The sequence below is a fragment of the Pseudomonas sp. TMW22091 genome (assembly GCF_022496705.1).
GTDB lineage: Bacteria > Pseudomonadota > Gammaproteobacteria > Pseudomonadales > Pseudomonadaceae > Aquipseudomonas > Aquipseudomonas saxonica.
In genome coordinates, this window is record NZ_SCFI01000001.1 from 57,672 (window position 1) to 115,342 (window position 57,671).

Here is a 57,671-nt window from a genome sequence, read left to right on the forward strand (position 1 = left end):
ATTTGGCCATGCAGGTCACAGGCCAGGCGGATCAACGGCACGGCCAAAGCAGCGCCACTGCCTTCGCCCAAACGCAACCCCAAATCGAGCAAGGGCTGTGCCTGCAAACTTTCAAGTACATGACGATGGCCCTGCTCGGCCCCACGATGACTGAAGATCATCCACTGACGGCACTCGGGATTCAAACGCACTGCGACCATCGCCGCGACCGTGCAAATGAAACCGTCAACCAAGGCAACGATGCCTTCCTGAGCGCAGGCCACATAAGCCCCCACCAGTGCAGCAATTTCAAAACCACCCAAGCGGAACAACGTCTGTAATGGATCGTCCAGGTAGCCCTCGTGAAACGCGAGCGCGCGATCTATGACACGGGCTTTATGGCTCACACCCGCCGCATCCAGACCTGTGCCCGGCCCGGTCAAGTGCGATGCAGGACAGTCCAGTAACGCACTGGCCACGGCGCTGGCAGACGCTGTATTGCCGATGCCCATTTCGCCGCCGATAAACAGTTCGCTGTTGACCTCGCGTGCACGGAGCACACTGTCCCGTCCTGCCTGCAATGCTTTTAGCCCTTGGCCGTCAGACATCGCCGGGCCGTGGGCAAAATTGGCGGTGCCAGCACCCAGTTGCAAGTGACGCACACCCGCAAGATTAAGCATCGGCGTGACAGTGCCCAAATCCACCACATCCAGTTGCGCACCCAACTGACGCGCCAACACACTGATTGCCGCACCGCCGTTGACAAAGTTATGCAGCATTTGCCCGGTGACCGCTTGCGGGTAGGCCGAAACGCCCTCCGCCACCACGCCGTGATCACCCGCGAAAATGGCAATCCAGAGTTTGTCGGCACGGGGTTTCAAGCAACCTTGCAGGCCAGCCAGTTGCACGGCCAGCGCTTCCAGCTGGCCCAGTGACCCCGCCGGTTTGGTCAGTTGTTGCTGTCGCGCGACAGCCGCCGCCGTTTGTTGCAGGTCAACCGACTGGCACGGTTGCAGCCACCACGGAGTACTCATAATGCAGTTCCTTTCAATGTCAGGGGCAGGCCCGCGATTGTCAGCACCACTCGCTGACAACGCTCGGCCAAGGCTTGATGCAACCAACCGGCTTCATCGACATAACGACGTGTCAACTCGCCCATCGGTATGACGCCCATTCCAGTTTCGTTACTGACAAAAACAATTTGCCCCGGCAGTTCAGCCAGGCACGCCAGCAGTGCATCACGCTCGGCATTCAAACGCTGCGGGCTTTCCAGCATCAGCAAGTTAGTCAGCCAGAGCGTCAAGCAATCAACCAGGATAAAAGTGTCCTCGCGCGCGCTCTCGCGTAGCACTCGGGCCAGCTCGAGCGGCTCCTCGATCAGCGCCCAATGCGCGGGGCGACGCTCCCGATGATGGCGCACGCGCTCGTTCATCTCGCCGTCCAGCGGTTGGCTGGTGGCAATGTAAGTGACAGCGAAGCCCGATTCAGCAGCAAGCTTTTCGGCCAGCCGACTTTTACCGGAGCGGGCCCCGCCCAAAATCAGTTGCAGCATGTATTAAATCCCCGTAGCAGTTGCCGAAGGCGACGTCCGATAGCGCAGCGATCGTAAATAGTTGAACCGTGATGCCCCCGAAGGAATACAACGCCTGATGTGCGGCGGCTACGCCACGGCACGCAGCCTTCGGCAGCCGCTACGAGACATGCAGTGCAACACCGCACAACTCACGCAGATACGCCGTGTCCAGATGGTTCTCAACCAGATCTGCCAGGCGCTCAATATCGCGCTCGCGCAAAGCGTGATAATCCACCTCCTGCACATCCTGCAAGCCGGCCCAACGCAGCAGTGCACTGCACGCAGCGGGTGATTCAAACAAGCCGTGCAAATAGGTGCCAAGCACGTGCCCGTCCAGACTTTGTGCGCCATCACAACGACCGTCCTGCAAGTGCACCGCTGGCAACTCCAGCCCTGCGCCTGTTGTCACGCCCGCATGAATTTCATAACCGCTGACCGCTGCGTTTTCCAACGTCAAATGCCCGCGCACATTGCGCAGCTGTTTCTCGGCAGCCAGCTCGGTACTGAAGGCCAGCAAGCCCAGCCCATCGCTCGAACCCGCAGGCCCTTCAAGCCCAAGCGGGTCGTGCACCTGCTCACCGAGCATCTGCAGACCGCCGCAAATGCCCAGAACTTTGCCGCCGTATCGCAAGTGACGGCGGATGGCCGTGTCCCAACCATTGGCGCGCAAATAGGCAAGATCACTGCGCACGCTTTTGGAGCCCGGAAGGATGATCAAATCCGCAGGCGGAATGGGCTGGCCCGGCCCGACAAACTGCAAGTTCACTTGCGGGTGCAAACGCAACGGGTCGAAATCGGTGTGATTGCTGATTCGCGGCAGCACCGGCACGACCACATTCAGCACCTGCTCCACCTTGTCGGTTTGACGCTGATCTATACCGTCTTCGGCCTCAAGGTGCAGGTCCATCACATACGGCAACACGCCAATCACTGGTTTGCCGGTACGCTGCTCCAGCCAGTCGAGTCCCGGCTGCAACAAGGCAATGTCGCCTCGAAAACGATTGATGATGAAACCTTTGACCCGAGCCTGTTCCGTGGGGGACAGCAGTTCAAGGGTTCCGACCAGATGCGCAAACACCCCGCCACGGTTGATGTCAGCGATCAGAATCACCGGACAGTCGACCGCTTCGGCAAAGCCCATATTGGCAATATCACCGGCTCGCAGGTTGATCTCTGCCGGTGATCCTGCGCCTTCAACCATCACCACAGGGTAGTGCTCACTCAAACGCTGGTGCGAGGCCAGCACCGCTTGCATGGCGATGGCTTTGTAATCGTGATACGCCACGGCATTCATGCTGGTCACCGCACGGCCATGGATAATCACCTGCGCGCCTGTGTCGCTGTTGGGCTTGAGCAACACCGGGTTCATGTCTGTGTGCGGTGCCAGCCCGGCCGCCTGTGCCTGCACGGCCTGTGCACGACCAATCTCACCGCCCTCTGCGGTCACGGCACTGTTCAGCGCCATGTTCTGGGGTTTGAACGGCACCACGCGCACGTCTTGACGTGTCAGCCAGCGGCACAATGCCGTGACCAGCGTGCTTTTACCGGCATCGGAAGTGGTGCCCTGCACCATCAATGTGCTCATGGAATTTCCTTGGTGAACGCCAACAACGCCTGCTCCAGCCTCAGCCAATCGCCTTCGGTTGCGGGCAAGCCAAAACGCACACTGCTGTTGTGGGGAAACAGACGCAGCAAAATTCCGCGTTGCGCCATAAATTCGTAAAGCCGGTCAGCATGGGGCGTGATTAACCACTGGAAGAGCGCACAGCCGCCTTGCGGCTGCAAGTCGTGCGCACTGAGCAAGCGCGCCAGACGCCCGCCAGCCAGTTCGCTGCGCTCACGCTGACGTTGCTGGGCTTGCGTGTCGAGCAGGCATGCCTTGCCGACAATACGCGTCGGCCCACTGACCGCCCAGGGTCCAACCTGCTCGGCCAGCAACTTGAGCAGTTTGAGTTCGGCCAGCACAAAGCCCAGCCGAACGCCGGCCAGACCAAAAAACTTTCCAAATGAACACAGCACAATCAGCCCGGTTCGCCAGCTATGGGTCGCCAGGCTCAGATCAGGCGTGTTATCCATAAAAGCCTCGTCAACCACCAGCCAGCCCCCGCGCTGTGCCAGCCGCGCATGCCACTCAAGCAAACGCTCGGGCGACAACTGCAAACCGGTGGGATTGTTGGGGTTGACCACCACCAGCACATCCAGTGTTTCAAGATAGAAATCGACTTCTTCTTCCGTGATTTCCCGCACGATGTGCCCGCTGCGCCGCCACGCTTCAGCGTGTTCGGCGTAGCACGGCGACAGCACGCCAACCTTGCCACTGCGGCGCAGACGCGGCAGCAGTTGTATCGCACATTGTGAACCTGGCACGGGCAGCACGTTCGGCGCGCCGTAGTAAGCACAGGCGGCGTGCTCCAGACCGTCATCGGTTTCTGGCAAGCGCGCCCAGGCACGTTCGGGAATGTCGGGCACGGCAAATGGCCAGGGAGCCAGACCGCTGGACAAGTCCAGCCAGTCCGACTCGGCAATGCCGTAATGAAGGACTGCCTGACGTAAACGGCCACCGTGTTCAAGCATAGAATTCACTCCCCACGCACAGAATCAATAACCATAACCACACGCCGCGCTGCACCAGTTGCCAGCCCCGGTCAATGGCGTCGGCGTCGGCAGGCGCGCCTTCACCCAGTTGCGGGCGCTCATGCAGCTCACCGTGGTAAATCGCGGCGCCGCCCAGTTCAACCGCCAAGGCACCCGCGCCCGCAGCCATAACCGGGCCAGCGTTTGGGCTGTCCCATTTGGGCGCTTGTGTATGCCAGCACTTGATGGCGAGCCTGGTTTTACCCAATACGGCGTAGGTCAACGCCACTAACCTCGCAGGAATATAGTTCAGGAGATCGTCAATACGCGCCGCCGCCCAACCAAAACGTTCAAAGCGCTCATTGCGATAGCCCCACATGGCATCCAGCGTGTTGCTTAGACGATAGAGCACCACACCCGGCGCACCGGCCACGACAAACCAGAACAACGCTGCGAACACTGCATCGCTGCCGTTTTCAAGCACCGACTCAGTGGCTGCACGAGCCACCTCGTTGGCGTCCAGCTCACTGGTCTGGCGACTGACCAAGTAGCCAACTCGCGTGCGCGCTTCCTCCAGATCATGGCTGCGCAATGCCTGAGCCACCGGTTGCACGTGCTCACCGAGGCTGCGCATACCCAGCGCGCAATACAGCGCCACAATGTCCACCAACCAACCGATGTAAGGCAGCCATGAAAAGGCGGTTGCCAGCACCGTCAATGGCAGCACCGCCAGCACCCAAGCCGTTACGCCATGACTGCGCCAGCCACGTCCGCCGGAGTTGAAGCGCCGTTCAATGCGCTCGCACATACGGCCAAACGCAACCAGCGGATGCCAGCGCTTGGGTTCTCCGAGCAGCGCATCCATCGCCACCCCGGCCACGCACAGCAAGGCCACACTCATGCACTGACTCCCCAATAATTCTCATACACCAACTCGCTGAGTGGACGTGCTTGCGCCCACCCTTCCAGCACCAGCATCGGCGCCGGGTAAAACGCTTCGACAGGCCCCAGGCAGAGCACAGCCAGAGGCTTGGCACCTGCGGGTAGACCCAGCAGGTCCGCCAGCGCTTGAGGCTCGAACAAAGAGACCCAGCCCATGCCCAGCCCTTCGACGCGGGCCGCCAGCCACAGGTTTTGAATGGCGCACGACAACGACGCCATGTCCATTTCCGGCAAGGTACGGCGGCCAAAAATATGTTTGTCGCGGTCATCCATCAACGCAGCCACCAAGACCTCGGCGCAATCGTTGATGCCTTCCACCTTGAGCGTCATGAACTCATCGGAACGCTCTCCCAACGCCTCAGCGGTACGCACTCGCTCCTCCTCGACCAACGCTTGAATCTTGCCGCGCAAAGGTCGATCGGTGATGCGGATAAACCGCCAGGGCTGCATCAGCCCTACGCTCGGGGCCTGATGCGCCGCTTCAAGTAAACGCGACAGCAGTTCAGGTGCCACACTGCCGCCAATGAAGTGGCGCATATCGCGGCGCTCGGCAATGGCTCGGTAAACAGCAGCCCGCTCTAGGGGGCTAAATGCATTGTTGCTCATGACACCTTCACGGCGCATGGCGCAAACAACGCGGCAATGGCCTGGGGATTGGACGGAAAGTAAAAGTGCACATAAGACGCAGTCATGCGCCCATCGCGATACACCGCTTCAGCGCCGCGCCCGCCATTGGGGCTCAAGCCCCGGGCAATGGGTTCAAGTTCGGTACTGGTCAGCGAGTGATGGTAGGTATGACCACGCAGCAGCCCTTCAGGCAGTTCGACGGCTTGCAATGCCAACGCCGCCAGACGTTTTTGCATGGTTGCCTCACCGGCCAGCAACCCCACCAGCTCAGCACGCTGGCCCTCTACGTCGGTCAGGGCATTGAGCAGATAAAGCATGCCACCGCATTCAGCCAGCAAAGGCTTGCCGCTGGCATGGTGGGCCCGAATGGCTTCCAGCATCGGGTGATTGCGCGACAGCTCAAGGTGATGCAACTCGGGATAGCCGCCGGGTAAATACAGACTGTCCGCTTCCGGCAATTGAGTATCGCGAATCGGTGAGAAGAACAGCAATTGAGCGCCCATTTCTCGCAATAACGCCAAGCTTGCGCCATAAGTGAAGGCAAATGCTTCGTCACGGGCTACCGCAATACGCACACCCGCCAACAGAGGCTCAACAGCAACAGGTTCAGGCGCATCAAACGTCACCGCGGGTGGCAGCGCTACCTCGCAGGTACTGGCCAAGGCATTGGCCGCCGCGTCAAGGCGGGCATCCAGGTCATTCAGCTCGCTGGCTTGTACCAAGCCCAAATGACGACTAGGCAATTCAATGCCGGTCTCTCGGGACAGCGCGCCATACCAACGCAAACCCTCAGTCAAACTGCCTTCCAGCAATTGCGCATGGCGCACCGTACCCACCCGGTTGGCCAGCACCCCGGCAAAAGGCAAGTCAGGTTGATAACGCGCCAGCCCCAAAGCCAAAGCCCCAAAGGTCTGGGCCATGGCCGTACCATCAATCACACCCAACACCGGCACCCCGAAATGCCGGGCCAGATCGGCACTTGAAGGCGTGCCGTCGAACAGCCCCATCACGCCTTCGATCAGGATCAAGTCGGCCTCACCAGCGGCTTCCCATAACAGACGGCGGCTTTCCTCTGCACCCACCATCCACAAATCCACCTGATACACCGGCGCACCACTGGCACGCTCAAGGATCATCGGGTCGAGAAAATCCGGGCCACATTTAAATACTCGAACCTTACGCCCCTGATTGCGATGCAAACGGGCCAAGGCGGCGGTAACGGTGGTCTTGCCCTGACCGGAAGCCGGTGCGGCGATCAATACCGCCGGGCAATGACGCGACTCTCTCATGCTTCAACACTCACAATTCGATGCCTTTCTGGGCTTTGATACCGGACTGAAAAGCGTGTTTGATCACGCCCATTTCAGTCACCGTATCGGCCAGATCAATCAGTTCAGGTTTAGCGCCACGGCCTGTGACCAGTACATGCTGCATCGGCGGCCGGGCTTGCAGGTCGCTCAATACTTGCTCAAGGTCGAGATAACCGTGCTTGAGCGCAATATTCAGTTCATCCAGCACCACCAGTCCGATGGCCGGATTGCGCAGCATTTCGCGGGACACTTCCCACGCAGCCTCGGCGGCAGCGATGTCACGCTGGCGGTCCTGGGTTTCCCAGGTAAAACCTTCGCCCATAACGTGATACCGCACTTGCTCAGGGAAGCGGCGGAAGAAAATTTCCTCGCCGGTGCTGTTGCGGCCCTTGATGAACTGCACCACGCCGCACTGCATCCCGTGACCCATAGCCCGAGCCAGCATGCCAAATGCTGAGCTGCTTTTACCTTTGCCATTGCCGGTCAATACCAGCAGCAAGCCGCATTCGTTTGGCGAGCTGGCAATGCGCTCATCCATAACTGCTTTTTTGCGCAGCATACGCGCCAGATGACGTTCATCACGTTCAGGGGATTCATTCATGGCAGCTCTCCGTTGGGGCTGAATTAAGCAAACGGGAGGCGGGGGAAATTGGTCACAAATCACACTGCATCGCCCGCCGCGAGAGTGCTGGATGAATCAGGCCGGTCTCCGGGCTCACAAGCGGGTCGCTCATTAATAGAACAACCCTTGACCGCACGCCTTCCCGTGACTGTTCACAGTGGCACTTTGTGCAGTTTTCACTCATTTACCGTTGCGGGGGCAGCGCCGGGATCGTGATGGCTGTGGCTTTCACAGTCACCTTCACCGGCTTCCCTGTTTCACTCGGCCAACCAAGGGTTGCAGAGCACCTGAAACAAGCCGCGAAGGTTAGAGGGTTGGGGGTGGAGCGTCAATTGAAGCCATGGACACCCCAACCTAAAACGAGATTTCCGACGTAATACACGCGCCAGATTAGTTGTCAGCTACAGTTTAAAAAGAACGTAGGAATTATCTCTTAGATCAAGCCTATGTCAGAGAAAGTTGACCCGGAATCCTTATCTCCCGTGATCGTCGCTTGCATTGATGATCAAGAGGATCACCAATGAAAGACTCGAAGGTTAGCTCTAATAATGAAAACTCTTCCGAGGGCTCAACCTTAAAGCGTTTCAAAACCTTAACAGATTTAGGCCAGTCGTTGGACACCCCCCTGTTGACTGAAGGATCTAAGAGAACGGGTCCGACAACAGGAATTTATCCGGTTAATGTGTTAGCGATGACACCCCATTCACAAGCCGCAGTACCTGGCCCCACAGAGGTATTCACTGAAGATTCAGACTTCGCCAATGAGATAGATACAACGCAAAACGAAGTGCCTGCCCTGCAAGCGCCTCAAACGCCTCAAACGCCTACAACATCGACCTTTGCGGCGCACCTTCAGGAAAATATTAAGCCAAAATTAGAACAGTGGCGCGAATACAACAAAATCAATAAAAACAAGATCCCCGACGAAGCCATTATCAAGCGCTCTAAAATTGAGGCACTTATTCAAACCGTCACTACAGCATTATCCATTTTCCATGGTCACCCTACTCTGCTTGACATCTTACACTTCGCCAATCGGATAGCCGTTATTTCCGAGCAAGAATGGAAGTCAGTTCAAGAAGCATCGATGAATGAGACGTTAATGGCTTTGAATAAAACCATTAACGCCCTTGAACAGGCAGCAAAGTCGCTGCAAACCACACACAACGACACATTGGCTTATTGGGAGGAATATGAACATGAACAACGTGAAACCCTCAAAAAGACATCGGCTGTTCTAATAATAGAACACATGCTGGGCTCACTGGACAAAGCTGATACTGCGTTTTCCGAAAAGGTAGACGCATCCGTTGAGCACGCCTTCAACCATGGGACTGTGGCATTTAATAATGAACTCGACACCCTGCTGCTGAAAAAAGTGAAGCTTCACAAATCAGAACGTTTTATTACCTTAGAAGAAAAGTCAAAGCAGGCCACTAAAGCTGCACAAAAAGCATTTAATTACTCACTGCACAAACTTCCAACACTCAAAGAAAAAACACAAAGTTCGCGAGCAATACAATACATTATTCCGGAACTATTTTCAGAATCGGGCCGTGCATTGAAAAGTGCTGCTGCTGATTTTGACAAAGCCCAATACGCCCTAAAAAAATCTGAAAGCACCAGCAATAAATTGATAAGAGCCGCTTATACAATGGGTAAAAAAACAGGCTCATTATTAAAATCAACCATTGAACTGATGGAGGAAGGTATCGTAGAAAGAGTGATATCAACGGTAGGAGATGCCTCCCACGATACGCTTGACTACACACGCACCAAGTTGCCTTCACTGGCAAAAAGGGGCGTTTACAGCCTTCAGATATTAGGACTAAGTGCATTAAAAAACTGGGGAGAATCAGTAACCCCCTCAAGTGAAGACAGTATTAATTTTGATGCCACACTGAGTGTCACGCCGCTCGAAATACTGGCCGCGACACAAGATCTTCTTGTGGTCACACAGAAAATGCTGGCCTCCGCGCATGAAGCGAGTAAAACAGTAAAAGCCTTAGAAAAAAAACAAGAGCCCACAGACAGCGAGATAAAAAAACTTCCCAACACACTAAGTCGGGACTTTAAATTGGCCACGCCACTAGAACAACAACTTAACGTTTTGACTCAGCACGCTATTCAAGCCGTCATGGAAATAGAAAGAGAGGCCTTAACAAAAAAAAGCCTCGAATCAAATTCTAAACTCAAAGACAAAGAGAAGAGTATTTCAACGCTGGAAGAGGCTAAAACAGCAGCGCTGCGTGTAGCACCGCACGTACAGACGCACACGTCTGATGAAGCGTTCAAGGCTTTAATGGATGCTACGCTGGCGGATATAGACCCACGATACAAGCGTGGGGCCGAGCGCAAACTGATTTCACTTTCAAACACTATCAAACCCGCCGCGAAGCTCTTATTCGAAGCCGCGACAGACCTTATGAATACTGCAAAGCTGCCAACTGAAAAAGAAACTCAACTAGAGGTGATGATTTCAGCGCTTAAGAATGTGGAGAATAAAACCCGCGACGTTAAGGCCACAATAAAACTTGCGCTGACTCAAATGACAGGTTCTGCACTGCATAATTATTCACACCGAGGGCTTCTGGCGAAAGACATTGGTGAATTTATTGCTTCAGAGAAAGCCGCCTATTTGAAAAACAATCCTGGTACAGATTCGGATATTGATGGCGCAGTAGAGCAGATGCTTAGCAAATTACAATCAGACCTGACTACCCCTGAAGACAGCCAAGGGAAAGTGCTCGGCAAATGGATTAAAATGGCTGTAAAGGACGCAGAGAACGACGACATATCATGGCCTGCATCCCTCGAAGCCATCTTGAATCAACACCCTAAAATAAAACAATATTTGCATGAATGGGGCGCCAAGAAGTTTAACTATAATTTACTTCTCGGCATGGTATCGGCTACGGCGCAAGACAGTGCCCGCACACTGGAACGTTTAGTCTCAATACACCCCAATAGAAATCTGTTGAGCCCCCGTATGGCTTATTTAAAAGTCTTACTGGCGCCTTTGACCATCGGCTTAGTTATACGGGGTCTTGGACAAGCCACCCGAGTCGGTGAAAACCCACAATCGGCTATCAAAAAATTCCTCAAACTTGAAGCCGGAAAATTAGCCTTCAGGTTGTTCACCAGTGTACTCCCTTCCGCAGCCATTACCGCCTTGTCGGGAGCTTTAACCTTGAGTGGCTTTTATAAGGGCGGAAAATTTAACGAAGAATACCTTGAGCAAGCTAAAAAAAGAATGAACTTAAACTTAGTCTCGGCAGGTATTGAACAGCCTTTTATGCTGCTTAAAACGCACTATTTAGCTCAAACCCAACAATATTTCTCTCCCGTTGAAAACATACCTGAGTCATCAAATACGCCTTCGTTCGATATGCAGGCAATTGATGATCTTGCCAACGACATGGATGTGAAGATTGAAGACACCGATGCTCAGCCCCTAGAAACTGATACCCATGAGGATTCTTCATCGTCACCTGCAGCCAACACAGACAGAACTCCTCGTACAAAAAGATCGGTAAACCCCACTGGCAATACTGATTTACGCGCTAATGATGACGACACAAAGACTGAGCCACTCACTCAAGATCGAAACCAAAACCGAAACCGACTTACTCTGCTCATGAGGTCTATAGATAAAATAAAACAAGACATATCCCGTATAAAAGAGGAAGAAGCCCCTGAATCTGAAATCGATAAAAAACAAAAGGAATTAAATCGTATTGAACAGCAATTCGCATCATTCAGTAATAGCCTTCCGACGGAGCTCGTTATTGAAACGAAGCGTGAGTATATTAAAGCCAATCTCTATGCACTTAATAAATTAGAAGAAATGAAGGCCTATTATCCTAAAGCTGTGAACCGCGTCTGGAATAATTTCGATCCTTACCAAAAAGTTAATTTCTCTTTTTCCAAGATTGACCCTGACAATCCAAGCAAGCCTATAATTTACAGAGGCCAGGCTGATCTAATTGACTTCTTTAATGGAAGAGCAAAGCAGCGAATGATCAGTTTAAATTGTGTCGACCCCTTCATTTTCGAAGGATCACAGGCACGCACAGCTGAAGTTGTCAACGAACTAAACAGTGGCAGTGGCGATTACACGCCAGGCCAATGGAGCAAAAATAAAGCGTTGAATAGCCTTGTGACACCAGATGATAAATCCAAAGATCTTATCCGCCCGAAATCAACGGATGTGGTCACCGTTAAAGTTTATACAGATGCAACCACTTTCAAGTACAAAAAAATACCCCTCGATGACTACATCCGCCGTCGCTACCTGACAGAGTCAGAAAAATCCTCTGGCTTGAATATTAAGCCCGAAGTGACATGGCCAACTCACCACACTGAAAGTTGGCAAAAGTCTTTGGCCACACCAGAGTTTCATGACGATTACATGCGTGGCGATACGGCCATTAAAACAGCTGCCACTTCAACACCCACCCTCAGTAATGCCGTGAAGGCCTTGGCCACTAAAATGTGGGGGCACGAAGATTTCAGCAACCGTATTAGCGCCCATCCGCAATTGAAAGTTATGACCCCAGATTCAATTATTACCTTTGAGGAATATCGCTTTGGCGTTAAGAAACAAACATCCATGACGTTCCTGGAATTTATTACGGAGGGCCATCAGCTCATCAAAAACTCAGACTACACTCTCATCACTGATCCCCCTGGACTAACGCTCGATGATCCGCTGTTGGAAGACATGATTAAAACGAACGTTGCCGCTCGCAAAGTCGTAGCTCACCTCTACGAGGTTACTGCAGCTGCACAAAAGATAAAAATACCTCACCCTTTAAGCATTCTACAAGAGGAATTGGATAACGCTGTTATTGATAAACAAACGGGCACCGACTTTTTCAAACATCCAAAATTGACAGACACGATAAAAATCAACTACACGGAAACTTGGAAATATGAGCCAGCCGATATAGGAGGCAATATAAGGTTCGTCTTAGGTAAAACAGGAGTCCTTCCAGAAGCAATAAAAGAAACTAAAGAATTTACAATCTTTGAAATTATGCAGAAAAAACACATCCGACACGCTATTGCTAATTCGTATAAGAACATTTATTTTGACCCTGACAGCGTGTATGACCTGAACGTGTTGAGCAAACTGGCCACCACCGATTGGCAAGTCCATCTCGAGGGTATATACCAACAGCTAAGAGATGATCCCGAATTTTTTAAAAACTGGAAAACTGTCATCGCTCCGATTCTTTACCAACATATCAAAACCAGTTTTTCAGAGAAACCTTTCCACACTGTGATCTACAACGATAGGCCTATTGCGGGTGTTTACGCAGTCAGCAAACCCAACGGTAGATTTGAGTTACGTTCACTGCTGAATAATACCCATTTTGAATTCCGCGACGCTGGAAATATGATAGCGGCTTTTAACATGGGTTATGAATCGTCTAAATATTTAAACCCCGTGGATACGCTGAGTCCATCTCTGCAACCTGGGCAGCAGGATAAAGAATTTTATTCATGGCTGACACCGCACATGTCTGAAGATCAAAAAGAAGCGGCCGTCGTGCAAAGTGCTCTTCCCTATGTTCCCACCCTAGAACTTGCAGAGCCAAAGTACCCGTCTGACATGCACTCTTTAGGCCAAAATGCCGAAGACTTTGCAAGCACCTTGTTTACCCTTTGTTTTGATCAGCTTCTCGCTGATGCTGACGCAATAACCAAATCCAATGCTGAACTTATCGGCCATGCATTCTTTCAAGCCGTTACCGACGCGGGGCCATATTTGGCTGGGGCCACTTCCTTTTTGAGCGGTGCTATTGGATATGGCGTAGGATTAGGATTGGCTGCCGTTCCATTTGCGGAATTACTGATCTCAGACAGCGCTCAGGAATCACGTGAAATTTTCTGGATGGCTTTTATTAACGCTGCTATTGATTACAAACTTGACTTTGCGTTAAAACCCTCTATTAAAAAATTCATCAAAAGTGGCATTCCGTTTCTCTCTAATTCTTTCCAGGCGATCAAGAAGACTGCCAACTTATTCGAATCTTCCAGCCTGAAAGCTACAAAATTAAACTCTTGGATAGATGTGACTCACGACCTAGCCTTGATAGGTAAAACAAAATATAAAACAGCTAAATCATTAAGTACCTCATTCACCTTCCCAAAATACGACAACGATATGAATCTTATACCAAACACAGCTGATCGGATCAGTACGGCGTTACTCACCGCTCATGTGAGTACAGTCCAAAGTAGCCCCTTTGTCGCCAAAAAAGGGGATCTCATTGTGTTTATAGCTACACCCGGAACAACCCCTCAAAATGAAGTGCCAAAGGTTAAACACGTCATGGTATGCATAGGCGATGGCCTTTTCAGCGGTGCAGGTAACGATGTGTTGGACCCCACATTGAGCAGTGAAAAGCAAATTCTCACGGCTGAAGAGCTGATCAAACTAAGTGAACGCGGCATAGCTAACGCCGACGACGTTTCAGATACTACACCGTTGACGATTCGAGTGTTAACGCCTAAAGACGATGAGGTAGAACCTGAGAAACCAACTTCAGCGCTTTATATCCCTAGCAAACAATACCACGGCCGCTTTGGTGATAAAGCACTTTGGCAAAACCGCACCGCTTTCGATACATTCGAGACCCACGATGGATCGAGCGTGCTCAGAATAAAAAATCGTCTATCTCAAACTATTACAGTCAACTGTACGACATCGGATGAAAGTATACGCTGGAGAATCGACTGGTCGCCTGAGCTACTCCAATCCAGTGACATCAGCTTTATTGAAAGCGACTCCCTGGGTGATATTCTGGTCAACTTTGAAACCTTATTAGAGAACTGCCAAGACAATCATTTAGCGTATGAAGTCACACTGCCTGGTGGATTCAAAGAAGCAGGCTATCTAGAAAATTTTGCGCACTCAGTGTCCTTTGAACATAGCCCGCACGTGCTTGACAAACCGTTGCCCGAAACGAATGGTTATTGGGACAACACTTTGAATGGGTTAAGCCAGGAGCAATGGACTGCTGCAGTCGATAATTATGCAAAAGGCAAAACCACCATTAACCTGTCTAGCGAAAGTGACTTCTTTAATTTCCTGATCACTTTCCATCGAGACGACAACCCTGACTCCCAGTATGAATACATATACAACGTTGAGGACATGAAACAAAAATATGACAAAATCATCAGCAGCCGAACGATCGCAGGGATATTGAATGAGATAATGATATCTGCAGGTTGCCTCCCCCCTGAGGGAATGAATAAATCGCCGTTTTCCAAACAAGGCTTATCCAATTTCCTAGGAAAATTAGCGAATACCTTAACGTCTGAGAACAGCTTTGAACTTGATCACGACACGCTGAGCTCTAGCACTCTAGATCTGCAAAAATTCAATACAGACTTAATTACAATGACCAGCCAAAAAGGTTTCTCTCCCGTATTTTCCGAATCGATGCTGCTTATCCTTTATAAAAACAAAAAGGCGATTTGATAAAACCGCCTAATCAATCAACGGTTCACTCCTTATTAACAAAACTCATCAGGCGTCCCTTGAGCGCTATCTAGTTTACTCTCTATTTTTTGCTGAATATAATTTTAAGCTTTTTTTGAATACCGCAATGCCCTGCTGAACTATTTATCCGCTCTACATCTCTATTAATTGTACCCCTCAACTGGATGGATATTTCTCATGCCCCAATTAGCAAACGCTGTGGTCGTTTTTTTGGCGGTTGGCTTAGCTGCCTGTGGTGAAAGTTCTACTTTACAGGTGAGTGACGGCAGTGGGCCCTCCCCGAAACTGCCTGAGCCCAATAAGACTTTGATACCGACTGTCAATATTGCTCCTGCCATCGGTTGGCCTGCCGGTGCTACACCTGTCGCCGCTCAAGGCTTGAAGGTTGCTGCATTCGCCGAGAATCTCGATCACCCCCGTTGGCTTTACGTCCTTCCAAATGGCGATGTGTTGGTGGCCGAAACCAATGCCCCGCCAAAGCCTGACGACAGCAAAGGCATTCGAGGCTGGGTTATGGAGAAAGTCATGGGCCGTGCGGGGGCTGCTGTACCGAGCGCGAACCGGATTACATTGTTGCGCGATACAGACCATGACGGTATTGCCGACACCCGCTCGGTGTTTATCGAAAACCTTAACTCTCCATTCGGGATGACCCTGGTGGGTAACGACTTGTATGTCGCTGACTCGGATAAGCTGTTGCGCTTCCCCTACCAGGAGGGTGAACAGTCCATTAGTGCTAAGCCGGTCACGGTGGTCGAACTTCCTGGTGGCCCGCTTAACCATCACTGGACCAAAAACGTTATCGCCAGCCCGGACGGTAAAACTCTGTATGTGAGCGTGGGCTCTAACAGTAACGTTGGCGAGAACGGTCTGGACAAGGAAGAAGGTCGAGCTGCGATCTGGGAAGTTGATCGGACCACTGGCAGCCATCGAATTTTTGCGTCCGGGTTGCGTAACCCCAATGGCATGGCCTGGGAACCCAAGACTGGCAAACTCTGGACTGCGGTCAATGAGCGTGACGAAATCGGTAGCGATCTTGTGCCCGATTACATGACATCGGTGCAGGACGGCGGATTCTACGGCTGGCCTTTCAGCTATTACGGGCAACATGTGGACAGTCGAGTCAATCCGCAAAATCCGGAGTTGGTCGCTAAAGCCATTGCTCCAGATTACGCTTTGGGCCCCCATACAGCCTCCCTGGGCTTGACCTTTGCCGAAGGCAGTCATTTACCCGAGTTTAAAGAGGGCGCATTTGTAGGCCAGCACGGCTCCTGGAACCGTAAACCGCTCAGTGGCTACAAGGTGATTTTTGTGCCGTTTGCACAAGGCAAACCGAGTGGCATGCCGGTGGATGTGCTGACCGGCTTTGTGAATGCGGACGAGAAGGCCCAGGGTCGGCCGGTAGGAGTGGTGGTTGATAAACGAGGGGACTTGCTGGTTGCCGATGATGTGGGCAATACCGTGTGGCGTGTTTCACCGAAGTAGGCGCTCTGCAAGCCAACCCTAGCCCAATGGGAGAGGGTTGGGCTCAGAGGTTTTAAACCTCTATGGAAGACGCGCCAGGTGCTGCTCGGTCGGCAGCACGCGCTTGGCGTTTAGATAGGCTTTTTGCCAATAGGCTTTGGACAGGCTGTCCAGTTTGACTGTGCCGCCGGTAGCAGGTGCATGGACGAAGCGGCCCTCACCCACATAGATACCGGCATGGCTGACCTGTGAACCACCGTTAGTGGCGAAGAACAGCAGATCTCCGGTTTGCAACTTGTCCTTGCCGACATTCTGCGCCCTCATCACGATCATCTCGCGCGTCGTGCGTGGCAGCGATATTCCCGCCATGTCGTTATAGACGTACTTGATCAACCCGCTGCAATCAAACCCGGAATCAGGGGTGTTGCCACCCCAACGATAGGGCGTGCCCACCAAACTGAACGCACGAAAGAGCACATCGGCGGCAATCGGCGATATTTCTTCAGGAGCAGTGGAGAACACAACCGGGGTGACCACAGGGGGCGGCGGCGGTGTGTGGCTGGCGCAGGCACTGAGCAGTGCTGCTAGAGTCAAAAGAGATGCGCGGGCCATGGTCGACATAAACAGAACTTCCTGATTCTGGATACGGCAACTGTGGCCGCGAAACCCAAAGCCGCGAAAGGGAGTACCTGGCGGCTTCAAGAATTTAACATTGCGACCGAATTCTAGCCCTTAGAGGCCAAACTTCAAGTAAGACTTTAACTTTACTTGCGGGCAACTACGCTCGCTGGATTACCGGGTGCCATTGCCAAGGCCCGCTTGGCCTCGATAAACGTCTTGCTCCAGTAGGAATCCCCGAGATTATCAATCCGCACACCACCGCTGCGGCGGCTGCTGGAGTGGATAAACTGGTCATCGCCCAGGTAAATCCCGGCATGGCTGACGCGGCCACGGCCATTGGTGCTGAAGAACAGCAAGTCACCTGGCTTGAGGTTGTTTCGTGCGACCAACGGTGCATTAACGTTGATCATTTCACGCGTGGAACGCGGCAATTGCATGCCAGCTTCCTCGCGGAACAAGTAACCGATAAAACCGCTGCAATCGAAGCCCGCCTCAGAGGTGCCGCCAAAACGGTAACGGGTACCGATCAAGGACATGCCACGCTCAAGAATGCTGTCAGCCAAAGCCGGCAATTCGTAAGGCTTGCTGTTCTCGGAAAACTGTTCAAGTTCTTTTTCGGTCGCCAGTTCTTCCTGATAAAGAGCGGAAGTCTGCGATACCGATGTGTTTTGAGCCGATTGTTCAACCACTTGCTGCGACACAGGTGTGTGTGCTGCACAGCCAAACAATAGGGTAACCAGTGCGAGGGGCACGAGGGGTGCAAAGCGCTTTAGCATGGGCACGACCGTGTCTTGTGGGAAAAGTAGTCGCGACTATGCCTTCTATGATCCTCATTTGCAAATTCAATCGATTAAAATGTGACTCCGCGGTTTTATCGTGACATGTGAGGGTCAAAACCCTTGCCAATAGCTTTTGCGTATATCGCCCACCGAAGCACAGGGGTTCTAACAGCCGACAGACATGCAGTGCTTAGGTGGCTTTACCAGCCGAGGGTTTCTTTCAGGAAGGGAATGGTCAGCTTGCGCTGTGCTTGCAGGGAGGCCTGATCCAGTCGCTCCAGGAGATCGAACAGCGCGCTCATGCTGCGGGTGCCGCGGGTCAGTATGAAATGCCCCACTTCGTCGGTCAGGTGCAGACCCCGGCGCGATGCGCGCAATTGCAGGGCACGCAATTTGTCTTCGTCGGACAAGGGGCGCATCTGGAAGATCAGCGCCAGCGTCAGTCGACTCTTGAGGTCAGCCAGCTTGATCGGTAACTCGCGGGGGGAGGCAGAAGCAGCAATCAGCAGACGGCGGCCACTGTCGCGCAAGCGATTGAACAGGTGAAACAGCGCCTCTTCCCAGTCAGCACGACCTGCGACGGCCTGAAGGTCATCCAGGCAAACCAGTTCGTATTGTTCAAGGTTATCGAGGATTTCAATGCCGCGATCCAGCAACTCAGCCAACGGCAAGTACACCGCAGGTTCACCCATCTGTTCAAACCGCAAGCAGGCGGCCTGTAGCAAATGGGTACGACCTACCCCGTGCTTACCCCAAAGATAAATCAGACTTTCTGTCCAGCCGGCGTCGGCTTCGCACAGACGCTCGACATAGCCGAGTGCAGCGGCATTGGCGCCTGGGTAATAGTTTATGAAGGTAGCGTCGTCACGCAGACGCACACCTAGGGGCAGCTGAATCGGTTTCATGCTGACTGAACAGTTCAAGCGAACCGTTAGTGGCCTCTGTGTAAAGTTTGCAAAGTTTATACCCGTGTAGCCGGGCGCACAATGTAACAGACCACGAACAAAATCAAAGGTTTGCGTTAACAGTCTGGAATGATTGAGTTTTTTCTGACACCGCGCGAGCTTGAGCACCTACAAAAAGGCGGGGCACTCGAAAATACCCCGCCTCATCACCACGTGTTTCTTTACAACTCAGGGTCTTCTTCGCCTTTGAATGCTTGCGAATCCTTATACATATCGTGCATGTGGCGCACGAGCACCATGATTACGGCAGCCACTGGCAACGCCAGCAGCACGCCGGTAAAACCGAATAACTCGCCACCGGCCAAAATCGCAAATATGACGGCAACTGGATGCAGACCGATTCGGTCCCCCACCAACAAAGGGGTGAGCACCATGCCTTCAAGCGCCTGGCCGACCATAAATACCGCAACGATGCCCAGCATTGGGTACAAATCACCACCGAACTGGAACAGTCCTGCAATCAGCGCGGCGCCAATTCCGATGATAAAGCCCATATAGGGCACGATAGCCGCCAACCCCGCCATCAGGCCGATAATCAGGCCCAAATCCAGACCCAACAGCATCAGACCAGCTGAATAGATCACGCCTAACGCCAGCATCACCAGTAACTGACCGCGCAGAAATGCCCCCAGCACGTCATGGCACTCTTCAGCCAACGACACAATCTTGTCAGCGCGATCGCGGGGTAACAGGCTGCGGATTTTAGCCAGCATGATGTCCCAATCGCGTAGCAGGTAAAACGCCACGACAGGAATCAGTACCAGGTTGGCCAAAAAACCGACCAGAGCAAGGCTTGAAGTAGTCGCCTGTGAAAGCACGGCACCGACAATGTCACCCGCCTGCCCGATATGCTCGGTGATGGCGGCCTTGATCTTGTCGAAGTTCCAGAATGAATCACCCAAGCCGAATTTGGCTTGCACCCAGGGCATGGCGGTATGTTGCAGCCAATCGAGTACCAGCGGGGCCAATTGATAAAGCTTCATCAACTGCTTGGCCAGCAATGGCACGAGCACCAGCAACAACGCCACTAAAATGACAGTAAACAGGGTAAAAACCGTTACAACGCCCCAGGTTCTTGAAAAACCGTACTTTTCTAGCCGATCAACAACCGGATCGAACATATAGGCCAGTACTACCGCGACCAGAAACGGCGTAAGTATGGCATGCAAAAAATAGACAAAAAGGATCGCAGCCAACGCTACGCCCCACCACACCCATCGCCGCGAATCCGTCATGAACAACCATCCTTTATATAGAAGAAAACCCTACCAGCTAAATCGCAACTGGCCGGACGACTCACCCGCGGGTGCTGGCACTTGCCCGTCGGTGGATACAGCAGGCACCTGATCAGCCGGTACTTCGCGCAACTGAGCCAGCCCCAGTTGTGAGCGCAATTGTTCGGTGCTGCCGTTGACGCGGTAAACAGCGCGGTCGCCTTCAATACGCTGAAGCTGGCCGCCAAACGGCTCCAGCAAGCGGCCCATTTGAGCATAGTGCTCAAGATTCATGCCCTGAACTTGCAGTGCCTGCTCTGTGGCTACGCCCGGTTTGACCGCGTAACGCGGCGCCAGACGCTGGCTCACCTGAAGCATGACTGCATCAGCCAGCGCAGGTTGATCTGCCGCCTCGGCACTGCCCTGCTCTTGCTGATCGCCCACCCACAAACGCCACTTGGCAGTCCACTTGCCATCGTCTTCGTGAGCGTGAACAGCCAGTAGCGCATCAGCCCCGTAACGCTCGGAAGCCTCTTTCAGCGGCGCCGGGTTGCTGCCCTCAAGATTTTCAGCAGTGCCCACCAACTGCTCGCTCAAGTCCGCTAAAGGCAAGCGCAGCGGCAGGCCGCGATGCTGGGCCGCACGACGCAACGGTTCTGCAGCTGACTGACCATCGCCCACCAGGCTTGAGCCCTCTACTGAATCGCTCAGCCACCAGCCAAGCAAGGCTGGACGATTGCTGCCCCACAACGACAAACCGGCCTGACGCAACACACGGTCTGTGCTCACGGGGTCAAAGTCGACTTGCAGGCTTTCGGGCGGGCCCGCGTCATATCCGTATTGGCTGATGATCTGCTGAGGGTCTTTGCGGACGGCTTCCAAGGCCGGGTTTTGCAGCGCCTTGGCATCCCCAGTCAAGCGCAACACCAGTGTTTCCAAAGCTTTTTGCGTGGCCTGGGTACGTTCCTCAGGTGTTTGACTGTTTACCGGCTCGCGCACTTGGTACAGCCCCGTAAGGATTTCAGCGTGACTGGCCAAACTGAAAAAAGACAAACAACCCACAGCGATAAATTGATGAAAACGCATGAAAAATTCCTGACGGCCAATAACACTATTGAAAAGCCATATAAAAACACTCGATAAGGTGTCAGACAGGCCCACGGCCGAATCATTCACTGACGCATCGTCGTTTTCATTCGGTCATAAAAAATCAAAACACTGCGGCTATACCTTATTACAAGCTTCCTGACACGGGTTAAAAAAGGTTTTTTTCGACAGATATGACCCTGCCCGTCGGCCCGAGGATGGCCGCTGCCCTTCAAGCCTGATAAAATCGCGCGCCTTCGCAGACCGGCGACAGCCGGGCGCCCTGCCAGTGCTCTGTTTCATACCTTGAGCCTGTGCAAGCCCGCCCTCTGAACTCGGTCGATACCCCCGAATCCCCCCTAAAGGCCTGGATTATGAGCAAGCAACCATCCCTGAGCTACAAAGACGCCGGTGTTGACATCGACGCCGGTGAAGCATTGGTCGAACGCATCAAGAGCGTGGCCAAGCGCACTGCACGCCCGGAAGTGATGGGCGGCCTCGGCGGTTTTGGCGCCCTCTGCGAAATCCCGGCTGGCTACAAGCAGCCTGTTCTGGTTTCTGGCACCGATGGTGTAGGCACCAAGCTGCGTCTGGCGCTGAACCTGAACAAACACGACAGCATCGGTATCGACCTGGTGGCCATGTGCGTTAACGACTTGATCGTTTGCGGCGCAGAGCCTCTGTTCTTCCTCGACTACTACGCCACTGGCAAGCTCAACGTAGAAACCGCCACCCAAGTGGTAACCGGTATCGGCGCTGGCTGTGAGTTGTCCGGTTGCTCGCTGGTAGGCGGCGAAACCGCAGAGATGCCTGGCATGTACGAAGGCGAAGACTATGACCTGGCCGGTTTCTGCGTAGGCGTGGTCGAGAAATCCGAAATCATCGACGGCTCTAAAGTAGCAACTGGCGACGCCCTGCTCGCCTTGCCGTCTTCTGGCCCGCACTCCAACGGTTACTCGCTGATCCGCAAGATCATCGAAGTGTCGGGTGCCGACATCGAAAACATCCAGCTCGACGGCAAGCCACTGACCGACCTGCTGATGGCGCCAACCCGCATCTACGTCAAGCCGTTGCTCAAGCTGATCAAAGAAACCGGTGTTGTTAAAGCCATGGCCCACATCACCGGTGGTGGCCTGCTGGACAACATCCCGCGCGTTCTGCCAAAAGGCGCTCAAGCCGTGGTTGACGTCGCCAGCTGGCAGCGCCCGGCTGTTTTCGACTGGCTCCAGGCACAAGGCAATGTGGACGAACACGAAATGCACCGCGTGCTGAACTGCGGTGTTGGCATGGTCATCTGCGTGGCTCAGGCCGATGTTGAAACCGCGTTGAACGTACTGCGTGAAGCCGGCGAACAGCCTTGGGTCATCGGCCAGATCGCAACCGCCGCTGAAGGCGCTGCGCAAGTTGAGCTGCAAAACATCAAGGCGCACTAATGCCTGATACCTGTGATGTGGTGGTGCTGCTTTCCGGCACCGGCAGCAACTTGCAGGCCTTGATCGACAGCGATGACGTCAAGGGCAGCCCGGCCACTCTGCGCGCGGTGATTTCCAACCGCGCCGACGCCTACGGCCTGCAACGCGCCAAAGACGCGGGTATCGACACCCGCGTACTGGATCACACAGCCTTCGAGGGCCGCGAGGCCTTCGATGCTGCACTGATCGAAGTCATCGACACATTCAAACCGCAACTGGTGATTCTGGCCGGATTCATGCGCATCCTCAGCGCTGATTTTGTGCGTCACTACCAGGGGCGACTGCTCAATATCCACCCTTCGCTGCTGCCCAAATACAAAGGGCTGCACACCCACCAGCGCGCGCTGGATGCCGGTGATCGCGAACACGGGTGCAGTGTTCACTTCGTCACCGAGGAACTCGATGGCGGACCTCTGGTCGTACAGGCAGTGGTACCGGTAGAGTCTGACGACTCCGCGCACAGCCTGGCCCAACGGGTTCACGCACAGGAACACAGGATCTATCCTCTTGCAGTGCGCTGGTTTGCCGAAGGGCGTTTGTCACTTGACGAACAGGGCGCATTATTAGACGGTCAATTACTTGCGGCCAGCGGCCACTTGATACGAACCTAGGAGACATTATGCGTCGTGCCCTGCTCCTCGCCCTCAGCCTGCTGGCTATTCCAGCAGTGCAGGCGGCCGATCTTCAGCCCTTCACCGCCAGCTACACCGCCGACTGGAAACAGTTACCCATGAGCGGTTCTGCCGAGCGTAGCCTGAGCAAAGGTGACAAAGGCGACTGGGTCTTGAACTTCAAGGCTTCCATGATGCTTGCCAGCCTGACCGAAACCAGCACCTTCAAGGTTGAGAACAATACCTTGCTGCCGTTGAAGTATACCTTTGAGCGTGGCGGCTTGGGCAAGACTAAAAAGGTCAATCTGGACTTTGACTGGGCCACCAAAATGGTGACCGGTATGGATAACAATGACCCGGTCAAACTGCCGCTGATTTCCGGCATGCTCGACAAGTCCACTTATCAGCTGGCCTTGCAGCGTGATGTGGCTGCCGGCAAAAAAAGTATGAGCTACCAGGTGGCTGAAGGAGATAAAGTCGATACGTATGACTTCCGCGTTCTCGGCCCGGAAAAGGTCAAAACCAAGGCTGGCTCCATTGATGCCATCAAGGTCGAACGTGTCCGCGATCCGACCAAGAACAAACGCACGACCGTGATGTGGTTTGCCCCTAAATGGGATGCGCTGCTGGTTCGCCTGCAACAGGTCGAAACCGACGGTAAGGAATACAACATCATGCTGCTGGACGGCACGGTGGGTGGAAAAGCAGTCAAAGGCGATTAATTTCCTGCACCTAGCGTCAACTTGAAAAAACCTCGCTTCGGCGAGGTTTTTTTTCGCCTGAAGTAATCGCAACATGAAACATTTGTCATAAAACTATCGCTCAAATCCATAAACACCCCGAAAACAAAGGGCTGTAGCGATTCAGCGTTTTTGCGCAACATGACAGCCATACATTAGGCTATTTACTTAGGGAGCTAACAGATTCTATAAAGAAGACCTGCGACGCCTTGCCGCAGGCCTTCTTTAGAATTTGGAGCAAGCAGATGACTATCAAAGTAACTGAGCGCGACGATTCACGTATGTTCCACCAACTGGTAGCCCACGGTGTTCACCTGTGGGATGTTCATCAAGAAGACGTATTGGTCGGTATGTTCCACCGCGAAAGCGACGCTCACAGCTATAAAGCCGAGCTGGAAAAGCTGGAAGCGCAGAAACGCCAGGCATGAATCACTGAAACTACTGTCTTGAAAAACACAAACCCCGCCGAAGCGGGGTTTGTCGTTTCCGAACTCTAGAGGTTCGTGTAGCCGCTGGCGAAGCAACGAGGCTGCGTCAGGCGGCGTTTTTCGTTGATATCAAAATTAGCCGGTTACCACATCAAGTCATCAGGAATCTGGTACGCCGCGTACGGATCATCCTCTTCCGGCGTTTTCGGCTCGACGAGGATATTGAGTTGCACAATACGACGCGGATCACGCTCCTGAATTTTCAGGGCTGCTTCACGGGGGATCACTTCGTAGCCGCCCTGGTGCTGCACGATGGCCAGCGAACCATTGGCCAACTTGTTGCGCATCAAGGTGTTGACCGACAGGCGCTTGACCTTTTTGTCATCCACGAAGTTGTAGTAGTCCTCAGTGTTCAGCTTGGGTAGACGTGAAACTTCGATCAACTGTTTGATCTGGGCAGCGCGGGCCTTTTGCTCGACCTTTTCCTGTTGCTGGCGGTTGAGCTCCTGATCGCGTTTAACCTTTTCGGCCTTGGCTTCTGCCGCCAGACGCTGCTGGGTGTCATCCAGCTCAATCTGGCCTTTGTGGGCCAGACGTTGCTGCTTCTGCTTTTCTTTACCGGCCTGTTTGGCCTGCTTTTCGTTGACCAGTCCGGCTTTGAGCAACTGATCGCGTAGGGAAATGCTCATCTATCTACTCACTTAGGCAAGCTCAGCCGCAGCTGGGCAAATTCTTTTCCTGGCGCTTGGCTTCACCCCACAGGGCGTCCAGGTCTTCAAGGGTGCAATCTTCAATGGGACGCAGGGTATCGCGCAATGCCTGCTCGATAAACCGGAAACGTCGGTCAAATTTGGCATTTGCACCGCGCAAGGCGGTTTCGGGGTCAACTTTGAGGTGACGTGCAAGGTTCACCACTGAAAACAGCAAGTCGCCCACCTCGTTACTGATGGCTGCCGAATCGTTGTCTGCCATCGCCTCGAGCACTTCATCCAGTTCTTCACGCACTTTGTCCAGCACTGGCAAGGCGCCGGGCCAGTCGAAACCGACCTGAGCGGCACGCTTTTGTAATTTGGCCGCACGGGACAAGGCCGGCAGCGCCACCGGCACATCGTCAAGCAAGGACAACTGCTGAGGGGCAGCAGACTTCTCGGCGCGCTCTTGCGCCTTGATCTCATCCCAGCGTTGCTTGACCTGCTCTTCACTCAGGCGCGGCACATCCAGCGGGGCATACAGATCGCCGGTTGGAAAGACGTGAGGATGGCGACGGATCAACTTGCGGGTAATGCTGTCAATGACCCCGGCGAACTCGAAGCGCCCTTCTTCGCGGGCCAGTTGACTGTAATAGACCACCTGGAAGAGCAAGTCCCCCAGTTCACCCTGCAAATGCTCGAAGTCGCCCTGTTCGATCGCATCGGCAACCTCGTAGGCTTCCTCAAGGGTGTAAGGCACAAGGCTGGCGTAAGTTTGCTTGATATCCCACGGGCAGCCGTACTGCGGGTCGCGCAGGCGGGCCATGAGGTGAAGCAGGTCGTCGAGTGTGTACATGAATATTCTCTATCTGTACGCATACTGTGTAGCCGTTGCCGAAGGCGACGTCCGATTGCGCAGCAATCGCAAACCCTGATAACGCGGCGTAACTGAAACACCGCGATACCTGAACTTACGACGACTGCGCCGCCGGACGCAGCCTGCGGCTGCTACGCGTTAACGCGGCTCACTACGCCCGATTCGGCGGGTTTCGATGATGTTTGGCAGTTGCGAAATACGCCCCAGCAAACGCCCCAATGCATCCAGCCCCGGGATCTCGATGGTCAAAGACATCAACGCGGTGTTGTCCTCTTTGTTCGAGCGGGTGTTGACCGCCAATACGTTGATCCGCTCGTTTAGCAGCACTTGCGACACGTCTCGCAGTAACCCCGAACGGTCGTAGGCGCGGATTTCGATATCGACCGGATAGGTCGACACCGGGATCGGCCCCCAGTTGACCTGGATGATCCGCTCCGGCTCACGACTGCCCAGCTGCAGCACCGAGGCGCAATCCTGACGGTGAATGCTCACACCACGACCCTGGGTGATGTAACCGACAATCGCATCACCTGGCAGCGGCTGGCAGCAGCCGGCCATTTGGGTCAGCAAGTTGCCCACACCTTCGATCTGAATATCGCCACGTTTGCCCGGCTTGTAGCCCGTGGCTTTACGCGGAATCAGCTCCATCTGCTCGCTGCCGCGCTCAGGCTCGACCAGTTGCTGCGCCAGATTGATCAGTTGCGCCAACCGTAGATCGCCGGCTCCGAGAGCCGCGTACATGTCCTCGGCGGTTTTCATGTTGGCTTTGTCGGCGAGTTTTTCGTAATCCACGCCCGGCAAGCCTAAACGCCCCAACTCGCGCTCAAGCAAGGTCTTACCCGCAGCAACGTTCTGATCACGGGCTTGCAGCTTGTACCAGTGAACAATCTTGGCCCGCGCCCGCGATGTGGTGATGTAACCCAGGTTCGGGTTCAACCAGTCGCGGCTCGGCGTGCCGTGTTTGCTGGTGATGATCTCGACTTGCTCGCCGGTTTGCAGGGTGTAGTTGAGCGGGACAATTCGCCCGTTGATCTTGGCGCCACGGCAGTTATGGCCGATTTCGGTGTGTACCCGGTAGGCGAAATCCAGCGGTGTCGCGCCCTTGGGCAAGTCAATGGCATGACCGTCAGGGGTGAAGATGTAGACCCGATCAGGCTCAATATCGACCCGCAGTTGTTCGGCCAAACCACCGATATCACCCAGCTCTTCGTGCCACTCCAGCACCTGACGCAACCAGGATATTTTCTCTTCGTACTGGTTGGAACCGGCCTTGACGTCGGTGCCCTTGTAGCGCCAGTGCGCGCACACCCCAAGCTCAGCCTCTTCATGCATGGCATGGGTTCGAATCTGGACTTCCAGCACTTTGCCCTCAGGCCCGATAACCGCGGTGTGCAACGAGCGGTAACCGTTCTCTTTAGGGTTGGCGATATAGTCATCGAACTCTTTGGGAATGTGCCGCCACAGGGTGTGGACGATGCCCAGCGCGGTGTAGCAGTCGCGCATTTCCGGAACCAGCACCCGTACCGCACGCACGTCGTAGATCTGACTGAAGGCCAGACCCTTGCGTTGCATTTTTCGCCAAATGGAATAGATGTGCTTGGCTCGGCCGCTGATGTCAGCGTCCGTCACACCAGTGGCTTCCAGTTCGGTGCGCAACTGGTTCATCACGTCACTGATAAAGCGCTCGCGATCAAGGCGGCGTTCATGCAGCAAGGTGGCAATTTGTTTGTACTGTTCAGGCTCAAGGTAGCGGAAGGACAAGTCTTCCAGCTCCCACTTGATATGGCCGATGCCCAAACGGTGCGCCAGCGGCGCATAGATATCGAAGACCTCGCGGGCCACGCGATTGCGCTTTTCGTCGGGGGCATTTTTAACGGCACGAATCGCGCAGGTGCGCTCAGCAAGTTTGATCAGTGCTACGCGCACGTCATCAACCATTGCCACCAGCATCTTGCGCAGATTTTCAACCTGGCCCTGAGAGCCCAGCACCATCGATTGACGTGGACTGAGGCTGGCGCTGATGGCCGCCATACGTAATACGCCGTCAATCAGCTTGGTCACCACCGGACCAAAACGTTGACTCACTGCCGGGAGCTGAATTTGCCCCTCACGCACGCCACGGTACAAAATCGCCGCGACCAGAGAATCCTGATCCAGCTTGAGATCAGCGAGAATTTCAGCAATTTCCAACCCGGTGCGAAAGCTAGAAGTGCCCTCAGTCCACAGGTTTTTCGCTGCATTGGCTTGTTGCTCAGCCTCACGTGCGTATTCGCACGCTTCTTTCAAGGCTTCGCGGTCCAGCGCCACATCGACACTCACCGCATGATCTAGCCATGCCTCGAGGTTGAGACTGCCGTCGGTGTTGATCGGCTGGTGTGCTCTGACCTGTACCATCTTGCTTACCTTCCCTACAGCGCACGATCAGTGCGCCGAAATCACCGGCCCTAATCCCAACCGCACGCTACAGGGCCAGTAGCGCGGGTCGCGGGCCCGTCGAAATAGACAGACATCCTAGTCTGCTTCAAATAACGCCATCGCCTCGACATGCGCGGTTTGCGGGAACATATCGAGGATTGCGGCACGTTTTAACCGATAACCCTGTTTCATCAACTCAACGGTGTCGCGTGCCAGCGTGGCCGGATTACACGACACATAGACCAAACGTTTGGCCCCCAGGCTGGACAGCTTGCGCACCACCTCATAGGCGCCATCGCGAGGCGGATCGAGCAAGACAGCAGCAAAGCCGTCTTTGGCCCACTCTGCACTCTCCAGCGGCTGCGACAAATCCGCCTGATAAAACGCCACATTATGCAGGTTATTGCTCACTGCATTCTGCGCGGCGCGTTCGACCATGGTCGCAACGCCTTCAACCGCGACAACTTCACGCGCCTGGCGCGCCAACGGTAATGCGAAGTTACCCAGCCCACAAAACAAGTCAAGAACCCGCTCGTCGGCTTGCGGTGCCAGCCACTCCAGTGCCTGCGCCACCATCGCTTCGTTAACGCCCGCATTGACTTGTACAAAGTCGCCGGGACGATACGCCAGTTCCAATCCCCACTGCTCTAAACGGTAGCCCAACCCCTGACGCTCATCGAGCGGCTGGGGCTGATCTTCGCCATGCAGCCACAATTGGGCGTTATGGGTCTGACAAAAAGTCTGCAGCACGTTCATGTCTGCTTCGTTAAGCGGCGCCATATGGCGCAATAAAACAGCGATTGCCGAGCCACTGAACAATTCGACATGGCCCAGGGCCTTCGGATTGCTCAGTTGCCGCAACATCGCGGGCAACCCACTCATGATAGGTTGCAAAGCCTGTACCAGCACTAAACAGTGATCGATTGCGACGATGTCCTGACTGCCCGCAGCCCGAAAACCAACATCCAGCCGCTTGGCCCGCGCATCCCAACGCACAGCAATGCGCGCCCGGCGGCGATAGCCAAACTCAGGCCCGGTCAGCGCTGGCGCCCACTCTAGAGGTTCGACCCCGGCCACACGGGACAGTTGCTCGGCGAGCATGCGCTGTTTAAGGGCAAGCTGCTCGGTATGGGGCATATGTTGCACGCTGCAACCGCCACACTTTCCAGCCAGCACGCAAGGCGCTTCGCGACGCATCTCGCTGGCCTTGAAAACACGTTCGGTACGCGCTTCGACCACTTTGCCGTGTGCACCCAGCACACGCGCTTCTACGTCTTCGCCGGCCAATGCACCGGACACAAACCAGGTGCGACCCTCAATAAACGCAATACCGCGCCCATCGTTGGCCAGACGTTCAATGCTCAAACGCTGTTTCTTGCCCACGGGCACTTGCGGGGCCTTGGTGCCGCCAGCGGGCTGGAAGCGCAGACCCCTTTCTTGCTTAGCCATCAGTTAGTCGGCTCATCGTAGATTCCGGTCGACAGGTAACGGTCGCCGCGGTCGCAAATGATCGCGACCAGTACTGCATTTTCGACTTCTTGTGACAGGCGCAGCATCGCTGCCACCGCACCGCCCGAGGAGACGCCACAGAAAATGCCTTCTTCACGGGCCAGACGACGCATCACGTCCTCGGCCTCGCGCTGGGCCATGTCAACGATGCGGTCAACCCGGCTGGACTGATAGATCTTTGGCAGATACTCAGTAGGCCAGCGGCGAATGCCTGGTATGGCGGCGCCTTCCATCGGCTGCAAACCGACGATCTGCACGTTCGGGTTTTGCTCTTTGAGGTAGCGCGAAACACCCATGATGGTGCCCGTGGTGCCCATCGAGCTGACGAAGTGAGTGATCGTGCCTTCTGTCTGACGCCAGATTTCCGGGCCGGTGCTGGTGTAGTGCGCCTCGGGATTGTCGCCGTTGGCGAACTGATCGAGCACCTTGCCGCGACCTTCGGCCTGCATCTTGTCGGCCAGGTCGCGGGCGCCTTCCATGCCCTCTTCCTGACTGACCAAAATCAGCTCGGCACCATAAGCCGTCATGGCCGCCTTGCGCTCGGCGCTGGAGTTGTCGGGCATGATAAGGATCATCTTGTAGCCCTTGATGGCCGCAGCCATCGCCAGCGCAATCCCGGTATTACCCGAGGTGGCTTCGATCAGGGTGTCGCCCGCCTGGATCTGCCCACGCGCTTCGGCGCGGCTGATCATCGACAGGGCCGGACGGTCCTTGACCGAGCCCGCAGGGTTGTTCCCTTCGAGCTTGAGCAGCAAGGTATTGGTGGTATCTCCTGCCAGGCGCTGCAAGCGCACCAACGGAGTGTTGCCGACGCAATCGGCGATAGTGGGGTACTGCAATGTCATGGCGTATTCGCAATCCAGACTGCGGGGGCGCACATCATACCGACAAACGCCGACAGCCCATATCACGCAAAGTGCGGTGCTTATGGTCAAAGGCTATAAGCAAACCCTCACCCTAGCCCTCTCCCAAAGGGAGAGGGGACTGACCGCGGTGATTGGCAAGGGTCTGCAACCTGAGCCTACGTGGCGATATGAATTTATCAGCACTTTCAGCAATCAACCCATTCAGTCCCCTATTCCTCTGAGAGAGGGGACTGACCGCGGTGCCTGGCGAGGGGCTGCAACTTGAGCCTTAGCGGCGATTATGGATTGAACAACACTTTCAGAAATCACCCCAATCAGTCCCCTCTCCCTCTGGGAGAGGGTTAGGGTGAGGGCTTTTACACACGCGCAGGCAAGCGCAGGTGTACACGCAGCCCCTGACCGACATTTTCGGCCCATAAACTGCCGCCCTGCAGGCGCAATGCATTACGCGCAATACTCAGCCCCAGACCAAAACCGCCATCCCCCGGACGCGATCCATCCAGCCGGATAAACGGTGCGAAAATCCGTTCCAGCTCTTCAGGCGCAACACCGCCACCTTGATCATCAATCCACAAATGCCATTGATCACCTTCACGCTGCCCGCTCAGACTGACCGTACCGTCAGGCGGCGAATGACGAATGGCATTGCGCAAGATGTTTTCCATCGCCTGCGCCAAGCTATTAAGGTGCCCTTGCACCCAGCAGTCGGCCCCCACCAAACAGGGCAATCGGCATGAAGGCCAGTCACTCTCAAAGCGAGCATTTTCAGTCAGTATTTCCCATAGCGCCTGCACCTGAATGTCTTCGACCGGCAACATTGCGCGCTCTGCGTCCAGCCAGGCCAGTTGCAAGGTGTCATCTACCAGTCGCTGCATGCCGTCTACTTCACGGCTCAAGCGCTCACGCAGCGCGTCAACGCCCTGCTCGCTCTCGCAGGCCACGCGCAATCGACTCAAGGGCGTACGCAACTCATGGGATAAATCGCGCAACAGTTGCTGCTGTTGGTTGACCGTGGTTTGCAAGCGCTCGGACATCTGATCAAACGCCCGCCCCAACTCTCCCAATTCATCCTGACGACTGGTGGTCTGGCTCGACAGGCGCGTGTGCAACTGATCCGCACGCCAGGCATTGGCCTGTGCCCGCAGTTGGTTGAGCGGCATGATCAGAACACGGTACAGGCCCACGCACAGCAATAAGGTCAGCAAGCCCGGAATCAAGCCATTAGTCACCACCCGCCAAATCCGCTGTGAATACCCCGGCATAAAACGTTGGGGAAGCTCGATGATCAGAGTCCCTGCGGCGCGATCACCGGGAAACGGTATTTTCATCCACGGCCGTGTCGACTTGAGATGGCTGATGGGCCAGTCCAGGCCGCGTAAAAACGTCAAGTGCTGACTTTCCGACTCACTCAGAGGGTAACTGCTCAACGACTGCAGTCCCGGACCGACCACGCCGATCCAGCCCGGCTCTTTGGGCCCCATGGTATAGATCCAGTGATCGATACCGGCTTGCTGGCCCGTCTGCCAGGCCTGCTCGGCTTCACCTGCGTAACGCAGCAAGGTGCTGCGCGCCTCTTCGGTCAGATAGGCAGTGCGCTTGTCCATATAGCGCCCCCATGACCAACTCAGCCAGATCATCAGCAAACAAAAGACAACCAGCAAACACGCCAACTTCCAGAACACTGAATGTTTGCCGGGAAGGTTAAAACCCATCGCTGGCACTCAATACATAACCCCGGCCCCACACCGTACGCACTTCGCGGGCGTGGTAGCCCATGACTTTGAGTTTTCGGCGGATTTGGCTGATATGCATGTCCAGGCTGCGATCATGGGCCGCATAACCGCGCTGCAACACCTGCTGATAAAGGAACGCCTTGCTCAGCACTTCATCAGGATTGCGCTGCAAGGTATCCAAAAGACGGTATTCACTGCGCGTCAGGCCCGCCCATTGCTGAGCAAAACTCACGTCTGACCTGATTTCGTCGAACAGCAGCTCGTTGTCGCTGATTAAAGGCTGCACCACCGGCTTAAGCGGGGGCATGCGATCCAGCGCAACACGGCGCAGGATGGCCTGAATCCGCACCCGCAATTCGGCCAGGCTGAACGGTTTGGGCAAATAGTCATCGGCGCCCAGTTGAAAGCCGCTGATGCGATCCGCTTCGGCCCCCAGTGCAGACATTAAAATCACCGGCAGGCTGTGGGTCTGTCGCAACTGCGTGAGCACCTGCAAGCCGTTCATGCCAGGCAGCAGAATGTCCATCAAGACCACATCAAATTGCCCTTGGCGGGCATGTGCCAACCCCTCCATGCCATTCTGGCACCACACCACGTCGAACCCGCAACGCCCCAATTGCTCATGCAGATAGGCGCCTAATACAGGGTCGTCTTCAATGGCCAAAAGCCGGGAGGGAGTGACATCTACGGGATTCATTTGCGTCTGCAAGTCATTCTCAATCGGCGATTATTCAAGATTGAGCCCATGCTCGCAACCGCCATGCTAAACAAAGGCTGATTGAGGTCACACACCTGCACGCAATAGTAAGTTTTCGAAGATTTGCCCTGTCGCAAATGGCTACACTGCGGGCGAACCTGTGCGGGATGCTCAGGAAACGCTTAAAAAGAATGTCGGGCTGGAGAATTGCGTGCTTAAAAACTTGGGTATCAAAGGCCGTGTGTTGTTGCTCACGTTAGTGCCCGTCTCCTTGATGGCAATGGTTCTGGGAGGCTACTTCACGTGGTTGCAGCAGTCAGAACTGGAATCCCAACTGCTGCAACGCGGTGAAATGATCGCCGAACAGCTAGCGCCTTTGGTAGCGCCCGCGATGGGCCGCAATGACACCGCTCTACTGAACCGAATCGCTACCGAAGCCCTTGAACAACCCGATGTTCGGGCGGTGGCGTTTCTGAGTGCCAATCATCAACCCCTCGTTCATGCTGGCCCGAGCATGCTTAACCCTCCGCCCTTGGGTAACAGCAGCCAGTTACTGCAGCGTTCGGATGTCGACGCCACTCGCTATTTACTGCCCGTGTTTGGCCGTCATCGCAACCTCGCAGGCGATGTAATCCCCAACGAAGCTCATCGTTTGCTGGGCTGGGTCGAGCTTGAACTGTCGCACAACAATATGTTGCTGCGCGGGTATCGCAGTCTGTTTGCCAGTTTGTTACTGATCGGCGCGGGGCTGGTGTTTACCACCTTGCTGGCATTACGCATGAGCCGCACCATCAATGACCCGCTGGACCGAATCAAACAAGCCGTGGCCCAACTCAAGGACGGCCAGTTACAAACCCGATTGCCGCCGCTGGGCAGCCATGAACTGGATGAATTGGCCTCGGGCATCAACCGCATGGCTGAAACCCTGCAAAATGCTCAGGAAGAACTGCAGCACAGCGTCGACCAAGCCACTGAAGATGTGCGTCAGAACCTTGAGACCATTGAAATCCAGAACCTCGAACTCGACCTCGCCCGCAAGGAAGCGCTGGAGGCGAGCCGCATCAAATCCGAGTTTTTGGCCAATATGAGCCATGAAATACGCACCCCGCTCAATGGCATTCTGGGGTTTACCCATCTTCTGCAAAAAAGCGAGCTGACACCCCGCCAATTCGACTATTTGGGCACGATCGAAAAATCGGCCGATAACTTGCTCGGCATCATTAACGAGATTCTCGATTTCTCGAAGATCGAGGCCGGCAAACTGGTGCTCGACACAATTCCGTTCAACCTGCGGGACTTGCTACAAGACACCCTGACCATTTTGGCCCCGGCAGCCCATGAGAAAAATCTGGAGCTGGTCAGTCTGGTCTACCGCGACACGCCGCTGTCATTGATCGGTGACCCGTTGCGGCTCAAACAAATTCTCACCAACCTGGTCAACAATGCCGTCAAGTTCACCCGTGAGGGCACCATTGCGGTCCGGGCCATGCTGGAAGACGAAGATGACAACACCCCAGAAGGCTTCGTCCAGTTGCGCATCAGTGTTCAGGACACCGGCATTGGCCTGACCAGCCAGGATGTGAGGGGATTGTTCCAGGCCTTTAGCCAGGCCGATAACTCACTGTCTCGCCAACCTGGCGGCACCGGCCTGGGCTTGGTGATTTCCAAGCGTCTGGTTGAGCAAATGGGCGGCGAAATTGGGGTAGAGAGTACCCCCGGTGAAGGCTCGGTATTCTGGATCAGCGTGAAACTGCCCAAAGCCCGCGACGATGCCGAAGACTTGCCGAGTGCGCCGTTACTGGGTCGCCGCGTGGCCGTGCTGGAAAAACACGACCTGGCCCGTCAGGCCCTGCAACATCAACTGGAAGATTGCGGGCTGGAAGTCACTCCCTTCACCAGCCTCGAAAACCTGACCAATTGTGTGACGAGCGCCCACCAGACCGCACTCGCTATCCATTTGGTGGTGCTGGGTGTCACCGCCCATGAAATGCCGCCCGAACGCCTCAACCAGCACATATGGGATCTCGAGCACCTGGACTGCAAAGTCTTGGTACTGTGCCCGACTACCGAGCAAGCCCTGTTTAATGCATCGGTCCCTAACCCTCACAGCCAATTGCAAGCCAAGCCCGCTTGCACCCGAAAATTGCGTCGGGCACTGGCTGACTTGATCAATCCGCAGCAGGTACGTCACGAACCGGGCGAGCCGATGGCCAGCCGCGCACCGCGAATTTTGTGCGTAGATGACAACCCGGCCAACCTGCTGCTGGTGCAAACCCTGCTGGAAGACATGGGCGCTCAAGTGATCGCGGTAGACAGCGGCTACACAGCCGTTAAAACGGTCAAGTCCCACGATTTTGATCTGGTTCTGATGGACGTCCAAATGCCCGGCATGGACGGACGTGAAACCACCGAAGTCATACGCCAGTGGGAAAGTGAACAACATTTGACGCCGCTGCCGATCGTTGCGCTGACCGCTCATGCGATGGCCAATGAAAAACGCGCCCTGCTCCACAGTGGCATGGATGACTACCTGACCAAGCCCATCAGTGAACGGCAGTTGGCCCAAGTGGTGTTGAAGTGGACAGGGCTGGCCCTGCGCAATCAAGTGGTCGACAACACTCACGAGCTTATTCAGCGCGGTAACCAACTGGCCGTACTCGACCATGAAGAAGGTTTGCGCCTGGCGGCAGGCAAGCCCGATCTGGCCATCGACATGCTCGCCATGCTCCTGGCTTCACTGGACGCAGACCGTGAAGCGATCCAGCAAGCGCGCCAGGCCAATGACAACAATGCACTGATCGAGCGTGTTCACCGCCTGCACGGTGCAACGCGTTACTGCGGCGTTCCGCAATTGCGTGCCGCCTGTCAGCGCAGTGAAACCCTGCTCAAACAAGGAAGTGCCCACGCGAGTACCGCCCTGGATGAACTCGATGAAGCCATGTCCCGCCTGAATGAAGAGGCGCGCAACACTCCGTAAAACGCGTGCCATTCACTACAATGAACCCGGCGACCCCACTCGCCCACCCTCAAGGAAGACTCATGCGCACGATTCTTTTCAGTTGCCAGACCTACGACCGCGACAGTTTTAGCGCTGCTCAACAGCCGGACGGTATCGAGTTGCACTTTCAACCGGCGCGCCTGAGTCTTGAAACGGCCGCCATTGCCCATGATTACGACGTGGTTTGTGCGTTTATCAATGACGATTTAAGTGCCCCGGTGCTGGAGCGACTGGCTGCTGGCGGTACACGTTTGATCGCCCTGCGCTCGGCCGGTTTCAATCACATCGACTTGCCTGCCGCCAAACGCCTGGGTTTGAGCGTAGTACGCGTGCCTGCGTACTCACCCCACGCCGTGGCTGAACATGCCGTGGCCTTGATTTTGGCACTTAACCGCCATTTGCACCGCGCCTACAACCGCACCCGCGACGGCGATTTTACGCTGCACGGCCTGACCGGCTTTGACCTGGTGGGCAAGACCGTCGGCGTGGTCGGTACAGGCCAGATCGGCGCCACGTTTGCCAAAATCATGGCAGGATTCGGTTGCAAATTACTGTGCTTTGACCCGTATTCAAATCCCGAAATGCTGGCTCTGGGTGCGCACTACGTGAGTTTGCCCGAGCTGCTGTCCGGTTCTCACATCATCAGCCTCCATTGCCCGCTGACAGCCGACAACAAACACCTGATCAACAGCGAGTCGCTGGCCACCCTTAAACAGGGCGCCATGCTGATCAACACGGGACGCGGCGCTCTGGTCGAGACACCGGCGCTGATTGAAGCCCTTAAAACTGGCCAATTAGGTTATCTGGGGCTGGACGTTTATGAAGAAGAAGCCCAGATCTTCTTCGAAGACCGCTCCGACTTGCCTTTGCAAGACGATGTGCTGGCACGCTTGCTGACCTTCCCCAATGTGATCATTACCGCCCATCAAGCCTTTCTGACCCGTGAGGCATTGAGTGCGATAGCCTGCACCACGCTGGACAATATTGTTGCCTGGAAAAACGGTACACCGCACAACCTGATCGAAGGTTGAAAGGCCAGAGCTCAGGCGCGTGATAGCATAGCGGCCTATTTGGAGGACCCATGGTCGAACACGATTTCCGCTTCAGCCTGCTGAACCCGCAGCACACCCTGATTGAATGCCGCGCGTTGGCGCCAGGTCTGTATCAAGTCACCGGCAACGGGGGTTCGATTCAATCTGGCGACGTGCTGATTGTGACGCTTAAAGGCAGCAAGGATTTGTCCATGCGCTTGAGTGTCGACAAAGTACGCCACCTGATCAACCCGCGCGGTCAGTGGGTTGCCGTGACCAAAGGGCCGGCTTTCGGCGAATTGGCCATTCATCAGTGGCAGGTTAACTGCGACGCTTGCGGCAAAGAACTGAAGTTCGAGTTCGCAGTTGATGCAAAGCTGGGCGTCAAAGCGCAAAAGCCTGCGGCCAGTGCGCGAATCGCCGAGTTGGGCTGGAGCACTGAAGGCAGCAAGCACCTGTGCCCACAATGCCAAAAGGCCGCGCAATGAAACATCTGATCCTGATGGCTGTGCTGGGCGCAAGCCTGGTGGGGTGTGCAGGTGACCCGGTGCAGCTGCAACACAACCACACCTACGTGGTGGAGTGGATTGGCGAACGGCCCTTGATTGACAACAGCCACCTGACCGTGACGTTTGACGAAGGCGGACGGGCCTATGGCAGCGGTGGCTGCAATCATTGGTTCGCGCCCTACACGCTGGACGGTGACAAGCTGTCCTTTGGCGGTGTGGGCAGCACGCGCAAGGCCTGCGCACCCGCGCTGATGGAACAGGAGCATCGCTTTTTCGAAGCCCTGCAAACTGTTCAGCGCTGGGACATTTCGCCTATCGAGCAAGTGCGGTTCTGGCCGGCTGAAGGCAAGCCGTTGCGGCTATGGCCTGAATAAAGCCCCCCTCACCCCAACCCTCTCCCGGAGGGAGAGGGGGCTAAAGTCAAACGCAGATCTGTGCAACACCACCGTACAAGCCCCCTCTCCCTTTGGGAGAGAGGGCAAAGGTCAAACGCAGGTCTGTGCAACACCACCGTTCAAGTCCCCTCTCCCTTTGGGAGAGAGGGCAAAGGTCAAACGCAGGTCTGTGCAACACCACCGTTCAAGTCCCCTCTCCCGTTGTGAGAGGGGGCTAAAGTCAAACGCAGATCTAGGCAACACCACCGTCCAAGTCCCCTCTCCCTTTGGGAGAGGGTTAGGGTGAGGGGCTCTTGAGGCAGACTTTTACTGCCCCTTAAGCTCCTTGATCTTGGCCAACACCCCAGCCGCGGTCTGCTCACCCATCATTTGTGCGCGAACCTTGCCCTTCTCATCAATGATGTAAGTCACCGGCAACGCTTCACTGCGCGGCAAATCAAAGTGCTCCGCCGGATCCTGCGCCAGTACGGTGAAGTTAATGCCCATCGTCGCGCTGGCATCACTCAGTTCCTTGCCCTGCAAACCGTCGAAGTTAACCCCGAATACACCGACAGATTGCCCCTGCAATTGCTGCTCAAGCTTATTCAGTTCCGGGATTTCAATGCGGCACGGCCCACACCACTCGGCCCAGTAGTTGATCACCTTCCACTGTTTGTCCAAACGTTCAGAGGGGATCTTCTCGCCATGCTGATCGACCCCGTAATCATTGCCACAACCGGCTAGCAGTAAAGTAGCGGCGACAGCAACTACCACCATGACTCGCTTAAACATCTGTTGATCCTTCTCAGTAAATTCGCTCAAAAAGCCAAGTGACAACGCTGAATAGCCGCGCACGGTTCAGGCAGACACCTCAGACGGGTAGAATAGCCGCCACCTTACGCAAGAAGCGACCCGCACATGACCGATCTGACGCTTTATCACAATCCGCGCTGCTCGAAATCGCGCGGTGCGCTGGAGATTCTCGAAGCTCGAGGCCTGACGCCCACGGTAGTACGTTACCTGGACACGCCGCTGACAGCCGCACAACTGACCGACCTGCTGCGCAAATTGAACATCAGCGCACGTCAGTTGTTACGTACAGGCGAAGAGGACTACAAAATCCTCAATCTGGCCGACGACAGCCTCAGCGAAGCCCAATTGATCGAGGCGATGGCCACCCATCCCAAGCTGATCGAAAGGCCAATTCTGGTCGTGGGCGATAAAGCCGTCATCGGTCGCCCACCGGAAAAAATCCTGGAGATCCTGCCATGAGCACGCCCTACATTCTGGTGCTGTTTTACAGCCGCAATGGATCGACCACTGAAATGGCCCGGCACATTGCTCGCGGTATTGAACAAGCAGGCATGGAAGCGCGTCTGCGCACGGTCCCGGCCATTTCCACCGAATGCGAAGCCGTGGCGGCGGACATTCCAGCCGAAGGCGCGGTATATGCCAGTCTGGATGACTTGAAACACTGCTCAGGATTAGCCTTGGGTAGCCCGACCCGTTTTGGCAATATGGCGGCCCCGCTCAAATACTTTCTGGATGGCACCAGCAACCTGTGGCTGACCGGCGCACTGGTGGGCAAACCGGCTGGTGTCTTCACCTCAACGGCCAGCCTGCACGGTGGGCAAGAAACGACCCTGTTGTCGATGATGATGCCGCTGCTGCACCACGGCATGCTAATCACCGGCCTGCCATACAGTGAGTCGGCACTGCTCAACACCACTGGCGGCGGTACGCCTTACGGCCCAAGCCATCACGCTGGCGCCGATGGCAAACGCAAACTGGACGACCATGAAACAGCCCTGTGCCGGGCGCTCGGCAAGCGTTTGGCAGAGACGGCCATCAAGCTGGATCACAGCCGTGGCTAAAAAGCCCAAGGTGCTGCCCTCCATCGCGTGGCTGGCGCCACGGGTGAGGCTAATGCGGGTCTTGAGTTTGGTGTGCTTTTTGAGCCTGATCGGGTTGCTGTGCGTTTACTACCTGGCATTCGCCAACCTGCATGGCGCACGCCCATGGGTGATCCTGCTGATAGAACTGGTGCCCTTGCTGATTGTGTTGCCCGGCATGTTGCTGGGCAGCGCACGGGGCCACTCCTTTACCTGCTACGTGATTAACCTGTACTTGATAAAAGGCGCGCTGGCGGCGTTCGACCCAAACCGCCAACTTTTCGGCTTACTGGAAATGGCCGTCAGCGTGGCGGTGTTTATCAGTGCCATGTTGTATGTACGCTGGCGCTACCAGTTAGACCGGCGCCTGGCTGGTGAAGGCACCCCAGTCAGTGATTCACCGTAAATGCCAGCATCTGTGACAACTGGCACATCGGCCGACCGCTTTCGGCGTGCCACTGGTTGAAAGCATTCTGCACAATGGCCAAATCCCTCAAGCTGGTCGGCGCCTTGTCGACCAGCTTCTGGGCATTGAGCGCCGCGACCACGTCATAGCTCGGCACAAAGGTGTCTTTACCCACCATGCGCAAGAAGCGCGGTGCCGACAACCCACCGAGCTGATGCCCGTGCTTGCTCAGGTATTTCCACAATCCCACAATGTCAGTGACTGGCCACTGCGCGATAAACGCGCCGAAGCTGCCGTGTTCATGGGCGATGTCCAGTACCATTTGCGCATTGCGTGGCACGCTCTTGAGCTTGCCCAGATGGCGGATAATCCGCGCATCCTGCATCAGTCGCTCAAGGTGCTCAGCGCCCATCAACACCACTTTTTCAGGATCAAAACCAAAGAAGACTTCTTCGAATACCGGCCACTTGCCATCAACTACGCTGTGCTTGAGCCCGGCTCGAAAAACGCGCAACGCCAAGGTCGACAAATATCGGTCGTCGGGAATGGCCCGTAATTGCGCGGGGGTTCGCGGTACGGGCAATTCGGCTTCCAGAGCGGCTACAGAACCAAAGCGGTTCAAACAGTATTCGTGCAGCCATGTGTAGTCGCGCATGCCCTCTCCTCTTGAATTACGACAGGTTCAGCAGATTGACGAAACGCGGCGTCGCCGTTTCATCCATTTTCAGGCTGGCAAAATCAAACAGGCTACGGTCCGCCAACTGGGACGGGTTAACGTTCTGCAAGCTGCGGAAAATGCTCTCGGTGCGGCCCGGCGTCTTGCGGTCCCACTCCTGCAGCATGTCCTTGACCACCTGACGCTGCAGGTTCTCCTGGGAACCGCACAGGTTGCAGGGAATGATCGGGAACTGCTGCAAGTCCGAATACGCCTGAATGTCTTTCTCGTTGCAGTACGCCAGCGGCCGGATCACTACATTGCGACCATCATCTGAGAGCAATTTGGGCGGCATGGCCTTAAGGCTGCCATTGAAGAACATATTGAGGAAAAAGGTCTCAACGATGTCATCTCGATGATGCCCCAGCGCCATCTTGGTCGCACCAATCTCGTCAGCAAAGGTATACAGGGTGCCACGACGCAGCCGTGAACACAGAGAGCAAGTGGTCTTGCCTTCCGGGATCAATTCCTTGACCACCGAATAGGTATCTTTTTCAACGATGTGATAGGCCACACCCAACGCCTTCAGGTAGGCGGGCAGTACGTCTTCTGGAAAGCCGGGCTGCTTTTGGTCCATGTTCACGGCGACAATTTCGAACGAGATCGGCGCAACCTTTTGCAGGTGCAGCAACACATCCAACAGCGTGTAACTGTCTTTGCCCCCCGACAGGCAGACCATCACCTTGTCGCCGTCTTCGATCATGTTGAAGTCAGCCACCGCCTCACCGGTCAATCGACGCAGGCGTTTCTGGAGTTTGATTTGTGAGACCGAAAGACTGCCCATAGCGCTTCAATTCCGCGAGTTAAGACCAAAAGCCGGTGATTTTACCCAAAAATGCCCGATGCACGAAGCCCCGCTCGTTACCTCTAAAGAGGGCAACGCGATTAAGCCTGTATCTGACAGTACAAGATGCTCTTAAGGGTCAGCATTATTGAGTACCACCTTTCCTATACTGCGAATGAGACTGCAAAACCACTGATATACGCGCCCTATTGGGGGGTGCGTCTTATGCAGGAGTGACCGTCATGCTCAATCACGTTGTGGGATTGTTTACCCACCCCGATCAGGAGTGGCGACAAATACGCGGCGATGCGCAAGAAAGCATTGGCCATCTGTACCTCACACACACCCTGATTCTGGCGGCCATTCCAGCCATATCTGCTTTTATTGGCACGACCCAGGTGGGCTGGGTCATCGCCAATAACGGCCCCGTCATGTTAACGGTCGAGAGTGCACTGTGGATGACGTTGATGTCATACCTGTCGATGCTCGCAGGCGTAGGGGTCATGGCCGCTTTTATTCACTGGATGGCCCGCACCTACGATGCACTACCGAGCATGGCGCGCTGTGTTGCGTTCGCAACGTACACCGCAACCCCTTTATTTATAGGCGGTCTGGCTGCGCTCTATCCCCATCTATGGTTTGGCATGCTCGTGGGTATCGCTGCAATTTGCTACACCGTGTATTTGCTCTACATAGGGATGCCGACGTTTATGAACATTGACCCTGACGAGGGGTTTTTATTTTCAAGTTCAGTGCTGGCGGTAGGCTTGGTGGTGCTGGTGTCGATTCTGGCATTCACTGTCATTGTCTGGGGAATGGGTGTTGGGCCGGAGTACACCAACTGACCACTCGGCACTTCACAGGTTCGGAAACCTTGCGGCTTGCGGCATAATCACCGCCTCTGGAGAACCGAACCGCATGCCCGAGTTGCTCAATACACGTGTCGAAGACTGTTTCAAACAGGCCGAAGTGTTTTTCAAACGTCCTTTCAAACGCCCGGTGGTCAGTTTCAAACTGCGCGGACAAAAAGCCGGCGTCGCCCATTTGCATGAAAACCTGCTGCGTTTCAATCCGCAGCTGTACCGCGAAAACAGCGAGGACTTCCTCAAGCAAACGGTGGCCCATGAGGTCGCCCACTTGATTGCTCACCAACTATTTGGTGACCGAATCAGCGCCCACGGTGAGGAGTGGCAGCTGATCATGCGGGGCGTGTACGAACTGCCGTCCAACCGTTGCCATACATACGCCATCAAGCGGCGCACGGCGACCCGCTATATCTATCGGTGCCCTTGCCCGGACAGCGACTTCGCGTTTTCTGCCCAGCGCCACGGCCTGGTCAAGCAAGGCCGTGGGTACTTGTGCCGACGGTGTCGCAACACGTTGGTATTCAGCGGCGAAACCCGGGTCGAATAAACAGCAAAAAAAAACCCATCCGAAGATGGGTTTTTTTAAAGGGCCAAACTTACTTCAGCAACGACGGTGCCGGACCTTCCGGTACACCCAGATCGTCAGTCGGGCGCATATCAGTCAGCGGGCTACCGCCGCTGGCCAACTCTACTTGCAATTTGTCTTCGTCCAGCTCGTTCACCCACTTGGCAACCACCAGCGTGGCCACCGCGTTACCGATCAGGTTGGTCAGGGCACGTGCTTCGGACATAAAGCGGTCGATACCCAGAATCAGCGCCAGGCCGGCAACCGGCAAGTGGCCGACCGCCGACAGGGTGGCTGCCAATACGATAAAGCCGCTACCGGTCACGCCTGCAGCCCCTTTGGACGACAGCAACAGCACCAGCAAGAGCGTGATCTGATGCGTAATGTCCATGTGCGTGTCAGTCGCTTGGGCGATAAACACAGCCGCCATGGTCAGGTAGATCGAGGTACCGTCGAGGTTGAACGAGTAGCCGGTTGGAATCACCAGACCCACGACCGACTTCTTCGCACCCAGACGCTCCATCTTCACCAACATGCGAGGCAATGCCGATTCCGACGAGGAGGTGCCCAGCACGATCAACAGCTCTTCACGGATATAACGAATCAGCTTGATCACGCTGAAACCGTGCGCGCGGGCAATGCTGCCCAGAACCAGCAGCACGAACAGCACACATGTGATGTAGAAGCAGATCATCAACTGGCCCAACTGCACCAGCGAACCGACGCCGTAAGCACCAATGGTGAAAGCCATGGCGCCCAGCGCGCCGAGAGGTGCCAGCTTCATGATCATGTTGATGATGTTGAACATCACATGGGCAAAACGATCAATGAAGTCCAGCACCGGCTTGCCGTAGGCACCCAGGCGATGCAGGGCAAAGCCGAACATGACCGAGAACATCAGCACTTGCAGGATGTCACCGTTGGCAAACGCGCCCACGATGGTCGACGGAATGACGTTGAGGATAAAGCCGACAATGCTTTGATCAGCACCGGCGGTGACGTAGCCAGCAATCTTGGTCGCGTCCAGTGTAGACACATCGATGTGCATGCCAGCGCCCGGTTGAACCACGTTTACAACCACCAGACCGATCAGCAGCGCAATGGTCGATACCACTTCAAAGTAGAGCAAGGCATAACCGCCGGTCTTGCCGACCGATTTCATGCTCTGCATACCAGCGATGCCACTCACCACCGTACAGAAAATGATGGGTGCGATGACCATCTTGATCAACTTGATGAAGCCATCACCCAAGGGTTTGAGTGCTACGCCGGTTTCCGGGTAGAAATGACCGAGCAAGATGCCAATAGCGATAGCTACGATCACTTGCACATACAGGGATTTGTACAGTGGCTGACGAGTCGTCATTGCAAAGTTCCTCAAGTGCATCACTCAATCATCATTCCATCTGAGACTGGCGACGCCTAAAGCGCGAACCCTCCTGTACTTGGAGGGATTTGTTGTGTGGAGCTGCTCTAACGGCAGAACTCTTACGCTTGTTGCAAGCGGCGGGCCAAGATGGAAAAAGGGCTGATACTGCTACTCCTGCAGGGAAAATCTACAAGACGCAGGAATTGAGCTGGCGGATTTCCGCCCTTTGAGCGCTTAAGAAAGCGTGAGATGGCGGATTTCCGCCTTGGCAGGGTGTCCTCGTAGTCGCTGACTAGAAGCAACTACGGGTGTTGGAATTTAAGAAGAGGGGGCAGAATCAGTTCGCAGCGGGGAAATGAATCCGAAACGCTGCCCCGCCCAGTGTTGAGTCATCCAGGGTCAGCTGTGCGTCGTAGCTTTCGATAATGTCTTTAACCACGGCCAGGCCAATACCCTGCCCTGCGTGCTGGCGATCCAGACGTTCGCCGCGCTGAAGAATACGCGCCCGCTGATCAGGTGGTACGCCCGGGCCGTCGTCTTCCACGCAGATTTCAACACCATGGGCATTTTGATGCAGGCTGATGCGCACTTGGCAAAGACACAGGCGATAGGCGTTTTCCAGCAAGTTACCCAACAGTTCCAGCAGAGCATTCTGCTCGATGGGCACGTGACTCAATTCCGGTATGTCGTAACTGACTTTGACTTGCTTGTCGCGATACACCTTCTCCAGCGTATCGCACAGGCTTTTTACCACCGGCAGCAGCTCGACTTGATGGCGCACTAAACCGCTTTTACGCAAACTGGCCCGTTGCAGTTGGTAGCTGATTTGCTGGTTCATGCGTTCAATCTGGGTTTGCAGCACCCACGCCTGATCACGATCTCGCGGCCGCTGGGCCATGCTTTCGCTAACCCCTTGCAAGACGGCCAACGGGGTTTTCAAGCTGTGGGCCAAATCATCCAGTGAGTCTCTGTACCGCGCACGCTGTTCACGTTCGCTTTGCAGCAAGCGGTTCAGGGAGCCGGTAAGTCTTAGTAACTCACGAGGATGCTGTTCACTGAGACTTTCGCGCTCACCGCTTTCTATCTGGTCCAGCTCCTGACTCAAGCGTCGCAAGGCACGTAACCCCCAGGTCAAACCAATCCACAATAGCGCCAGCAAAACAATCAAGGCTGCCCCAAACCCCAGATACAGGTTTTCGCGCAGCCCGGCCAACGTCATGTTGTATTCGCGCATCGGTTGCAGCGCTACAAAGCTGAAGGCAGCGCTTTTGCCGCCCAGCAGCTTGACCTCCACGTCATAGACGAAAAATTCTTCACCGTTGTCTTCGCGAATGCTCGCAAACTCATTACCGCGCCCGTCGTAACGCGGTGTGTAGTTAATGTTTTCTTCCTGGGTAGCCCGTGAGCGCCACACCAGATGGCCTTCACGGTCGTAGATGTAGCCGAGCAGGCGACTGTCCGGCAGGTTGAACTGCTCATCCGGGAGCAACGCCGGCATTTTCAATTGGTTTTTTTCGACCCGTGCCGCCGAGATCAAAGTGGTCACGTCCGATGCCAGTCGCTGCTCGATAGCATCTTTGAGTGCGAGACTGAACGCCCCTTGCATGGCCGGTAACAAGGCCAACATAAACAGCACCGCCAGCAACGTGGCCGCCAGCATCAGTCGAACGCGAAGCGAACGAATCATCGGCAGCGCTCAGTGAACAAGTACCCCAACCCCCGCACGGTATCGATTGGCTTAAAGCCGTTTGCCCCCTCAAGCTTGCGTCGCAGGCGCCCGACCAGCACCTCGATCACATTTGGATCACGCTCCTCGTCATCCGGGTAGAGCTGTTCCATCAGTCGGTCCTTGGCCACCACCTGTTGGTGATGACGCATCAGGTATTCGAGAATTCTGTACTCATAGGCCGTCAGCGCCAACGGCTCACCTTCCAGTACCGCTTGTTTGCGATTGATATCCAGCACCAGCTCGCCAGCCACAATGGTCGATTGTGTGAAGCCGCTGGAACGTCGTAACAAGGCATTAAGCCGTGCTTCAAGTTCTTCAAATTGAAACGGCTTGACCACATAATCGTCGGCGCCAGCAGCCAGCCCCTCCACCTTGTCTTGCCAGTTGCCACGGGCCGTGAGAATAAGGATCGGAAAGGTCTTGCCCCGGGCACGCAGTTGGCGAATCAGGTCAAGCCCGCCCATACCCGGCAAGCCGAGGTCAATCATGGCCAGGTCATGATTGAACTGCTCACTCTGGTACAACGCCTCCTCGGCATTGGCCACCGATTCCACGACATGACCTCGTTCGCTGAGTCGGGTTTGCAAGTGATGGCGCAGCAGCGCCTCGTCTTCAACCACCAACAATTTCATCGCGCTCTCCCAAGCCAAATCCGAGTCCCTTAAGGCCTCATCACCCATTGCACAGGGCCACCATACGGGGTTGGCCCTGAACAGACTCTGAACATGCACAGGTCATCTTAGGCTACCCAGGCTGATCAAGACCCGGCAAAATGCCCGCCATGAATCGACCCTTCGCCCTGCCCGCCTGTTGCACCCCATTGCGCACCGACTGGCCATTGCCCCAAGCGCTGCCTGGCAGCGTGTGGGCAAGCACTGAGTTCACCCCGGCACAGCTCACTGCCGATGATTTTGCACGCACAGCCGTTGCAATGCCCGCCAGTATTCAACGCTCGGTTACCAAACGCCAAGCCGAATATCTGGCTGGACGCTTGTGCGCCCGCGCAGCGTTGTTGCAACTGGATGGCACCCTCGCGACACCGGGCATTGGCGAAGACCGTGCGCCGCAGTGGCCTGCGCATATTTGCGGATCAATCACCCACAGCAATGGCCGTGCAGCCGCACTGGTTGCATTGAAAAGGGACTGGTCCAGCGTGGGTATCGACCTCGAAAACGTACTCACTGACGAACGCGCCCAGCGTCTCGCCAAAGAGATTCTCACGCCGGCTGAACTGCACCGCATGGCATCCACGCCCGCACAATCCGTGGGGCATGTCGTGACGCTGACCTTTTCGGTCAAAGAAAGCCTGTTCAAGGCCCTCTATCCGCTGGTGCAAAAACGCTTCTATTTTGAACACGCTGAAGTACTCAACTGGACCCCAGCGGGTCACGTACGCATGCGCCTGCTCACTGACTTGTCACCCGAATGGCCCAATGGGCGGGAGCTGGATGCCCAGTTCTGCGTATTTGAAGGGCAATTGCTGAGTGTCGTGGCGATCAGGGCGAACGCCGTTTAACCCCACCGAGCGGCTCTGCGCTTGAATCAGGCCGCATATCGTCTGCCCCCCCAAGTGATCATTGCGCATGGCCGAACAGGCACAACGGGCAATGTACCCGTGGGTGTTCATGTCTTTTTTGGCCCGCCACGGCGCCATGCTATGGTTTGCGCCCCCTAATCGAGCACAGTGTCACCATGCCTATGCCGCCGCGTTTTTCCCGCTTAATCCTGTATACCGCATTGATTTTGATCGGTGCTGCCATCGCGGGTACATGGGCGTGGAGCCAGGCACGGCAGCATGCGCTGGAGCAAAGCGTAAGCCGCGGCCCCGAACAGCTCAATTTGTATGCCAACTCGTTGCACACAGTGATCGAGCGCTACCGTGCATTGCCAGCCGTGCTGGCCTTGGATCCCGAGCTGATTGCGGCACTTGAACAGCCCGTCACGCCTGCAGGACAAGCGCAGCTCAACCGAAAACTGGAACGTATCAACGGTGCTGCACAGTCTTCGACCCTTGAATTGCTTGACAGCACTGGCCTGGCCGTAGCCGCCAGCAATTGGAACACCTCCAACAGTTATGTCGGCCACAACTATGGCTTTCGCCCTTATTTCAGCCAGACACGCGATCAGGGCACAGGCAGCTTCTATGCAGTGGGCGTAACCAGCGGCATTCCGGGCTACTTTATGTCCAGTGCGGTACGGTCTGCAGACGGGCGTTTTTTGGGGGCGATGGTGGTCAAGCTGGAGTTCCCGGAACTGGAACGCGAATGGAGCCAGGGTAACGACACGCTGCTTGTGACCGATAAGCGCGGCATTGTGTTTATTGCCAACCAACCGGGCTGGCGCTACCGACATCTGCGTGAATTGAGTGACCGTGATCTCAGCGAGATAACTCAAACGCGTCAATACGACAAACAACCTCTGACACTGCTGCCCACTCACACTCTGCGCAGTTTTGCCGATAACAGCTACCTGACTCGCGTTGACAGCCCGTCAGGGCCGTCCGACTACTTGTGGGAGAGCCAGGCGCTGAATCCAGAGGACTGGACTCTGCACTTGCTGCGTCAGCCGCAGTTGGCGTCCGAAGACAGCCGCAACGCGGCCCTGGCGGCCATCGGGTTGTGGTTGGCGCTGGTTTTTTTGGCCCTTTTTTTACTGCAACGCTGGCGGCTCGATCGTTTGCGCCAGCGCAACCGCGCAGAACTTGAGCAACTGGTTCAGGCCCGAACCCGCGATCTGCGTACCGCGCAAGATGGCCTTGTGCAATCCGCCAAACTCGCGGCATTAGGGCAAATGTCGGCGGCATTGGCCCACGAAATCAATCAACCACTGACCGCCCAACGCATGCAGTTGGCAACCCTGCGCCTGCTGCTGGATCACGGCCGTATCGACGACGCCTACAAAGCTCTGGCACCCCTGGAGCAGATGCTCACCAGAATGGCCGCACTCACTGGTCATCTAAAAACGTACGCCCGGCAAAGCCCAAGTGGTTTACGCGAAAGGCTGGATCTGGCGAGCGTTGTCGATCAAGCCTTGCACTTGCTGGAACCGCGATTGAACGAAGAGTCTATCGACCTGAAGGTTGACCTGATACGCCCGGCGTGGGTACGCGGCGACGCGATCCGTCTGGAGCAAGTGCTCATCAACCTGCTGCGCAACGCACTGGATGCCCTGCGCGACAAACCCTGCAAACATTTGGAAGTCCGCATCAAGGCCGATCAACAGCTGTGGTATTTGACCGTGAGCGACAGCGGTGGCGGGATGAATGATGAGCATTTGGGTAAAGTCTTCGATCCATTTTTCACCACCAAACCTGTAGGCGAAGGATTGGGCTTGGGCCTGGCCGTGTCTTACGCCATTGTTCACGAAATCGGTGGTCGTCTGACCGCTTGTAATCATGCCGATGGCGCGCAGTTCACGCTGACGCTGCCTGTCGCACAGGAATCATGAAACATGCTCAACTCGGTGATCGTGATTGATGATGAGGCCAGCATTCGCAATGCGGTTGAACAATGGCTAAGCCTAAGTGGCTTTGAAGTTCAGTTGTTCAGCTGTGCCGAAGAATGCCTCAACCAATTGCCAGCGCACTTTGCTGGAGTGATTGTCAGTGATGTACGCATGCCGGGCATGGGTGGGTTGGCCCTATTGTCGCGTTTGCAGCAGTTTGACCAGGATCTGCCGGTCATTTTACTGACCGGGCACGGCGATGTGCCCATGGCCGTTGAAGCCATGCGCGATGGCGCTTATGACTTTCTCGAAAAACCCTTCAGCCCTGAAGCGTTGTTAAGCAGCCTGCGCCGCGCCCTCGAAAAGCGCCAACTGGTGCTGGAAAACCGCCGTTTGCACGAGCAGGCCGCCCGGCGCGAACAGATAGAGGGGCGGTTGCTCGGCGTCTCGCGCAGCTTGCAGACCCTGCGCAGGCAAATCACTGATTTGGCACCATTGCCGGTAAACGTGCTGATCCGCGGTGAAACCGGCAGCGGCAAAGAGTTGGTTGCCCGTTGCCTGCATGATTTTGGCCCGCGTGCCGACAAACCCTTTGTGGCCCTGAACTGCGCGGCCATACCTGAGCATTTGTTTGAGGCCGAGCTGTTTGGCCATGAAAACGGCGCATTCACCGGCGCGCAGGGCAAGCGCATTGGCAAGTTGGAATACGCCGACGGCGGTACATTGTTTCTCGACGAAATCGAAAGCATGCCACTGGCTCAGCAAGCCAAACTGCTGCGGGTCCTACAGGAACAAAAACTCGAAAGACTGGGTTCCAACCAGAGCATCCATGTCGACTTGCGGGTGGTTGCAGCGACCAAGCCCGACCTTCTCGACGAGGCTCGCGCTGGCCGTTTTCGTGAAGATCTGGCGTATCGCCTGACGGTGGCTGAATTGCGTTTGGCGCCGCTACGTGAGCGTCGCGAAGACATTCCCATGCTCTATGACTTTTTTTCCCAGCATGCGGCGCAACGCATGGGACGCAGTGCCGCGCCCTTGACCGGGGCGCAACTGTCGTACCTGCTGAGCCACAGTTGGCCGGGTAATGTGCGTGAACTGGCTAACGTCGCAGAACGTCATGTACTGGGCTTGGACGACCCTCAGTTCGATGACATTGACGCCAGCCAATCGCTGGTTGCGCAGCAGGAAGCCTTTGAAGCGCATTGTTTGCGGGCCGCGCTGACGCGGCACAAGGGCGATATCAAAGCGGTCTTACACGAACTGCAACTGCCGCGCCGCACGCTGAATGAAAAAATGCAGCGCCATGGGTTGGTGCGTGAGACGTTTTTGATGATCGAGTAACCCCCTGCAACCCTCACCCTAGCCCTCTCCCAGAGGGAAAGGGGACTGACCGCGCGCGAATTTAAAATCCCCCCTCTCCAAACCCCCTCTCCTTCTGGGAGAGGGCTGGGGTGAGGGGCTTGTGATGTTCGGCGGATTTCCGCTCATCACCCGCCGAAAACCAGCGGATTTCCGCTCACTTCTTGACCCATCCCCCAATAAACAGGCCCTTACAGCCTTGGCACAACTCCTGCTATAGCCCCGCAAGCTCGCGTTTTGTCGCGCTATAACAAAACCAAGAAAAAAAGGATCCATTCAATGGACAATTCAAGCACCCTGCCTGCCGGGGCCGCGTCTGCGGCTCCAAAAGTAAGAACCACTTCCAGCCGCATTAAATCCATCTTCAGTGGCTCCGTCGGCAACATGGTCGAGTGGTACGACTGGTACGTCTACGCCGCCTTCTCGCTGTACTTCGCCAAGGCCTTTTTCCCTAAAGGCGACACCACCGCTCAGTTGCTCAATACCGCCGCCATCTTCGCCGTGGGCTTTTTGATGCGCCCTATCGGCGGCTGGCTGATGGGCCTGTACGCAGACCGTAAAGGCCGCAAAGCTGCATTGATGGCTTCGGTGTTGCTGATGTGCTTCGGCTCGCTGCTGATTGCACTGTCCCCCGGTTACGAAACCATCGGCGTCTGGGCACCCGTTCTGCTGGTGTTTGCCCGTCTGCTGCAAGGTTTGTCAGTGGGTGGCGAATACGGCACCTCGGCCACTTATCTGAGCGAAATGGCCACCAAAGAGCGACGCGGCTTCTTCTCAAGCTTCCAATACGTGACGCTGATCTCGGGTCAGCTCATCGCACTGGGCGTGTTGATCGTGCTGCAACAAACCCTGACTGAAGAACAGCTTTACAGCTGGGGCTGGCGTATTCCGTTTGTAATCGGCGCGCTCTGCGCTGTAGTTGCCTTGTACCTGCGACGGGGCATGGAAGAGACTGAATCATTCAAAAAGGTCAAAACCAAACCTAAAGAAAGCGCCATGCGCACCCTGATGCGGCATCCAAAAGAGCTGTTGACCGTTGTGGGTTTGACCATGGGCGGAACGCTGGCGTTTTACACCTACACCACGTACATGCAGAAGTACCTGGTGAACACGGTGGGCATGAGCATCTCGGACTCCACCACCATCTCGGCCGCCACGTTGTTCCTGTTCATGTGCATACAACCATTGGTGGGCGGGCTGTCGGACAAGATTGGCCGTCGTCCGATCCTGATTGCCTTTGGCGTACTGGGCACACTCTTCACCTACCCGATCCTGACCACGCTGCACACCATCACCACCTGGTGGGGCGCGTTCTTCCTGATTATGGCGGCGCTGATCATTGTCAGCGGTTACACCTCGATCAACGCAGTGGTGAAAGCAGAGCTGTTCCCGACCGAAATTCGTGCACTGGGCGTGGGTCTGCCGTATGCACTGACCGTGTCGATTTTCGGCGGTACGGCCGAATACATCGCCTTGTGGTTTAAAAGTTCCGGCATGGAGACTGGCTACTACTGGTACGTCACCGGCTGTATTGCCTGTTCCCTGATGGTCTACGTGACCATGAAAGACACACGCAAGCATTCGCGAATCGAAACAGACTAAGCATTTCGCCTTTCCCGTTTCAGAAACCCGGCCCCGGCCGGGTTTTTTCTTTTGGCACATGCCCAAAATTAATGGCCCGTTAATACAGTTCGGACATTATCAATCTCAACCCACTCTCCGTTCACGGCTGTCTTGAGGAGGTCCCGCGAAGGGATTCTCAGGCATTCAGAACCGGATAGAGGCTGGGCCAATACATCGTATAAATAGATCATTAACTGCTATTTTTTGCGCTTTTCAATCAAATTATTCGGCGTAGTCTTAAACCCATACCCAGGGCATACCGCCCTTATGAAACAAGGAGCCTGACCATGAAAACTCAATTAATTCTCGCCACTGCCCTTTCGGTTCTGGCATTCAATAGCTTTGCTGCGGATGGTTACGACCGCACCCATTCTTCGAGCTTTGCTGAAGATGGCTATAGCCGCACTGGTTCTGCCGCTGTTGCTGCTGACGGTTACGACCGTACGCACAGTGCTACCTTTGCTGAAGATGGCTACGATCACACTCAGTCAGCCACGTTTGCAGAAGATGGCTACGACAACACTCAGTCAGCCACATTTGCGGAAGATGGCTACGACAAAACCCAAGGCGCACGCTTCAGCTAATCCATTGAAGTTGGCTCTGTAGCCCGGCTTCGGCCGGGCTTAGTCATTTTAGGGGCACCTTGAAAGCGTGCTGCTGATTGCGCAGTGGACGTAATAATGAGTTGAGAAATACGGGGGGCTTCCCCCCTTCGCAGCCTGCGCCAGCGGCTACAGAGTCAAGACAGGCTTTGTCATTGGGCGAAATGCCCCGCACTATATGAGCCCTCTATTTCGGCGTATGCGGATTCTGCCCATGTCTGACGATATCCATTTCTACGAACCTTCCCAAGGGCACGGCCTGCCCCATGATCCGTTCAATGCCATTGTCGGGCCGCGCCCCATTGGCTGGATTTCGTCGCACGACGCCGAAGGCCGTTTAAATCTTGCGCCCTACAGCTTTTTCAACGCGTTCAACTACATCCCGCCGATCATCGGGTTTTGCAGTGTGGGCCGCAAAGACAGCCTCAATAACATTGAGCAAACCGGCGAGTTCGTCTGGAACCTGGCCACACGTCCTCTGGCTGAGGCGATGAACCAAAGCTGCGCAATGGTTGCGCCAGACATCAATGAGTTCGAGCTGGCCGGACTGACCACTGCCGCCTCACGTGTCGTGAGCGTGCCACGTGTCGCCGAGACACCCGTATCGTTTGAATGCAAGGTCACACAGATCATTCAGTTACAAAGGGCCGATAAGGAACTCGTACCTAGCTGGCTGATTTTGGGGGAGGTGGTGGCAGTGCATATCGCCAAATACCTGCTTAGAGACGGGATTTACGACACGGCAGCTGCCGAGCCTATTTTGCGTGGCGGTGGCCCGGCGGACTATTTCCAGCTGGGCCCCGAGGCATTGTTCAAAATGCACCGCCCACGTTGATTACCAGACCAGCTCGGCGTCTTCAGTGACGCCTTGCAACACTTCAAGCTGTTGCGTTGCGGCAGCATCGGCCGCAGTGGCGGTCTTGAAGGTCTGGTCAGGCAATATTTTATGAAAACGCGGTGCTCCGCCTTCGTACAGCGCTTTGACTGCAATAGCGGCGTGGTAAACACCGGGTTCTACCGGGACAACCGCCGCTACCGCTTCAAACTGTGCAAATTCTTTACGTGCCATGGTTTACATTCCGACCATTTAAAGTCGGCATTCTACCCGCTTAACCTGCGTGTTTCTGCATCGGGACCGCAACCTCTTCGGTGAACGTCTGGAACTCCAGGCGTTCAATCATCTGCTCGTTAAGCAGTACGCTGTAGACCTCCATCACCGAGGAATTGAAGTAAGCCTGCATGGCACATTCGTCTTGCCAATAGCCGGCAATTTGCCACAACAACGGATCGCTGTCGCATTGCTGCAAGGCAAAGTGCAGGCAGCCCGGCGTCTTCAACGTGGGTTCTATCACGCGCATGAGGCACGCCTGTACTTGAACCGAGCATCCGGCGCGGGCATGCACCCGAGTGGTATGACTGACGCAATGGGACTGGGGCATGGTGGCCTCCACACTGAAAATGACCGTGGCAAGGTTCAAAGCTTAAAGCCCAGCCCTCGGCGCCGTTAGTCAATTCCTGCCCAAGGCTTGCACAATTCTGCAAAAGCACACAGGACGTGATCGACATTGCCCGCGCCCATGGCAGCAGCGCCTTACGCCATTTCGAGCAATACTCAGGGCTCACAGTGGATATATTGGCGCAATAACGACTGACTCCGACAGGATCAGGCAAGACAACGGCAGAAATTGCCTACCCCTGCTCCTTGCACAAACATAAGCTGTGTCTCTACGGTCTTAATGAGGAAGTTCTGCATGTCGTTACTGGAACCGCCGCACCCCGCGCTCGATCCTGCGCTTGAAAAACAGCGCGTGGAACTGGCCGACCTGATTCACCGTCACGCGGCGCAGGATGGTTCGTTTACAACGCAGGTCGACGCCTTATTTGTGTCGCGCTACAGCGTCGCGAGCGACTTCGCTCCCAGCTTGCCGAAACCGGCGCTGTGCATCATGGCTCAAGGCCGCAAAGAGGTCAGACTGGGAGATGAGCACTTCGCCTATGACCCGCTTAATTACCTGGTGGTCTCGGTGTCGATGCCGATCAGTGGCCGTGTGCTGGAAGTGTCCTCTGAACGTCCCGTACTGGCATTGCGTCTGGACATTGACCCACTGGAGATATCTACACTGATCAGCGATGCAGGCCCGATGGGCGTACCGTCCAAACCGGCCGGGCGTGGACTGTACGTCGAGCCTATCGATCAGCCGATGCTGGATGCCTTGTTGCGACTGACGCGCCTGCTCGACACGCCGAAAGACATCGCCATGTTGGCCCCCTTGATCCGCCGCGAGATTCTGTACCGGCTGTTGCGCAGCCCACAGGGCTATCGCCTGTATGAAATCGCCAGCGAAAACAGCCAGGCACACCGCGTCACTCGGGCTATTTCCTGGCTCAACGGCAACTTTGAACAACCCCTGCGCATCGACAATCTGGCCCGCGAAGCCAACTTGAGCGTCTCGACCCTGCACCACCGGTTCAAGTCAGTCACCGCGATGAGCCCGTTGCAGTATCAAAAACAACTGCGACTCAACGAAGCGAGGCGGCTGATGCTCAGTGAAGGGCTTGATGCTTCGGCCGCCGGCTATCGCGTGGGTTATGAGAGCCCCTCACAGTTCAGCCGCGAGTACAGCCGTCAGTTTGGCGCACCGCCTGTACGGGATCTGGCGCGCCTGCGTATGACTTCATAGTGCCCAGGGTCTGCTCCCGTATCATTGCAAGCCGCGTCGCTGGCTAAATTTGATACGCGACCCTAGGCGTGTTGCCAACGCTGTTCATCGACCTCGATAAGGGTCGGGCCGTCGTGGTCGCCAGCACGGGCCAGGGCCGTGCGTAGCTGCGCGGGTCCTTCAACCGACAACGCGGCACACCCCAGGGCTTTGGCTACGCCTATAAAGTCCGGGGTATAAATATCCACCCCCACCGGTTCAATGGCCCGGTTGAGCATGTACTTTTTAATCTCCCCGTAGCCCTGGTTATTCCAAAGCAACACGATAATCGGTGTGCGCGCCTCGACGGCACTGGCCAACTCGCTCAAGGTAAATTGCAGACCACCATCGCCGATCAAGCACAGCACCGGACCACCCGCATGCCCATCAGCACGACGCCCCAGCCAGGCGCCCACCGCGGCAGGCAAGGCATAACCAAGCGTGCCGTAACCGGTTGATGAGTTGAACCAGCGCCGTGGTTGTTCAGGGTTGAAGGTCAGATTGCCGGTGTACACCGGCTGAGTGGAGTCGCCGACACACACAGCGTCTGGCAACACCTCGAATACGGTCTGCAACAAGAGGGTTTGCGCACGTGTGGGTGCATCCCAGGTGCTGGCCAATTCACTGCGCAAACGCTGGGCTCGCGCCGCGCCCCAATCGGCATCGCGTGGTGAAAAATGTCCGAGGTCAGCCAGCAAGGCTTCCGCTGCCAGCTTGGCATCAGCCACCAGCGCCAGTGTCGGCGGGTAGTTGCGCACGGTTTGATCCGGATCGATGTCGATGCGCAACAACGCGCCCGGGATCTCGAAACCGCCAGCAAAGGTCACGTCGTAATCGGTCTCGGCCAACTCCGTGCCAATCGCCAGCACCACGTCCGCTTCAGCTACAAGCGCCCGGGTCGCCACCAATGACTGGGTAGAGCCAATCAACAGGGGGTGGCTGGAAGGCAACATGCCCTTTGCGTTAATGGTCAAGGCTACCGGCGCCCCGAGTCGCTCGGCCAACCGCGTGAGCGCCTCGGCGGCATCAATTGCCCCTCCGCCTGCCAGTATCAGCGGACGTTGGGCGCCGGCCAGGCGCTGGCTCATCTGGGCGATGGCCGCCGGCGCAGCGCCCGGACGAACAATACTGACCGGATGACTGGCGAGTAATGCATCGGCATTTTCCACCAGTACGTCCAATGGGATTTCAATGTGCACCGGACGTGGCCTTCCCGCCTGAAACAGGGCAAACGCCCGCGCCAGCACACTCGGCAACTCTGCCGCCGACATAAGCGTATGGGAAAAAGCGGCAACGCCGGCCATCATTGCGCTCTGATTCGGCAACTCATGAAGCTTGCCGCGCCCGCCGCCCAGCTGACTGCGCGACTGCACACTGGAAATCACCAGCATCGGGAT

The 57,671-nt window shown here is 55.5% G+C and carries 51 protein-coding genes and 1 riboswitch (2 of these 52 cut by a window edge); of the genes, 22 read left to right on the forward strand and 29 right to left on the reverse strand.

Annotated features, from left to right (window positions below; genetic code table 11):
• The 8 genes from cobT to cobO form a co-directional block, all read right to left on the reverse strand.
• Positions 1-1,013 carry the 5' portion of a nicotinate-nucleotide--dimethylbenzimidazole phosphoribosyltransferase gene (gene cobT / locus EQV93_RS00280; protein WP_146383951.1) on the reverse strand. It extends 43 nt beyond the left edge of the window, so the window shows 1,013 of its 1,056 coding nt (coding positions 1-1,013); its start codon is at positions 1,011-1,013; the stop codon falls past the left edge of the window.
• Complete coding sequence (gene cobU / locus EQV93_RS00285; RefSeq protein WP_240890693.1) at positions 1,010-1,531, reverse strand: bifunctional adenosylcobinamide kinase/adenosylcobinamide-phosphate guanylyltransferase; 522 nt, start codon at positions 1,529-1,531, stop codon at positions 1,010-1,012. Before cobU ends, cobT begins: the two co-directional genes overlap by 4 nt.
• 139 nt (positions 1,532-1,670) lie before the next feature.
• On the reverse strand, positions 1,671-3,137 hold the full coding sequence (locus EQV93_RS00290; RefSeq protein WP_122784620.1) for a cobyric acid synthase: 1,467 nt from the start codon (positions 3,135-3,137) through the stop codon (positions 1,671-1,673).
• Positions 3,134-4,126 (reverse strand): threonine-phosphate decarboxylase CobD, encoded by a 993-nt coding sequence (gene cobD, locus EQV93_RS00295; RefSeq protein WP_122784621.1) that lies wholly within the window; start codon positions 4,124-4,126, stop codon positions 3,134-3,136. Before cobD ends, EQV93_RS00290 begins: the two co-directional genes overlap by 4 nt.
• A complete protein-coding gene (gene cbiB / locus EQV93_RS00300; protein ID WP_240890694.1) occupies positions 4,119-5,027 on the reverse strand; it encodes an adenosylcobinamide-phosphate synthase CbiB in 909 nt (302 codons plus the stop codon). The genes cobD and cbiB overlap by 8 nt, the downstream gene beginning before the upstream one ends.
• On the reverse strand, positions 5,024-5,674 hold the full coding sequence (gene bluB, locus EQV93_RS00305) for a 5,6-dimethylbenzimidazole synthase (RefSeq protein WP_122784623.1): 651 nt from the start codon (positions 5,672-5,674) through the stop codon (positions 5,024-5,026). The genes cbiB and bluB overlap by 4 nt, the downstream gene beginning before the upstream one ends.
• Positions 5,671-6,984, reverse strand: a complete 1,314-nt coding sequence (locus tag EQV93_RS00310; protein WP_146427369.1) for a cobyrinate a,c-diamide synthase — start codon at positions 6,982-6,984, stop codon at positions 5,671-5,673. Before EQV93_RS00310 ends, bluB begins: the two co-directional genes overlap by 4 nt.
• A 10-nt stretch (positions 6,985-6,994) precedes the next feature.
• Positions 6,995-7,606 carry a cob(I)yrinic acid a,c-diamide adenosyltransferase gene (gene cobO, locus EQV93_RS00315; RefSeq protein ID WP_122784625.1) on the reverse strand — a complete coding sequence of 204 codons (612 nt, stop codon included), beginning with the start codon at positions 7,604-7,606 and terminating at the stop codon, positions 6,995-6,997.
• Positions 7,607-7,688: 82 nt separating this feature from the next.
• Positions 7,689-7,933: riboswitch (cobalamin riboswitch) on the reverse strand.
• 214 nt (positions 7,934-8,147) lie between these two features.
• Here cobO and EQV93_RS00320 point away from each other — a divergent pair.
• Together EQV93_RS00320 and EQV93_RS00325 are read left to right on the forward strand one after the other, a co-directional pair.
• Complete coding sequence (locus EQV93_RS00320; protein ID WP_240890695.1) at positions 8,148-15,122, forward strand: hypothetical protein; 6,975 nt, start codon at positions 8,148-8,150, stop codon at positions 15,120-15,122.
• Between the two features lie 198 nt (positions 15,123-15,320).
• Positions 15,321-16,628, forward strand: coding sequence for a PQQ-dependent sugar dehydrogenase (locus tag EQV93_RS00325; protein ID WP_146383966.1), 1,308 nt, complete (start codon positions 15,321-15,323; stop codon positions 16,626-16,628).
• A 60-nt stretch (positions 16,629-16,688) separates the two neighbouring features.
• Here the strand turns inward: EQV93_RS00325 and EQV93_RS00330 are convergent, their stop codons facing one another.
• From EQV93_RS00330 to EQV93_RS00350, 5 genes are all read right to left on the reverse strand, one after another.
• Positions 16,689-17,228 (reverse strand): C40 family peptidase, encoded by a 540-nt coding sequence (locus EQV93_RS00330; protein WP_122784628.1) that lies wholly within the window; start codon positions 17,226-17,228, stop codon positions 16,689-16,691.
• Positions 17,229-17,371: 143 nt separating this feature from the next.
• On the reverse strand, positions 17,372-18,004 hold the full coding sequence (locus EQV93_RS00335) for a C40 family peptidase (protein WP_146383968.1): 633 nt from the start codon (positions 18,002-18,004) through the stop codon (positions 17,372-17,374).
• A 203-nt stretch (positions 18,005-18,207) separates the two neighbouring features.
• The gene (hda, locus tag EQV93_RS00340) at positions 18,208-18,912 is read right to left on the reverse strand and encodes a DnaA regulatory inactivator Hda (RefSeq protein WP_122784630.1); all 705 of its coding nucleotides are present in this window, start codon (positions 18,910-18,912) and stop codon (positions 18,208-18,210) included.
• Between the two features lie 221 nt (positions 18,913-19,133).
• Positions 19,134-20,207 carry an AI-2E family transporter gene (locus tag EQV93_RS00345; RefSeq protein ID WP_122784631.1) on the reverse strand — a complete coding sequence of 358 codons (1,074 nt, stop codon included), beginning with the start codon at positions 20,205-20,207 and terminating at the stop codon, positions 19,134-19,136.
• A 30-nt stretch (positions 20,208-20,237) separates the two neighbouring features.
• Complete coding sequence (locus EQV93_RS00350; protein WP_240890696.1) at positions 20,238-21,272, reverse strand: DUF2066 domain-containing protein; 1,035 nt, start codon at positions 21,270-21,272, stop codon at positions 20,238-20,240.
• A gap of 374 nt (positions 21,273-21,646) precedes the next feature.
• Between EQV93_RS00350 and purM the strand changes: the two genes are divergently transcribed.
• The 4 genes from purM (at position 21,647) to EQV93_RS00370 (ending at position 24,523) form a co-directional block, all read left to right on the forward strand.
• On the forward strand, positions 21,647-22,705 hold the full coding sequence (gene purM / locus EQV93_RS00355; RefSeq protein WP_122784633.1) for a phosphoribosylformylglycinamidine cyclo-ligase: 1,059 nt from the start codon (positions 21,647-21,649) through the stop codon (positions 22,703-22,705).
• Complete coding sequence (gene purN / locus EQV93_RS00360; RefSeq protein ID WP_122784634.1) at positions 22,705-23,355, forward strand: phosphoribosylglycinamide formyltransferase; 651 nt, start codon at positions 22,705-22,707, stop codon at positions 23,353-23,355. The genes purM and purN overlap by 1 nt, the downstream gene beginning before the upstream one ends.
• 8 nt (positions 23,356-23,363) lie before the next feature.
• Entirely contained in the window at positions 23,364-24,077 is a 714-nt protein-coding gene (locus EQV93_RS00365; RefSeq protein WP_240890697.1) for a DUF3108 domain-containing protein, read from the forward strand.
• Positions 24,078-24,340: 263 nt separating this feature from the next.
• Positions 24,341-24,523 (forward strand): hypothetical protein, encoded by a 183-nt coding sequence (locus EQV93_RS00370; RefSeq protein ID WP_019827733.1) that lies wholly within the window; start codon positions 24,341-24,343, stop codon positions 24,521-24,523.
• A 143-nt stretch (positions 24,524-24,666) separates the two neighbouring features.
• Here EQV93_RS00370 and EQV93_RS00375 read toward each other — a convergent pair whose 3' ends face one another.
• From EQV93_RS00375 to EQV93_RS00405, 7 genes are all read right to left on the reverse strand, one after another.
• Positions 24,667-25,212, reverse strand: a complete 546-nt coding sequence (locus EQV93_RS00375; protein WP_016779855.1) for a DUF2058 domain-containing protein — start codon at positions 25,210-25,212, stop codon at positions 24,667-24,669.
• A 22-nt stretch (positions 25,213-25,234) separates the two neighbouring features.
• Positions 25,235-26,068 (reverse strand): nucleoside triphosphate pyrophosphohydrolase, encoded by an 834-nt coding sequence (gene mazG, locus EQV93_RS00380; protein WP_240890698.1) that lies wholly within the window; start codon positions 26,066-26,068, stop codon positions 25,235-25,237.
• Between the two features lie 159 nt (positions 26,069-26,227).
• Entirely contained in the window at positions 26,228-28,483 is a 2,256-nt protein-coding gene (relA, locus tag EQV93_RS00385) for a GTP diphosphokinase (protein ID WP_146383977.1), read from the reverse strand.
• Between the two features lie 117 nt (positions 28,484-28,600).
• On the reverse strand, positions 28,601-29,953 hold the full coding sequence (rlmD, locus tag EQV93_RS00390; RefSeq protein ID WP_122784638.1) for a 23S rRNA (uracil(1939)-C(5))-methyltransferase RlmD: 1,353 nt from the start codon (positions 29,951-29,953) through the stop codon (positions 28,601-28,603).
• Complete coding sequence (gene cysM / locus EQV93_RS00395; protein WP_122784639.1) at positions 29,953-30,858, reverse strand: cysteine synthase CysM; 906 nt, start codon at positions 30,856-30,858, stop codon at positions 29,953-29,955. The genes rlmD and cysM overlap by 1 nt, the downstream gene beginning before the upstream one ends.
• A gap of 377 nt (positions 30,859-31,235) precedes the next feature.
• Positions 31,236-32,591 carry a sensor histidine kinase gene (locus EQV93_RS00400; protein WP_122784640.1) on the reverse strand — a complete coding sequence of 452 codons (1,356 nt, stop codon included), beginning with the start codon at positions 32,589-32,591 and terminating at the stop codon, positions 31,236-31,238.
• Positions 32,581-33,309, reverse strand: a complete 729-nt coding sequence (locus EQV93_RS00405) for a response regulator transcription factor (protein ID WP_122784641.1) — start codon at positions 33,307-33,309, stop codon at positions 32,581-32,583. Before EQV93_RS00405 ends, EQV93_RS00400 begins: the two co-directional genes overlap by 11 nt.
• A 211-nt stretch (positions 33,310-33,520) precedes the next feature.
• Here EQV93_RS00405 and EQV93_RS00410 point away from each other — a divergent pair, with 211 nt between their 5' ends.
• The 4 genes from EQV93_RS00410 (at position 33,521) to EQV93_RS00425 (ending at position 38,221) form a co-directional block, all read left to right on the forward strand.
• A complete protein-coding gene (locus tag EQV93_RS00410; RefSeq protein ID WP_122784642.1) occupies positions 33,521-36,286 on the forward strand; it encodes a response regulator in 2,766 nt (921 codons plus the stop codon).
• Between the two features lie 62 nt (positions 36,287-36,348).
• Positions 36,349-37,338 carry a 2-hydroxyacid dehydrogenase gene (locus EQV93_RS00415; protein ID WP_240890699.1) on the forward strand — a complete coding sequence of 330 codons (990 nt, stop codon included), beginning with the start codon at positions 36,349-36,351 and terminating at the stop codon, positions 37,336-37,338.
• A gap of 50 nt (positions 37,339-37,388) precedes the next feature.
• Positions 37,389-37,826 carry a hypothetical protein gene (locus EQV93_RS00420; RefSeq protein WP_240890700.1) on the forward strand — a complete coding sequence of 146 codons (438 nt, stop codon included), beginning with the start codon at positions 37,389-37,391 and terminating at the stop codon, positions 37,824-37,826.
• The gene (locus EQV93_RS00425) at positions 37,823-38,221 is read left to right on the forward strand and encodes an META domain-containing protein (protein ID WP_122784645.1); all 399 of its coding nucleotides are present in this window, start codon (positions 37,823-37,825) and stop codon (positions 38,219-38,221) included. Before EQV93_RS00420 ends, EQV93_RS00425 begins: the two co-directional genes overlap by 4 nt.
• 327 nt (positions 38,222-38,548) lie before the next feature.
• Here EQV93_RS00425 and EQV93_RS00430 read toward each other — a convergent pair whose 3' ends face one another.
• The gene (locus tag EQV93_RS00430) at positions 38,549-39,013 is read right to left on the reverse strand and encodes a TlpA disulfide reductase family protein (protein ID WP_122784646.1); all 465 of its coding nucleotides are present in this window, start codon (positions 39,011-39,013) and stop codon (positions 38,549-38,551) included.
• A gap of 126 nt (positions 39,014-39,139) precedes the next feature.
• Between EQV93_RS00430 and arsC the strand changes: the two genes are divergently transcribed.
• Genes arsC through EQV93_RS00445 form a run of 3 tightly spaced genes read left to right on the forward strand, consistent with a single transcriptional unit; the run spans position 39,140 to position 40,519 of the window.
• Positions 39,140-39,493, forward strand: coding sequence for an arsenate reductase (glutaredoxin) (arsC, locus tag EQV93_RS00435; protein WP_122784647.1), 354 nt, complete (start codon positions 39,140-39,142; stop codon positions 39,491-39,493).
• Positions 39,490-40,095 (forward strand): NAD(P)H:quinone oxidoreductase, encoded by a 606-nt coding sequence (gene wrbA, locus EQV93_RS00440; protein WP_122784648.1) that lies wholly within the window; start codon positions 39,490-39,492, stop codon positions 40,093-40,095. The genes arsC and wrbA overlap by 4 nt, the downstream gene beginning before the upstream one ends.
• Complete coding sequence (locus tag EQV93_RS00445) at positions 40,088-40,519, forward strand: DUF2069 domain-containing protein (RefSeq protein ID WP_122784649.1); 432 nt, start codon at positions 40,088-40,090, stop codon at positions 40,517-40,519. Before wrbA ends, EQV93_RS00445 begins: the two co-directional genes overlap by 8 nt.
• Here EQV93_RS00445 and EQV93_RS00450 read toward each other — a convergent pair.
• The gene (locus tag EQV93_RS00450; RefSeq protein ID WP_240890701.1) at positions 40,503-41,174 is read right to left on the reverse strand and encodes a DNA-3-methyladenine glycosylase I; all 672 of its coding nucleotides are present in this window, start codon (positions 41,172-41,174) and stop codon (positions 40,503-40,505) included. The two genes, EQV93_RS00445 and EQV93_RS00450, sit on opposite strands and share 17 nt — an antisense overlap.
• 16 nt (positions 41,175-41,190) lie before the next feature.
• Positions 41,191-42,018 carry a tRNA 2-thiocytidine(32) synthetase TtcA gene (gene ttcA / locus EQV93_RS00455; RefSeq protein ID WP_122784651.1) on the reverse strand — a complete coding sequence of 276 codons (828 nt, stop codon included), beginning with the start codon at positions 42,016-42,018 and terminating at the stop codon, positions 41,191-41,193.
• A gap of 242 nt (positions 42,019-42,260) precedes the next feature.
• Between ttcA and EQV93_RS00460 the strand changes: the two genes are divergently transcribed.
• Both EQV93_RS00460 and EQV93_RS00465 read left to right on the forward strand, forming a co-directional pair.
• Positions 42,261-42,863, forward strand: coding sequence for a Yip1 family protein (locus EQV93_RS00460; RefSeq protein WP_122784652.1), 603 nt, complete (start codon positions 42,261-42,263; stop codon positions 42,861-42,863).
• A 73-nt stretch (positions 42,864-42,936) separates the two neighbouring features.
• Positions 42,937-43,431: a SprT family zinc-dependent metalloprotease gene (locus EQV93_RS00465; protein WP_240890702.1), complete on the forward strand. Its 495-nt coding sequence runs from the start codon at positions 42,937-42,939 to the stop codon at positions 43,429-43,431.
• 49 nt (positions 43,432-43,480) lie between these two features.
• On the opposite strand, the gene EQV93_RS00470 is transcribed toward EQV93_RS00465, so the two are convergent.
• The 3 genes from EQV93_RS00470 to EQV93_RS00480 form a co-directional block, all read right to left on the reverse strand.
• Complete coding sequence (locus EQV93_RS00470; protein ID WP_146383993.1) at positions 43,481-44,815, reverse strand: dicarboxylate/amino acid:cation symporter; 1,335 nt, start codon at positions 44,813-44,815, stop codon at positions 43,481-43,483.
• A gap of 340 nt (positions 44,816-45,155) precedes the next feature.
• Complete coding sequence (locus tag EQV93_RS00475) at positions 45,156-46,505, reverse strand: ATP-binding protein (RefSeq protein ID WP_146383995.1); 1,350 nt, start codon at positions 46,503-46,505, stop codon at positions 45,156-45,158.
• Positions 46,502-47,179 (reverse strand): response regulator, encoded by a 678-nt coding sequence (locus EQV93_RS00480; protein ID WP_122784656.1) that lies wholly within the window; start codon positions 47,177-47,179, stop codon positions 46,502-46,504. Before EQV93_RS00480 ends, EQV93_RS00475 begins: the two co-directional genes overlap by 4 nt.
• 149 nt (positions 47,180-47,328) lie before the next feature.
• Here EQV93_RS00480 and EQV93_RS00485 point away from each other — a divergent pair, with 149 nt between their 5' ends.
• From EQV93_RS00485 to EQV93_RS00510, 6 genes are all read left to right on the forward strand, one after another.
• The gene (locus tag EQV93_RS00485; protein ID WP_122784891.1) at positions 47,329-48,063 is read left to right on the forward strand and encodes a 4'-phosphopantetheinyl transferase family protein; all 735 of its coding nucleotides are present in this window, start codon (positions 47,329-47,331) and stop codon (positions 48,061-48,063) included.
• Between the two features lie 176 nt (positions 48,064-48,239).
• Positions 48,240-49,994, forward strand: a complete 1,755-nt coding sequence (locus EQV93_RS00490) for an ATP-binding protein (RefSeq protein WP_240890703.1) — start codon at positions 48,240-48,242, stop codon at positions 49,992-49,994.
• A gap of 3 nt (positions 49,995-49,997) precedes the next feature.
• A complete protein-coding gene (locus EQV93_RS00495; protein WP_240890704.1) occupies positions 49,998-51,332 on the forward strand; it encodes a sigma-54-dependent transcriptional regulator in 1,335 nt (444 codons plus the stop codon).
• 297 nt (positions 51,333-51,629) lie between these two features.
• Complete coding sequence (locus EQV93_RS00500; RefSeq protein WP_122784659.1) at positions 51,630-52,952, forward strand: MFS transporter; 1,323 nt, start codon at positions 51,630-51,632, stop codon at positions 52,950-52,952.
• Positions 52,953-53,260: 308 nt separating this feature from the next.
• Positions 53,261-53,557, forward strand: a complete 297-nt coding sequence (locus EQV93_RS00505) for a hypothetical protein (protein WP_240890705.1) — start codon at positions 53,261-53,263, stop codon at positions 53,555-53,557.
• Positions 53,558-53,789: 232 nt separating this feature from the next.
• Positions 53,790-54,410 carry a flavin reductase family protein gene (locus tag EQV93_RS00510; protein WP_240890706.1) on the forward strand — a complete coding sequence of 207 codons (621 nt, stop codon included), beginning with the start codon at positions 53,790-53,792 and terminating at the stop codon, positions 54,408-54,410.
• Here the strand turns inward: EQV93_RS00510 and EQV93_RS00515 are convergent, their stop codons facing one another.
• Both EQV93_RS00515 and EQV93_RS00520 read right to left on the reverse strand, forming a co-directional pair.
• A complete protein-coding gene (locus EQV93_RS00515; protein WP_122784663.1) occupies positions 54,411-54,644 on the reverse strand; it encodes a hypothetical protein in 234 nt (77 codons plus the stop codon).
• A 40-nt stretch (positions 54,645-54,684) separates the two neighbouring features.
• Positions 54,685-55,014 carry a putative quinol monooxygenase gene (locus tag EQV93_RS00520; protein ID WP_122784892.1) on the reverse strand — a complete coding sequence of 110 codons (330 nt, stop codon included), beginning with the start codon at positions 55,012-55,014 and terminating at the stop codon, positions 54,685-54,687.
• A gap of 312 nt (positions 55,015-55,326) precedes the next feature.
• On the opposite strand from EQV93_RS00520, the gene EQV93_RS00525 reads away from it, so the two are divergent.
• On the forward strand, positions 55,327-56,256 hold the full coding sequence (locus EQV93_RS00525) for an AraC family transcriptional regulator (RefSeq protein WP_146384005.1): 930 nt from the start codon (positions 55,327-55,329) through the stop codon (positions 56,254-56,256).
• A 62-nt stretch (positions 56,257-56,318) separates the two neighbouring features.
• Here the strand turns inward: EQV93_RS00525 and EQV93_RS00530 are convergent, their stop codons facing one another.
• Positions 56,319-57,671: the 3' portion of a 5-guanidino-2-oxopentanoate decarboxylase gene (locus tag EQV93_RS00530; protein WP_240890707.1), read on the reverse strand. Its footprint extends 270 nt past the window's final position; the window shows 1,353 of its 1,623 coding nt (coding positions 271-1,623); its start codon lies off the right edge, out of view; the stop codon is at positions 56,319-56,321.

Excerpts from the sequence above, each read along its gene's own strand:
- cobU (WP_240890693.1), bottom strand. The coding sequence starts at position 1,531 with ATGCTGCAACTGATTTTGGGCGGGGCCCGCTCCGGTAAAAGTCGGCTG.
- EQV93_RS00290 (WP_122784620.1), bottom strand. The coding sequence starts at position 3,137 with ATGAGCACATTGATGGTGCAGGGCACCACTTCCGATGCCGGTAAAAGC.
- cobD (WP_122784621.1), bottom strand. The coding sequence starts at position 4,126 with ATGCTTGAACACGGTGGCCGTTTACGTCAGGCAGTCCTTCATTACGGC.
- cbiB (WP_240890694.1), bottom strand. The coding sequence starts at position 5,027 with ATGAGTGTGGCCTTGCTGTGCGTGGCCGGGGTGGCGATGGATGCGCTG.
- bluB (WP_122784623.1), bottom strand. The coding sequence starts at position 5,674 with ATGAGCAACAATGCATTTAGCCCCCTAGAGCGGGCTGCTGTTTACCGA.
- EQV93_RS00310 (WP_146427369.1), bottom strand. The coding sequence starts at position 6,984 with ATGAGAGAGTCGCGTCATTGCCCGGCGGTATTGATCGCCGCACCGGCT.
- cobO (WP_122784625.1), bottom strand. The coding sequence starts at position 7,606 with ATGAATGAATCCCCTGAACGTGATGAACGTCATCTGGCGCGTATGCTG.
- EQV93_RS00320 (WP_240890695.1), top strand. The coding sequence starts at position 8,148 with ATGAAAGACTCGAAGGTTAGCTCTAATAATGAAAACTCTTCCGAGGGC.
- EQV93_RS00325 (WP_146383966.1), top strand. The coding sequence starts at position 15,321 with ATGCCCCAATTAGCAAACGCTGTGGTCGTTTTTTTGGCGGTTGGCTTA.
- EQV93_RS00330 (WP_122784628.1), bottom strand. The coding sequence starts at position 17,228 with ATGTCGACCATGGCCCGCGCATCTCTTTTGACTCTAGCAGCACTGCTC.
- EQV93_RS00335 (WP_146383968.1), bottom strand. The coding sequence starts at position 18,004 with ATGCTAAAGCGCTTTGCACCCCTCGTGCCCCTCGCACTGGTTACCCTA.
- hda (WP_122784630.1), bottom strand. The coding sequence starts at position 18,912 with ATGAAACCGATTCAGCTGCCCCTAGGTGTGCGTCTGCGTGACGACGCT.
- EQV93_RS00345 (WP_122784631.1), bottom strand. The coding sequence starts at position 20,207 with ATGACGGATTCGCGGCGATGGGTGTGGTGGGGCGTAGCGTTGGCTGCG.
- EQV93_RS00350 (WP_240890696.1), bottom strand. The coding sequence starts at position 21,272 with ATGCGTTTTCATCAATTTATCGCTGTGGGTTGTTTGTCTTTTTTCAGT.
- purM (WP_122784633.1), top strand. The coding sequence starts at position 21,647 with ATGAGCAAGCAACCATCCCTGAGCTACAAAGACGCCGGTGTTGACATC.
- purN (WP_122784634.1), top strand. The coding sequence starts at position 22,705 with ATGCCTGATACCTGTGATGTGGTGGTGCTGCTTTCCGGCACCGGCAGC.
- EQV93_RS00365 (WP_240890697.1), top strand. The coding sequence starts at position 23,364 with ATGCGTCGTGCCCTGCTCCTCGCCCTCAGCCTGCTGGCTATTCCAGCA.
- EQV93_RS00370 (WP_019827733.1), top strand. The coding sequence starts at position 24,341 with ATGACTATCAAAGTAACTGAGCGCGACGATTCACGTATGTTCCACCAA.
- EQV93_RS00375 (WP_016779855.1), bottom strand. The coding sequence starts at position 25,212 with ATGAGCATTTCCCTACGCGATCAGTTGCTCAAAGCCGGACTGGTCAAC.
- mazG (WP_240890698.1), bottom strand. The coding sequence starts at position 26,068 with ATGTACACACTCGACGACCTGCTTCACCTCATGGCCCGCCTGCGCGAC.
- relA (WP_146383977.1), bottom strand. The coding sequence starts at position 28,483 with ATGGTACAGGTCAGAGCACACCAGCCGATCAACACCGACGGCAGTCTC.
- rlmD (WP_122784638.1), bottom strand. The coding sequence starts at position 29,953 with ATGGCTAAGCAAGAAAGGGGTCTGCGCTTCCAGCCCGCTGGCGGCACC.
- cysM (WP_122784639.1), bottom strand. The coding sequence starts at position 30,858 with ATGACATTGCAGTACCCCACTATCGCCGATTGCGTCGGCAACACTCCG.
- EQV93_RS00400 (WP_122784640.1), bottom strand. The coding sequence starts at position 32,591 with ATGGGTTTTAACCTTCCCGGCAAACATTCAGTGTTCTGGAAGTTGGCG.
- EQV93_RS00405 (WP_122784641.1), bottom strand. The coding sequence starts at position 33,309 with ATGAATCCCGTAGATGTCACTCCCTCCCGGCTTTTGGCCATTGAAGAC.
- EQV93_RS00415 (WP_240890699.1), top strand. The coding sequence starts at position 36,349 with ATGCGCACGATTCTTTTCAGTTGCCAGACCTACGACCGCGACAGTTTT.
- EQV93_RS00420 (WP_240890700.1), top strand. The coding sequence starts at position 37,389 with ATGGTCGAACACGATTTCCGCTTCAGCCTGCTGAACCCGCAGCACACC.
- EQV93_RS00425 (WP_122784645.1), top strand. The coding sequence starts at position 37,823 with ATGAAACATCTGATCCTGATGGCTGTGCTGGGCGCAAGCCTGGTGGGG.
- EQV93_RS00430 (WP_122784646.1), bottom strand. The coding sequence starts at position 39,013 with ATGTTTAAGCGAGTCATGGTGGTAGTTGCTGTCGCCGCTACTTTACTG.
- arsC (WP_122784647.1), top strand. The coding sequence starts at position 39,140 with ATGACCGATCTGACGCTTTATCACAATCCGCGCTGCTCGAAATCGCGC.
- wrbA (WP_122784648.1), top strand. The coding sequence starts at position 39,490 with ATGAGCACGCCCTACATTCTGGTGCTGTTTTACAGCCGCAATGGATCG.
- EQV93_RS00450 (WP_240890701.1), bottom strand. The coding sequence starts at position 41,174 with ATGCGCGACTACACATGGCTGCACGAATACTGTTTGAACCGCTTTGGT.
- ttcA (WP_122784651.1), bottom strand. The coding sequence starts at position 42,018 with ATGGGCAGTCTTTCGGTCTCACAAATCAAACTCCAGAAACGCCTGCGT.
- EQV93_RS00460 (WP_122784652.1), top strand. The coding sequence starts at position 42,261 with ATGCTCAATCACGTTGTGGGATTGTTTACCCACCCCGATCAGGAGTGG.
- EQV93_RS00465 (WP_240890702.1), top strand. The coding sequence starts at position 42,937 with ATGCCCGAGTTGCTCAATACACGTGTCGAAGACTGTTTCAAACAGGCC.
- EQV93_RS00470 (WP_146383993.1), bottom strand. The coding sequence starts at position 44,815 with ATGACGACTCGTCAGCCACTGTACAAATCCCTGTATGTGCAAGTGATC.
- EQV93_RS00475 (WP_146383995.1), bottom strand. The coding sequence starts at position 46,505 with ATGATTCGTTCGCTTCGCGTTCGACTGATGCTGGCGGCCACGTTGCTG.
- EQV93_RS00480 (WP_122784656.1), bottom strand. The coding sequence starts at position 47,179 with ATGAAATTGTTGGTGGTTGAAGACGAGGCGCTGCTGCGCCATCACTTG.
- EQV93_RS00485 (WP_122784891.1), top strand. The coding sequence starts at position 47,329 with ATGAATCGACCCTTCGCCCTGCCCGCCTGTTGCACCCCATTGCGCACC.
- EQV93_RS00490 (WP_240890703.1), top strand. The coding sequence starts at position 48,240 with ATGCCTATGCCGCCGCGTTTTTCCCGCTTAATCCTGTATACCGCATTG.
- EQV93_RS00495 (WP_240890704.1), top strand. The coding sequence starts at position 49,998 with ATGCTCAACTCGGTGATCGTGATTGATGATGAGGCCAGCATTCGCAAT.
- EQV93_RS00500 (WP_122784659.1), top strand. The coding sequence starts at position 51,630 with ATGGACAATTCAAGCACCCTGCCTGCCGGGGCCGCGTCTGCGGCTCCA.
- EQV93_RS00505 (WP_240890705.1), top strand. The coding sequence starts at position 53,261 with ATGAAAACTCAATTAATTCTCGCCACTGCCCTTTCGGTTCTGGCATTC.
- EQV93_RS00510 (WP_240890706.1), top strand. The coding sequence starts at position 53,790 with ATGTCTGACGATATCCATTTCTACGAACCTTCCCAAGGGCACGGCCTG.
- EQV93_RS00515 (WP_122784663.1), bottom strand. The coding sequence starts at position 54,644 with ATGGCACGTAAAGAATTTGCACAGTTTGAAGCGGTAGCGGCGGTTGTC.
- EQV93_RS00520 (WP_122784892.1), bottom strand. The coding sequence starts at position 55,014 with ATGCCCCAGTCCCATTGCGTCAGTCATACCACTCGGGTGCATGCCCGC.
- EQV93_RS00525 (WP_146384005.1), top strand. The coding sequence starts at position 55,327 with ATGTCGTTACTGGAACCGCCGCACCCCGCGCTCGATCCTGCGCTTGAA.